The following is a 56,068-nucleotide window of genomic DNA, read 5'->3' as shown; positions in this document are numbered from 1 at the left end:
GCGAAGTTATGCACCGGTACTTTCTGCAGTTGCGCGTCCCCGTCGAACGCCGCCGAATAGGCATAGCCGCGCACCACGGCAATCGGGAAATCGTGTAGTTGCTCCAGGGTCTGGTAGTCGATAGGGTCGTCGCGACGCTTGATGAAGCGCACGCGGTTGATCAGGTACTCATTGGAGAATTCGCCCAGTTGCGTGCGGGCGTCGTCGTACCAGGCGTTGATCAGCACGTCATAGCGCCCGTCGCCCACGCCCATCAATGCCCGGGCCCAGGGCACCTGTTCGAATTCACTGGCATAACCTGCACGGGCCAGGGCCGTGGTGACGATATCGGTGGCCAGCCCGCCATTGATCAAGGTCGCATCGGTAAACGGTGGCCAGGCATCCGCAACCAGGCGCAAACGCTGCGCAAACGCCGGCTGAGCCAGCAACAACACTCCAATTAAAGCAACGGCACGAGAAAATCGCGGCATGCTCAAAATCCTTGGCGAGCCTAGCTCAGGCCATACCTGAGGTGTTAACAGTAGCCCAGATTACACAAAGAAACGGGGAAACAGAGCACTCAGTGATGGCTAATTGATTTCATTCACCACAATAGACCATTTAGACAGAGTTGCCCGTCGCGCTTACTATCAAGAACAGACATCTATTCGAGAACACACCATGACAGTTGATTGGGTCTGCAAACACCACAATGACCTGGGCAAGGATCAGCTCTACGCCATCCTGCGGTTACGCAACGAAGTCTTCGTAGTGGAGCAGAAATGCATCTATCAGGACGTCGACGGGCAGGACTTGATCGGCGACACCCATCACCTGATGGGCTGGCAGAATGACGAGCTGGTGGCCTACCTACGGCTGCTGGACCCCGATACCCAAGGGGGTGACGTGGTGGTCGGCCGAGTGATCATTGCCCCAGCGGCACGGGGCACCGGGTTGGCGCACCGGATGATGGAAGAAACCCTCAAGCAGATTGACGATATCTGGCCTGATACGCCGATATTTCTGTCAGCCCAAGCGCATTTGCAGGGTTATTACGGCCGCTACGGTTTCGTGGTGGCGGGAGAGGAATACCTGGAGGACGACATTCCTCATATCGGCATGCGGCGCGCCTGAGAAAGCCACCCAGAGCACTGCGATCAACTGCGGGAAGGGGCTTGCCCCCTATGATGCCAGTGAATCAAACAAGACCTCAGGGATAACCCAGCACGCGCTTGATCGAGGCCAGATTGGCTTCGATCCAGCGCCGATCGATCGCGCCCCAATCGCGAATCCGATAACACCCGGCATGGTTGCGGGCGCCGTCTTCCTGTTCGAACTCACACACGATATCCAAGTCGGCGAGCGCGGCAATGGTGTCCTGGGCCGTGCGCCGAGGCATGCCGGTCATCTCCGTCAGCGCCGGTACGTTGCTGGCCTGGCCGCTGTCGATCAGGTAGGCCACGTAGAGGCGGCGGTAGAAGCTGCTTTTGGTCTTGCTCACATCCATGGTCATTGGCCTTGTGCGGTCAGGGTTTGCCCAGCAGGTCGCGATACGTGAGGTATACCCGCAGGTCGAATTCCACCTGATGGTAATCCGGCATCATGTATTGGCAGAGTTTGTAGAACGCCTTGTTGTGGTCCGATTCCTTGAAGTGCGCCAGCTCATGCACCACGATCATGCGCAGAAATTCCGGCGCGGCCTCTTTGAACAAGGCGGCGATGCGAATCTCTTTCTTGGCTTTGAGGTTGCCGCCCTGCACCCTGGAAATGGTCGTGTGCAGGCCCAGGGCTCGATGCGTCAGGTCCAGGCGGTTATCGAACAGCACTTTGTCGATAGCCGGCGCGTTGCGCAGGTGTTCCTGCTTCAAGGCCAGCGCGTAGGCATACAAGGCCTTGTCGCTCTGCACCCCATGGCGCTCGGGATAACGCTGTTCCAGATAGGCGCCCAATTGGTCCTTGGCGATCATCTGGCGCACTTGCTCCTGAAGAGTGACAGGGTAGGCCTGGAGGTATTTCAGCGTAGTCATGGCGTGCGCGGCAGGATTCAAAGGGCGTCAGTGTAACCAATTCAACTCACGCGGGTGCGGGACCAGTCGACCATTTCCTCGGCCATCAACGGCAATGCCGCCCATGGCCCTTGAACGAACGGACAGCCGTGCGCCCTGAGCCAGTGGGCCTGCTCTTGGGTTTCCACGCCCTCGGCCACCACCAGCACTTCAAAATGCGCACACAACTCAATAATGCTGCGGGCCATGGCCGCATCGCGCGCCGAGCCCGGCAGGCGCGCCACTAATTTCGGATCGAGCTTGAGGGTGTCGAACTCCAGATCGCGCAGATGGGCCAGGGAACACTGCCCGGAACCAAAGTCATCCAAGGCGATACGCACACCAATGCGACGCAACAACTTGAGTTGCTTGATGGCCTCCTCGCGGTTGCTCATCAGGCAATCCTCGCCGATCTCCACCTCCAACTGACGCCCGTTCAAACCGTAGCACTCCAGCATCTGCTGCAGCTGGTTGGCCAGGTTGGGCATATTGAACTGGCTGCTGCTCAGGCTCACGCTCAGCACCAGCTCTTCATCGAAAGTGCTGTGCCAGGCATGACGCTGGGCGGCGACCTGCTGGTAGATCCACGCGCTCAATTGGCTGATCAGCCGCGCCTCCTCCAGCAATGGCAGGAACAACCCCGGCGGCACGTCGCCCACACTGGGGTGTTGCCAGCGCAACAAGGCTTCCACGCCGCGCAAGCGCCCATCCTCCAACGACACTTGCGGCTGGTAGACCAGGGTGAACTCTTTATTTTCGATTGCCGTGCGCACGCTGTCTTCGAGCATCAAGCGTGAGCGGGCACGCCCGTTCATTTCCTGGTCGAAATAGCGATATTGCTGACGCCCTGCGCGTTTGGCTTCGTACATAGCGATATCGGCCGCGCGCAGCAGACCATTCAAATCCGCGCCGCAGTCCGGAAACGTGGCGATGCCGATACTCACGCCGAGCATCACATCCAAACCGTCGACTTGCTGACAGACAGACACCCGTTCGATCAGTTTTTCCGAAATTTTTGCCGCCTGCTCCGGAAACTCCAGCTCCACCAACGCGGTAAATTCATCACCGCCCATGCGTCCGATGATGTCGTAGGAACGCAGGCAACCTTGCAATTGTTCCGAGACCCAGCGCAGCACCCGGTCCCCAGCATCATGGCCCAGGGAATCGTTGACCCTCTTGAATCCATCGAGGTCCAGGTACAGCAGCACCAGCGACTGCTCCCCCCGCTCGCCACGCAACAGGCTGTTTTCTACGGCTTGATAGAACCCACGGCGATTGAGCAAACCAGTGAGTGGGTCGGTGACCGCTTGAAACTCCAGTTGCTGATGCAGGTGGCGCACCTCGGACATGTCCAGCACCGTCACCACCATCGCCTTCTGCTCGGACGGCAGCGGCGCGCAGGATAACGCCACAGGCACCTGCTGACCGCGACCGGTGCGCAGCAGGGCATCATGCAGGCGCCAGGTCTGGCCCGTTTGGTAACCGGCATACATCTGCGAATCCTGCCAACTGGGCACATGGGGCTTTTGCAGAAAACTCAGAAACGGCTGGCCCTGCAGCTCATTGTGCGTGGCGTTAAGCAAGCGCGAGATCGCCGGGTTGGCGTACTGAATCACGCCCTCCTCGCTGACCACCAGAATGCCTTCGGCAGCGTTGTCGAGCACCGAGGCATTGAAGGCGCGGGCCGACTCCAGGTCGTGGCTCAAGCGCTGCAAAGCCCGGCGGTTGCGCTGGTGCTCCAACAACGCCTGGACCTTGGGTTTGAGAATATGTGGGTCGAAAGGCTTGAACAGGTAATCGATGGCGCCGCTGGCATAGCCTTCCAGGACGGAAGCAGGCGATTGCGCATTGGCACTCAGAAAAATGATCGGGGTCATGCGCGTACGTTGACTGCCGCGCATCAGGCGGGCGACTTCAAAACCGTCCATGCCCGGCATCATCACGTCCAGCAATACCAAATCGACGTCATGCTGCAGCAGCAATTCCAGCGCTTCCACGCCGGACGCGGCGGTCACCACGTGCCAATCCTCGCGTTGCAGAAGGGCGCGCATGCTGATCAGGTTTTCGGGGTAGTCGTCGACCACCAGAAGAACCGAACTGCCATCGCCGTGGTGTGGAGCGCATTCCATGCTACGTCTCATCCTTAGATTGCCGCTCCGGTCACTTCTGAGATAAAACCCGGATAAACACTGAGGCTTCACTCTAGCTCTGGTTCTGAAAAATCAGAAGGGAAGTGGATGCCATCATTGCGCCAAAGTTCGGGCAGCCGACTAACGGTCAACCGCTACAGCCCCCGATTCATGGGAAACATGGCATTTTGACATTCCGTTGACGCCAATAAACTGCCATCGATTGTTTAACAATTGGACAGCCACCGCCTATAAAGAACGTTTAAGGCCCCGTGCCAGAGCTTTCACCCCCCGTAAAAGGCCAATGCCATGATCGACCTCTCTACTTGGAACCTGAGCATTCCGGTCGGCTCGCCCCCCGCGACCATCGAAACCCCGAAACTGCTCAGCGGCTTCAACGACCAATATTTCCAGGCCGAAGGCAGCAATGTGCAATTCTGGACACCCGTCACTGGTACCCGCACCGAAAACGCCATCTACCCCCGCAGCGAACTGCGCGAAACCTACGCCGATGGACGCCTGCGTAACTGGACCTACCCCGACGCCGACAACTTCCTACGCGCCACCCTCACCGTCAACCAGGTGCCTTCCACTGGCAAAATCGTGATTGGCCAAATCCACGCGTATGAGAGCCAGAAACCGCTGATCAAACTTGAGTATCAATTCAAGGAAAAAACCCAGACCGGCAACATCGTCGCCAAAGTGCGCATGCGTCCGGACGAAGAGGAGAGCCGCGTGATCACCGTGGCCTCCAACGTACCGCTGGAAAAGAGCTTCACCTACGTGATCAACCTCAACAAGGCCGGACTGCTGAGCGTCTACGCCGCCGATGGCGAATGGAACGAACGCATTGGCGCCGCCTGGGGCGCCAAGCCGCTGTACTTCAAGGCCGGCGCTTATGTGCAGGACAACAGCGGGGATAGCAAGGAAGGAGCGAAGGTGACGTTCGACAAGCTAGATATTGATCACGAGTAAAGGATTCTGTGGGAGCCGGCTTTGCTCGGCCCCCACATTTGCGAGGGGCTTTTCACCTGCTTATTGCACAGGCAATTTAATCGGAGCAGGTCCTTTTGAATTCATTACGTTAAAGGCGCATTTAGAAACACTGCTCTGGATACATTCGTTGTTCTCATTCCAATTAGAGCCCTGTGCCACGGGAGACGAAACGAATCTCTGGGCCATTCTCAAGTAGTCGTCACTTCCTGCTCCGACGTAATTACAAGCCACATAGTAATAAGCGTGGCTGGTCTCACTATCTGTACCTTGTTTGATGGCTGCACCTTGGAACTTAAATGCGGCTGTAATAGAACTGTCTTCCATGTTCTGCTCACCCTTCCAAACACCGCTCTGATCCGCAAACTGGCGACTGACAGCCTTGATGGTCGAGACCTCAGGGCAATTAAACTCCACTCCGTATACCTGCCCTATAAGCATAAAAGCACCGATTGCTGCACCCATTTTCAAGCACTTTGAAAGTGTCATGACCGCGTACTCCTTTACTGGATTGATAGCCCAATAATGAGAACAAACCGCAATCGATGACACTGTAAACTTTGACAGTCTTATAGATGAATTCGAAATAACCACAAACCCATAGATAACCTAATGATAGGTCAGCACACCGCCCCCATTAATGAGCCTGGTAGGGGCTCGGTTTCTCCGATCAAGCTCTCGAAATTAAGCCACAAAGAAGACTATGTGAATCACAACGACAATCAGATCTTTCGCACATATGCAACCAAATATTACATAACTGCGTATTGCTTAATATTTTCAAAAATCAGCGGTAGCGCGAAATGTAGGAAATATCAATCAGAATAACCCGACAAGCTCATACAAAAAAACAAACAAGAACTTAGCTAAAAATAATACAGCTGAAAAAAACACATTGACAATCAAAATAAACCTTCATACGGTTTGAGTGCATCGCCAATCTGCGAATGCAATAACACTGGGGAACTATATATGAAACGTGTAATTATAGAACCTACGTTCAACAATCAGTCAAACGATGCATACCAGCCCCTCACTTTTCTATTAAGACAGAGAAAATCTCGTTAGATTAAACAAAATCAAGAAACGCGAAGGGTTTCGCCCTATAGCTCCGATATGTTTAGAAGAATGTATGGCTGAATACTTCTATCCCCCTGACCCCTCACCCTTCATGCTGGAATTTCGCAAAGTTATCTCAGCTAGCATACCGGCGGTGACACACGTCGATAACTCAGCGCGTCCGCAATCAGTCAATAAATTACAGAATATTCGTATGCACCAATTACTCAGCACCTATCATGCCGTATCAGGAGTCGGCGTACTTTGTAACACCTCTTTAAATTTCAACGGATGCGGCTTTATAAATAGACTAAGCGACTTGTATCGATTCGCCAGTGAAAATGAACTGGATGGCTTCGTATTTGAAGATACGCTTTTTCTGCATTCAGACCGTCATAATGAAAACGTCAAGTAAGCTTATTTGCGTGCAAGCGCTATCCAGTTTCTCACTGTGGCTCGATATTTTTTTAATTTTCACGGTTCCCGTTTATCTATGGCATGCCTCTCCTTCTTCGATAGCGTTCCTGGCTTTTTGCCTGGGTGCGCCTATGTTGTTTCTAGGTCCGATTATAGGATCGCTGATAGATCGATATGATGTAAGGAAAACACTAGTATCCGGCGCTTCACTCCGCATACTGTCTACTTTAGGGCTAGCAGTGTCTCCAGACCTTAACAGCTTTTTGCTTTTCGTCATATTCAAAGGCATGTCAACCTTATTTTACCTTCCATCAATAACCATTCTTGTTCGGCAATTGATACATGCTGATGAGCACAAATCTTTTTTCAGCCACGTAAGTTTATTTGATCAATCGTCAAAAATTCTTGCACCTTTACTTGCAGGCGTGTTAGCGGCAGTATTATCACCTAAAGATTTATTCTTTTTCTCGGCTACCGCAGTTTTATTAACCTTTCCACTCCTGAGGTCTATTTGCCTGTCACTCCGAACGCAAATGAAGGCCAGCTCCATCAAAGCCTTACCACTTTATCTCGATATAATAAGAGGACTATCTATATTCAACGCCTTACCTTTTCAACTACGCATAGGCTTTTTGTACTCCCTGCTTACATCGTTGGCTTTAGGTATTTATGACCCACATTTGGCGTCTTTTCTGGCGTATGAAGGTTTACCTCCAGTCAATTTTTCAATAATCGTATCAGCGACGGCAGGAGGTGCGATATGTGCCGCATTGATGATGAAATTTAAATTGAGAAACTTCGATGAAACTCTTCTTCGGTCAGGCGCATTACTTATTTTCTCTACAGCATTAATCCTGACCGCAATTTTAGTATTTTTTCAAATACCTGGAAGAGCCTATTTTTATCCAATAGTTTGGTTTTTGAATGGCTTCGGCTATGAGACGCTCATAATATCTTCAAATATAATTCTTCAGCAATTATGTCCTACAGACAATATTGGAAGAATATCCCTATCATTTAGAAGCATTCAAATACTGTGCGTGATAACGGGCCCCTCTTTAGGAACAATGCTAATAATCGCGGGTGGTCGCCCAGCACCTTTTATTGTGGCAGCAGGCATGGCATTTCTAACTGCGTCGGCGTCCGTTATGGTCTATTTATACTTGCAAAAAAAACAAGCGCACACACCTGTCAGCTAGTGCAGAATCAAAAAGTTCATTCCGTGAATCTCCTGTCTTGCGAACCCACCTAGCCAAATCTCAACAAGAAAAAGCCCGCATCACTGCGGGCTTCTTTTTAAACGCCTGAGGCTTAGTTCACCTTAGCGTTCAACTCACCTTTCAAGTAACGCTGGTACATGGCTTCCAACGAGATCGGCTTGATCTTCGACGCATTGCCCGCAGTACCAAATGCTTCGTAACGAGCGATACACACATCACGCATCGCGGTGACGGTGGCGCCGAAGAATTTGCGTGGGTCGAATTCGCTCGGGTTGGTGGCCATCAGGCGACGCATTGCGCCGGTGGAGGCCAGGCGCAGGTCGGTGTCGATGTTGACTTTGCGCACGCCGTACTTGATGCCTTCGACGATTTCTTCAACCGGTACGCCGTAGGTTTCTTTGATGTCGCCGCCGTACTGGTTGATGATCGCCAGCCATTCCTGCGGTACCGAGGAAGAACCGTGCATCACCAGGTGGGTGTTAGGGATGCGCTTGTGGATTTCCTTGATACGGTCGATGGCCAGTACGTCGCCGGTCGGCGGCTTGGTGAACTTGTAGGCGCCGTGGCTGGTGCCGATGGCGATGGCCAGGGCGTCGACCTGGGTCTTTTTCACGAAGTCAGCCGCTTCTTCCGGGTCGGTCAGCATTTGGCTGTGATCCAGCACGCCTTCGGCGCCGATGCCGTCTTCTTCACCAGCCATGCCGGTTTCCAGGGAACCCAGGCAGCCCAACTCGCCTTCCACCGAAACACCGCAAGCGTGGGCCATGGCCACGGTTTGCTGGGTAACGCGGACGTTGTATTCGTAGTCGGTTGGGGTCTTGCCGTCTTCGCCGAGGGAGCCGTCCATCATGACCGAGCTGAAGCCCAGTTGGATGGAGCGCTGGCACACGTCAGGGCTGGTGCCGTGGTCCTGGTGCATGCACACCGGGATGTGCGGGAATTCTTCGATCGCGGCCAGGATCAGGTGACGCAGGAACGGTGCGCCAGCGTATTTGCGGGCACCGGCCGAAGCCTGGACGATCACTGGGGAGTCGGTCTTGTCAGCGGCTTCCATGATGGCGCGCATCTGCTCAAGGTTGTTGACGTTAAAGGCTGGGACGCCATAGCCGAACTCGGCTGCGTGGTCCAGCATTTGACGCATGCTGATAAGTGCCATTGTGTTGTCTCTCCCGGTCGAGGGTCGTTAATCGTGCAAGCCTGCCGTAGCGGCGGCTGCTATTCAAGTTATTGCAGGCCAGGCGTTATGGGCCTGGCATGCTGAATCGTTATTGCTGTGTCCGACCCACAACCTATGCCACTTTGGAGCCGGATTTAATGTGGGAGGGGGCTTGCCCCCGATGACAGTGGATCAGCCAGCACATGGGTGTGCTGAAAAACCGCTATCGGGGGCAAGCCCCCTCCCACATTGGATCTCACCAAATTTGAAATCTTATTGGGCCTTGCAGCCACGCCCGATCAAATCGTCGGTGGCGACCCAGTAAACCAGGCCTTCCTCACCTTTGGTGTGAAACGCCAGTTGGTCGTTGCTGTACAGCACGCCCGAGGCGGCAACCTCCTGTTTAAGGCGGTAGACCTGGTCGGAACCGCCGAGGCGCACATCCACCTCGCTGCGGGCCGCATTGGCAAAGCGCCAGTTGACCTCGGCCTTGCTGTCGCAAGTCCAAGTGGTCCACTTATCGGCAGGGCCTGCCTTATTGAACATGTTGATGCTGCTGCAACCGGCCAACAGAGCCAGTGCCGCCAGGGCGAAAACGCCTTTCATTGCCAATCCTCGAACGGCGACCCAAAGGCCGCCACTGCTGTCGGTTAGTTGATCAGACCCGTCAAGGGCAACCCTGTTCCTGACCGTTGGGCGCGGAGTCGTATTTCTCCAGCCGTTCATTGCCGATGCGCTTGTTGATCACCGGCATGGTTTCAGCCTGCCAGTCAGCCTGGTAGCAGCTCTGTTTCTGCTGCGCCGCAGGCTGTTCGGGCGTCGACGCCGCAGTGGGCGCGCTGCCGCAGCCGGCCAGCAGGCCCGCCGCGAACACCAGTGCCAATGACTTGATCATAGGAATGCTCCTTTTCCGGATCACGAGCCTTAACCCTTGGCTCGGGTTTCCAGCACTTCAACGGCCGGCAGCACTTTGCCTTCGACGAATTCGAGGAATGCGCCACCACCGGTAGAAATGTAGGAGATTTGGTCAGCCACGCCATATTTATCGATGGCCGCCAGGGTGTCGCCGCCACCGGCAATGGAGAATGCCGAGCTGTCGGCGATGGCCTTGGCCAGCACCTTGGTGCCGTTGCCGAACTGGTCGAACTCGAACACGCCGACCGGACCGTTCCACAGAATGGTCTTGGAGGCCTTCAACAACTCAGCGAAGTTAGCCGCGGTTTGCGGGCCGATATCCAGAATCATGTCATCGGCGGCTACGTCAGCGATCAGCTTGACGGTAGCTTCGGCGCTTTCGGCGAATTCCTTGGCCACGACCACATCCACCGGCAACGGCACGCTGACTTTGGCGGCGATGGCGCGGGCGGTGTCGAGCAGATCCGGCTCGTACAGGGACTTGCCCACCGGGTGGCCAGCTGCGGCCAGGAAAGTGTTGGCGATGCCGCCGCCGACGATCAACTGATTGCAGATCTGGCTGAGGCTGTTAAGTACGTCCAACTTGGTGGACACCTTGGAGCCCGCCACGATGGCGGCCATCGGCTGTGCCGGCGCGCCCAGGGCCTTGCCCAGGGCTTCCAGCTCAGCGGCCAACAGAGGGCCGGCAGCCGCAACCTTGGCGAACTTGGCCACGCCGTGGGTCGAACCTTCGGCGCGGTGAGCGGTGCCGAAGGCGTCCATGACGAACACATCGCACAGCGCAGCATATTGCTGGGCCAGTTCGTCGCTGTTCTTTTTCTCGCCTTTGTTGAAGCGCACGTTTTCGAACAGCACGATATCGCCGGCCTTCACGTCAACGCCGCCCAGGTAGTCAGCCACCAGCGGCACTTCACGGCCCAGGGCCTTGCTCAGGTAATCGGCTACCGGCTTGAGGCTGTTTTCAGCGGAGAACTCACCTTCGGTCGGACGACCCAGATGGGAGCAGACCATCACGGCCGCGCCTTTTTCCAGGGCCAGCTTGATGGTCGGCAGCGAGGCCAGGATTCGCGCATCGCTGGTGACAACACCGTCCTTGACTGGGACGTTGAGGTCTTCGCGAATCAGTACGCGCTTACCTTGCAGATCGAGGTCGGTCATCTTCAACACGGTCATGGGTCGCAGTTCCTGAATTACTGTTGAGGTTGTTTAGAGGCGATGTGCAGATAATGTTCCGCAACATCCAGCATTCGATTGGCAAAACCCCATTCGTTATCGAACCAGGCCAAGATGTTCACCAGCCTCGGGCCGGAAACGCGGGTCTGGCTGGCATCGACAATCGCCGAATGCGGGTCATGGTTGAAATCGCAACTGGCGTGGGGCAACTCGGTGTAGGCCAGCAAACCTTTGAGCGGACCGCCGGTGGCGGCCTCGCGCAGGATCCGGTTGACCTCCACGGCATCGGTGTCGCTGACGGTTTGCATGGTGATATCCAGGCAAGACACGTTCACCGTCGGCACACGTACGGCTTTGGCCTGGATTCGCCCGGCAAGTTCCGGCAGCAAGCGTTCGATGCCGCGCGCCAGGCCGGTAGACACCGGAATCACTGACTGGAACGCCGACCGCGTGCGGCGCAGGTCTTCGTGGTGGTAAGCGTCGATCACCGGCTGGTCGTTCATGGCCGAGTGGATCGTGGTAATCGACACATAATCCAGGCCGATCGCCTGATCCAGCAGGCGCAACAACGGCACGCTGCAGTTGGTGGTACAGGACGCATTGGACACCAACCGCTCATCGCCAGTCAGGCAATCCTGGTTGATGCCATAGACGATGGTGGCGTCGACATCCGCCTCGCTGGCCATCGGCTGGGAAAACAGCACACGCGGCGCGCCGGCGTCGAGAAACCGCTGGCCATCGGCGCGGGTGTTATAGGCACCGGAACATTCCAACACCAGGTCGACGTCCAGCGCCGCCCAGTCGATGCCCTCGGGGGTGGCACTGCGCAGGACTTTCACGCAGTTGCCATTGATATGCAGACAATCGCCGTCGACCCGCACTTCGCCGGGGAATCGGCCATGGGTGGAGTCAAAGCGTGTCAGGTATTCGATGCTGGCCATGTCGGCCAAATCGTTGATGGCAACAATCTCGAACCCGGCTGCCGCCCCTCGCTCGAACAGAGCACGCAAGACGCAACGACCAATGCGGCCGTAGCCGTTGAGTGCAACTTTGTAGGGACGCGTTTGGGGCATGGGGCTCTCGATCAATAGTTCGCTCAGTGTTGAATGTTCCGACGCCATCGCGGGCAAGCCCGCTCCCACCTTCAGATCGCGATCCAATGTAGGAGCGGGCTTGCCCGCGATAGCGCCAGTACAGACAACGCAGACTGACTTAGTCTTCCAGCAGCTCTTCAGCCTGACCCAGGATGTTTTCCAGGGTGAAGCCAAACTCTTCGAACAAGGCTGGCGCCGGCGCCGACTCACCGTAGGTGGTCATGCCGATCACGCGGCCTTCCAGGCCCACGTACTTGTACCAGTAGTCGGCGTGTGCCGCCTCGATGGCGATACGCGCGCTGACCTGCAACGGCAGCACCGATTGCTTGTAGCCGGCGTCCTGGGCTTCGAACACGCTGGTGCACGGCATGGATACAACGCGCACGTTGCGGCCCTGCTCGGTCAGCTTGTCGTACGCCTGAACCGCCAGGCCCACTTCGGAACCGGTGGAGATCAGGATCAGCTCCGGCTCGCCCACGCAGTCCTTGAGCACGTAACCGCCACGGCTGATGTCGGCGATCTGCGCGTCGGTGCGCGCCTGGTGCTGCAGGTTCTGACGGGAGAAGATCAGCGCCGTAGGGCCGTCCTTACGCTCGATGGCGTGTTTCCAGGCCACGGCGGATTCCACCGCGTCGGCTGGGCGCCAGCAATCCAGGTTCGGCGTGGTACGCAGGCTGGTCAGTTGTTCGACCGGCTGGTGCGTCGGGCCGTCTTCGCCCAGACCGATGGAGTCGTGGGTGTACACATGGATAACGCGCTTCTTCATCAGCGCGGCCATGCGCACGGCGTTGCGGGCGTATTCCATGAACATCAGGAAGGTTGCGCCGTAAGGCACCAGACCACCGTGCAAGGACACGCCGTTCATGATGGCGCTCATGCCGAACTCGCGCACGCCGTAGTACATGTAGTTGCCGCTGGCGTCTTCGGCCGTGACACCTTTGCAGCCTTTCCACAGGGTCAGGTTGGACCCGGCCAGGTCGGCCGAACCACCGAGGAACTCCGGCAGCAGCGGGCCAAAGGCGTTCAGGGTGTTCTGGCTGGCTTTACGGCTGGCGATGGTCTCGCCCTTGGCCGCAACTTCGGCGATGTAGGCAGATGCCTTTTCCGAGAAGTCAGCAGGTAGATCACCGGCCAGGCGGCGGACCAGCTCGTTGGCCAGTTCCGGGAATTCGGCGGAGTAGGCAGCGAAACGCTGGTCCCACTCGGCTTCGGTGGCCAGGCCTTTTTCCTTGGCATCCCATTCGGCGTAGATGTCAGCCGGGATTTCGAACGGGCCGTGGTTCCACTTCAGCGCTTCGCGGGTCAGGGCGATTTCCGCGTCACCCAGTGGAGCGCCGTGGCAGTCTTCCTTGCCTTGCTTGTTCGGCGAGCCGAAACCGATGGTGGTCTTGCAGCAGATCAGGGTTGGCTGCGCGCTCTTGCGGGCGGTGTCGATCGCGGTTTTGATCTCTTCCGGGTCGTGACCGTCGACGTTGCGGATCACCTGCCAGTTGTAGGCTTCGAAACGCTTCGGGGTGTCATCGGTGAACCAGCCTTCGACTTCGCCGTCGATGGAGATGCCGTTGTCATCGTAGAAGGCGATCAGCTTGCCCAGGCCCAGGGTGCCGGCCAGGGACGCGACTTCGTGGGAAATGCCTTCCATCATGCAACCATCACCCAGGAACACATAGGTGTGGTGATCGACGATGTCGTGGCCAGGGCGGTTGAACTGCGCGCCCAGCACTTTTTCAGCCAGGGCGAAACCCACGGCGTTGGCCAGGCCTTGGCCCAGCGGCCCGGTGGTGGTCTCGACGCCTGGGGTGTAGCCGAATTCCGGGTGGCCCGGCGTGCGGCTGTGCAGCTGGCGGAAGCTCTTGAGGTCGTCGATGGTGACGTCGTAGCCGGTCAGGTGCAGCAGCGAATAGATCAGCATCGAGCCATGGCCGTTGGACAGCACGAAACGGTCACGGTCGGCGAACGATGGGTTGTTCGGGTTGTGTTTCAGGTAGTCACGCCAAAGCACTTCGGCGATATCCGCCATGCCCATCGGGGCACCGGGATGGCCGCTGTTGGCTTTTTGCACGGCATCCATGCTGAGGGCACGAATGGCGTTGGCACGCTCACGACGGCTGGGCATCGCTGTTCTCCTGCGGATATAGAAAGAAACGGAAAAAAGGACCGGCATTTTCCCTCAGCCACCGCCTGCGGGCAATGACAGATAGTCACTTGAGGCGGTTTTTCCTGTGGTTTGCGCGGTAATCGTCTGCGCAAACCTTTCATGTGTTCGTCTAAAGGTTATAGCGACTGCTTATAACCGCCACTTATCGATCAATATCAAAACTTTTTGATATTGACCTTGCGAGCGCTCTGCCCCACCACTAGACTGCTGGCCTTATGAACCTATCTGTGCCCTCCCTGCGTCCCGACGATGGTGAAGAGCTGGCCGCTTTGTGCAAAGCCGCCGGCGACCCCTTGCGCCTGAACGTTTTACGGGCCCTGACCAACGATTCTTTCGGGGTGCTGGAACTGGCGCAGATTTTCGCCATCGGCCAATCGGGCATGAGCCATCACTTAAAGGTGCTGTCCCAGGCCGAATTGGTCGCCACCCGCCGCGAAGGCAATGCGATTTTTTACCGCCGCGCCCTGCCCCACACCGACCTGCTCGGCGGCAAGCTGCACGCCGCCCTGCTGGAGGAAGTGGACAACCTGAGCCTGCCGAACGATGTCCAGGCACGTATCGGCCAGGTCCACGGGCAACGTGCCGCGGCCAGTCAGGACTTTTTCGCACGGGTCGCCGAGAAGTTTCGCGCCCAGCAGGATTTGATTGCCGGTTTACCGCAGTACCGTGACAGCGTGCTGGCGTTGTTGGACAAGCTGAGCTTCAGTGAAGAGGCCACGGCACTGGAAGTCGGCCCCGGCGACGGCGGTTTTCTGCCGGAGCTGGCACGCCGCTTTCAGCAAGTCACGGCGCTGGACAACAGCCCGGCAATGCTGGAGCTGGCGCGCCAGCTCTGCGAGCGAGAAGCCTTGGGCAACGTCAACCTGCAGTTGGCCGACGCCTTGAAAGACAGCAGCCTGCGGGCCGACTGCGTGGTGCTGAACATGGTCTTGCACCATTTCGCCGCCCCCGCCGACGCCCTCAAGCAAATGGCCGGGTTACTGCACCCCGGCGGCAGCCTGCTGGTGACGGATTTATGCAGCCACAACCAGAGTTGGGCCAGGGAGGCCTGCGGTGATCTCTGGTTGGGTTTTGAACAGGACGATCTGGCCCGTTGGGCCACCGCTGCGGGACTCGTTCCCGGGGAAAGCCTCTATGTAGGTTTACGTAATGGTTTCCAGATCCAGGTCCGCCACTTTCAGCGACCGGCTGGCGACACTCACCATCGGTAAATATCAGGAAAACATCGAGATGAGCGAATACTCCCTTTTCACCTCCGAGTCCGTGTCTGAAGGGCATCCGGACAAAATCGCCGACCAGATTTCTGATGCGGTGCTGGACGCCATCATCGCTGAAGACAAGTTCGCCCGCGTGGCGTGCGAGACCCTGGTGAAAACCGGTGTAGCGATCATCGCCGGCGAAGTGACCACCTCCGCCTGGGTCGACCTGGAGCAACTGGTCCGCGACGTGATCACCGACATCGGCTACAACAGCTCCGACGTCGGCTTTGACGGCGCCACCTGCGGCGTGATGAACATCATTGGCAAGCAGTCGCCCGACATCAACCAGGGTGTCGACCGCGCCAAACCGGAAGACCAGGGCGCAGGCGACCAGGGCCTGATGTTCGGCTACGCCAGCAACGAAACCGACGTGCTGATGCCGGCCCCGATCACCTTCTCCCACCAGTTGGTCAAGCGCCAGGCCGAAGCCCGTAAATCCGGCCTGCTGCCGTGGCTGCGTCCGGACGCCAAGTCCCAGGTAACCTGCCGTTACGAAGGCGGTAAAGTCGTCGGCATCGACGCGGTGGTGCTGTCGACTCAGCACAACCCGGATGTGTCCTACGCCGACCTGCGCGAAGGCGTGATGGAACTGATCGTCAAGCATGTACTGCCGGCCGAACTGCTGAGCAAGGACACCCAGTTCCACATCAACCCGACTGGCCAGTTCATCATCGGCGGCCCAGTGGGCGACTGCGGCCTGACCGGTCGCAAGATCATCGTCGACAGCTACGGCGGCATGGCCCGCCACGGCGGTGGTGCGTTCTCCGGCAAAGACCCGTCCAAAGTGGACCGTTCGGCCGCCTACGCCGGTCGTTACGTGGCCAAGAATATCGTGGCCGCCGGCCTGGCCGAACGTTGCGAAATTCAGGTTTCTTACGCTATCGGCGTGGCTCAGCCTACGTCGATCTCGCTGAATACCTTCGGCACCGGCAAGATCAGCGATGACAAGATCGTCAAACTGGTGCGTGAAGTCTTCGACCTGCGCCCCTACGCGATCACCACCATGCTTGACCTGCTGCACCCGATGTACCAGGAGACCGCAGCCTACGGCCACTTCGGTCGTACGCCTGAGCAGAAGACTGTCGGCGATGACACCTTCACCACCTTCACCTGGGAAAAAACCGACCGCGCCAACGACCTGCGTACCGCCGCCGGCCTGTAACAGTCGCGCTACTCAAACAGCCCTGCCCGGTCCGCCCGGCAGGGCTTTTTATTGCCCGATGAATCGGGCGGGCGTTCACATTTTTTGGCTCCCAACCTTGCAGGCAAAATAATGGCTCTCTAGAATCCGCGCCCTCTCGGGCCCCCACCCTATTTGGATATTGCCTTGCGCCAGTCCGGGATCACCCGGCGCGGCAATCGAACATTGAGGTTTTTCATGCGCATCTCCACGCTCGCCCCCGCCGCCCTTCTGCTCAGCTTGTTCGCCCTGCCGGCCCACACCGCCGATCTGAGCGCACTGAGCAGCGTCCTGGGCGCACATACAGGTGGCGGCAATGCCGGCGACTGCCAGAAGCAAGCCAACGACCTGCAGGCCAAGATCGATGCGGCCAACGCCCAGAACGACGTGTTGAAAGTGCGTGCGTTTGAAGCCGCGCTGGAACAGGTCAACAAAGGTTGCAACAAATTGGCTGAGTCCCAGGCCAAGGCCGACGCCAAGCAGCAAAACCAGGCGGCCAAAGCGGATAAGAACGATGCAGTGAAAGCCCTGGGCGGTCTGTTCAAGTAAACAGAAACACCCGGTAAAAAGCCCCGCACTGTCGGGGCTTTTTTGTGGGCAAACCGATCATTTAGGCTAGGCGCCCCTTCCGAGCAAGGATGCTCATGATGCGTTTTTTGATTGCTCTTTTACTCAGCGCGTTAACCTTTGGGGCCTTGGCCGAGGGCTGCCCCGACGAAGCCCGTCATCAGGTCGATGCCCTGGCCGAACAGGTACGCGTGTGGGACGACCGTTACCACCGCCTCGGCCAATCCCCCGTCAGCGACGAGCTCTACGATCAAGCCCGCCAACGTCTGGCTCATTGGCGCCAATGCTTCCCTTCCCCCACTGCTCCACCCGACCGGCCGCTGGCCAGTTCACGCGGCACCTTGCGCCACCCGGTCGCTCACACCGGCCTGGAAAAACTCTTGGACGAACAAGCAGTCGGGGCCTGGCTGGCGACGCGGCAGGACGTGTGGGTTCAACCCAAGGTAGATGGCGTCGCGGTGACCCTGGTTTATCGCAAGGGTCGGCTGGCGCAGGTGATCAGCCGTGGCGATGGAGTGCTTGGCCAGGACTGGTCGGCGTCTGCGCGCAAGATTCCCGGAATTGTCCAGCAGTTGCCAGACCCCATCGACCTGGTGTTGCAAGGTGAACTCTATTGGCGCCTGGATGCCCATGTGCAATCGCTACAGGGCGGGCTGAATGCTCGCAGCAAGGTGGCCGGGCTGATGAACCGCCGCCAGTTGAGCGACGCCGACGCCGCAGGTATTGGCCTGTTCGTCTGGGCCTGGCCCGATACCCCTTCTGGGTTCAGCGAGCGTCTGGCGACCCTGGCGCGCTGGGGCTTCACGGACAGCCAGCGCTACAGTCACCCCGTCCAGAGCCTCGACGAAGCCGCGCACTGGCGCACCTATTGGTATAACCATGCGCTGCCCTTTGCCAGTGATGGGGTCGTGTTGCATCAGGCATCGCGCGCGCCCGCCGAACGCTGGCAAGTCAGCACGCCTTACTGGGCCGTAGCCTGGAAATATCCGGCCACCAAGGCGCTGGCCCTGGTGCGCCAGGTGCGATTCAAGATCGGTCGCACCGGGCGGATCACTCCCCTCCTGGAGTTGGAACCGGTGCGGCTGGACGACCGGCAGATCAAACGGGTCAGCGCTGGCTCCCTGAAGCGCTGGCAAACCTTGGATATTCGCCCCGGCGACCAAGTGTCCATCACCCTTGCGGGCCAGATCATTCCGCGGTTGGACCAAGTCATCCTGCGCAACCCCAACCGAGTCGCCTTGGCCGTCCCCAATCCACAGGACTTTCACGCTTTGAGTTGCTGGCAACTGGACCCAGGCTGCGAAGAGCAATTGCTCGCGCGCCTGACCTGGCTCAGCGGCAACCAGGGCCTGGCGCTACCTCATATGGGCCGCGAGACCTGGAACGTATTGATCCAGGCCGGTCTAATCGCAGGCTTTCTCGATTGGTTAACCCTGGATGCGGCGCAGCTTGCTAACATTGATGGCTTTGGTGAGCAAAGCCGCACGCGGGTGCTCGACAGCCTCCACCGCGCTCGACAACGGCCCTTTGCGCAATGGCTCAAAGCCTTGGGCGTCCCGCCTGTGGCACGCAACAACCTCAAGGGTGACTGGCACACGCTGGTCGCCCGCGACACCCAAGCCTGGATGGCCGAAGATGGCATCGGGCCGGGTCGAGCGGCGCAATTGAGCGCTTTTTTTCACGACCCGCAGGTGCGGGTCTTGGCGGAAACACTACATGCGGCCGGGATAGACGGGTTCTGAACCCGCCAGACACCGCTTTAACAGTCGGCAGAATTCATCCTGCCATTTGCGATCCAGGAGTTCCCTATGAAATGTTTAGCCCCATTTGCCTTATCGATTGTCGCAAGCCTGATGACCACGCCGTTGCTGGCGGCCGATGATGCAGAACCCCTCACCGGCTGCGCCGCCAAGCGCCAAGCCATCAGCACCCAGATCGAGCAAGCCAAGGCCCACGGCAACAGCGAACAGCAAGCCGGCCTGGAAAAAGCCCTGAGCGAAGTCACCGCCCATTGCAACGACGCCACCCTGAAAAAAGAGCGGGAGAACAAGGTGCTCGACGCCAAGCATGAAGTCAGCCGTCGTCAGGCCGACCTCGACAAGGCCATGAAAAAGGGCGACCCAGACAAGATCAACAAGCGCAAAGACAAGCTGGCCGAGTCACGCAAAGAGTTGCAGAACGCAGTGGAAGAACTCGACCAGTAATACCGATCAATGGTCCCGGAACTGTTTATGGCAGGCACTGCAGGCATCTTCGACTTTCTGCACCGCAGGCCCGAGGTTGTTGGCCTTGTAAGGCTGAACCTGGCTGGCGATCACCAATTCACCGGTGGCCGCTTCCAGGTCGCGCGCCAGTTGCTGGAACTGCGCCTGCTTTTGCCACACGTCGTCCTTGGCGCTGGTGTGATCTTCTTCACGTACGCTCGGAAAGTGCCGCCACGGTTCGTGGGCCAACGTATCGAGTTTGGCCGCGCCTTCGGCGAACTTCGCGCCATCGAACGGGATACGCCCACGCAACATGCCGCCCAAGTCTTCGCTGGTCTTGAGCATCTGTTTGAAGATCGCCTTGCGCTGACCCAGAGGCGAATTCGGATCCACTCCGCCACAGGCGGACAAAGTCAGGCAGGCCAGCAATACAACGGTCAGTCTTTTAAAAGTCATGATGGCTTCAAGGTCACGGGAAACGGCGGCCAGTATCCTCGCCCCGTCCGCAAAGACCAATAGCCCTATTAATAATAAGGGTTGCCCAGCGCCGCTTCGGCGTGGGTGATCGCTTCAGGAATTGCTTGGATGACTATCACATTGAAACCCTGGAGCCGCCGTCTGGCGTGGGCTCTACCCCTCATCGCGCTGCTGGCCGGCTGCGACGCTGGCAAGGACACAGGCAAAGAAGTCGGCAAAGATGAAACCGTCAAACCTCACGCCGTCGCCACCTACGTGAATACTCCGTGGGAAGCCTTGCCGGTGGTGTCCGACAACGACTTAATGGCCGGTTTCGAAGCCTGGCGTAGCGCCTGCCAACGCCTCAAGGCCGACCCGGTCTGGGGCGCGACCTGCGCCGCAGCGGCTACGGTCCCGGCCGATGCGCCGGCAGTGCGCGGTTTTCTCAAGGAGCGCCTGGACGTTTTCGGCCTGCGCTCGGCGGACAACACGCCCAACGGCTTGATCACCGGCTATTACGAGCCGGTCTACCCCGGCAGCCTGACCAAGACCGCCACTGCTCACGTGCCGGTCTACGGGGTGCCGGATGATCTGATCATCGTCAATCTGGAGAGCATTTACCCCGAACTCAAAGGCAAGCGCCTGCGTGGTCGCCTGGAAGGCCGCGTGCTCAAACCGTATGACGATGCCAGTGTGATCAACGGCCAGGGCTCCAGCGCCAAGCCGATCGCCTGGCTCACCGACCCGATGGACCTGCAATTCCTGCAGATCCAGGGTTCGGGGCGCATCCAACTCAAAGGCGGGCGCCAATTGCGCGTGGGTTACGGCGACCAGAACGGCTACCCCTACCGCCCTATCGGCCGCTGGCTGGTGGAACAGGGTGAACTGAAGAAAGAAGAGGTCAGCATGGGTGCCATCAGCGCCTGGGCCAAGGCTCACCCGCAACGCATTCCGGAACTGTTGGCAAGCAACCCCAGCTATGTGTTCTTCAGCGCCCGCCCCGACAGCAACGAAGGCCCACGGGGCTCGCTGAATGTGCCGCTGACCGCCGGCTACAGCGTGGCGGTGGATCGTAAGGTGATTCCGTTGGGCAGCCTGTTGTGGCTGTCGACCACCAAGCCAGACGGTTCGCCGATTGCCCGCCCGGTCGCCGCCCAGGACACCGGTGGCGCCATCACTGGCGAAGTGCGTGCGGACCTGTTTTGGGGCACCGGCGATGCTGCGGGTGAGTTAGCGGGGAATATGAAACAGCAGGGCCAGATCTGGATGCTATGGCCCAAGGGCGCAACGTTGCCGCAAGTGCCGGACGCGCCCACCGGCACCTGACCAACGCTGAAAGCCCAATGAGGGAGGGAACACACCTCTCCCACATTGGGCAGCGGCGCCGCGCCTCAGATCGAGACGAAGAAGAAACTCGCGATCAACGCCATCCCCACCGCCCACACCAGCGAACGCAGGATCGCCCAGTCCGCCAGGTAGCAAATGATGTACAGCAGACGGCTGGTGATAAACAGCACCGCCAGCACGTTAATGGTCACCAATTCGGCCGTACCCGCCAGATGGGCGATAATCACCGCCGCCGCGAATGCCGGGGTGACCTCAAAACCGTTGAGCTGCGCGCTGTGGGCACGCTTGGCCACACCGTCCAGGCCCTCCAGAAAAGCCCGCGGGTCATGGTTGTGGCGCAACCCGAACTTGCCCCCACTGAACTTGGCCACCCCCGTGCACAAGTACGGCAAAAAAATGGCGATCAACACACACCAGAAAGCGACTGTCATGACTTATTCCTTTTGTCGTTTTATGCAGCGATTAGAGTTCTAGCACTACATACGCAAAACCGCACGTATCCGCTATGAGCCATGGCACACCGAAAGGTTCTATCGCACGATTGCCCGAGGTTCACTGATTTTTGTCGATACGCTGCGGATGTCGCGGGTCCGCAGCTTTTTTGTTTGGCAGGCTGCTCTCGCTGCGAATCTGCGCATGGCTGATCAATGCGAAGATAAAGCTGCCACCGATGATATTGCCGGCCAGGGTTGGGCCGGCAAACACTAGCCAGAAGTCATGCCACGACAGTTCGCCGGCAAACACTAGGTACGAAACCTCTGCCGAGCCCACGACGATGTGCGTGAAATCCCCCAGGGCCATCAGGTAGGTGATCACAATGATGATCCACATCTTGGCGCTTTCCATCGACGGGATCATCCACACCATGGTGGCAATCATCCAGCCCGAGACGATGCCCTTGGCGAACATCTGGCCGGCGTCGTTTTCCATGACCTTGCGGCCGATCTCCAGGAAGGCCTGATCGGTCTTGGTGTCGAAAATCGGCAAGTGCAGCATCACGTAGGCCACCAGCAAGGTGCCGCACAGGTTACCCACCAGCACCACCGACCACAGCCGCAACAAGCGCCCGGCATTGGCCAAAGTCGGCTTGCTCATCACCGGCAGCACGGCGGTCAGGGTGTTTTCCGTAAACAGTTGCTGGCGCGCCAGGATCACTGCGAGGAAACCTGCGCAGTAGCCGAAGCTGGCGATGACCTTGAACGCCTCACCGTCGGGCAGGCGCGAATTGAGCAATCCCATGGCCATCAACGACAACCCCATGGTCAGGCCGGCGGCCAGCGCCGACCACCATAGGGCGGCGACGCTGCGCTCCAGTTCCTGATCGCCTTGGGTGCGGATGATTTCGTGCAGCACCGCCGCGCGGGGTGGTTGGTTCTCGTCGACATCCTGCTGCTCTTCCTGCGACAGGTTCGGAGTTTTACCGTCTTCGTGTGTGGCCATGATTTACCAGAGTCCAAGGGATGCCTGTAGCTACGACACGCCGTGACAGTGGCTGTTCAGTGGCCAGGCAACTAAACCGGTATACGCCAGGCTTTGGCCATCTCTATCGTCGTGGCGCTGCTCGGCTCACGCCAAGGTTTGTTGCGCGCCCTGTAATTGCGAATGATGCCGTCGAGCACTTGGTTGAACTCGGCTGGCGTGGTTGCCTTGGCCAATTCGCGGGCCGCTTGCTGCAACAGGTTGACATTGCTATCTGGCTGGCCCAGGCGGTATTGCGAGGGATAAATGACTTCTCGGATGAAGCGCTCGGCCTTCACCGCGATATCGCGCTTGCCCATTTCAATAACTGCCGCTCTCATGACCTTGGATAGAGGTGTGTCATCCAGTCCGCCCTTGGCACACACTTGCAAAAGTTGCTGAAAATTGCGCTGCCCCGACACGTTAAGGTGCCGTGACAACCATTCAACATGCTCCGGACGACAGGCAAGTGCATCCAGGTTGCGCACAGCGCTAGCCAATTTCGGTGTGAGCGTCAGGGTATTGCTCGATTGATTAGCCTCGCAAATCGCACTGTCCAGTTGGTGCAGCGCCTGCTGCGCCTCCTTGCGAAAACGCACGACATCCATGGCCGCGGGCTCGTTCTTGAGCGAGTCTTGCACACTGGCCAGCATTTCATCATCCATCGCCAGAACCGCCTGTTCCAACGTGGCGAAGTGGTGATGCTCACGGATCGTAGCGCGCTTTTCGAGGTGGGCCGCCACTGTTTGGTACGCTTGGTCCTGCAGGTGGTCTTTCTGTGCAGGCGTCATGGTGAAATTGACAGTACCGTGCATGCCACGAAAGTCACCTTCGACGGTATTCATGGGTAATGTCACCGTCTGATCGGCAAGCGCAATGAGCCGGTCATTTTGATAGGCGTCAGCAGCCGTGTGTGAGGTTCCGGTGAAGGTATCGACCAGATGACTGAAAAGTCCGCCGGCCCTCGTTGGCTCCGCCGGTTGTTCGGATTCGAATTGAACAATCAGCGACCTGTCTTTGCTCAGAGGGCTTTCTGGAAACGAACGCTCAATCACACCCGGTGCCGGGACGTTGACCAGCAGTCCGCCGTCCTGAAAAGCGCTGACGTCAGTGGCTGCCTGGAACGCATGCCCCTGCTCAAGCGGGCTCTTGAACAGCACAGGCAATGCCCCTGAGATATGTGCGGCGCGAGCGATATCCATGTCCGGGGTCAAATCGGCGTTGAACACCACCAATTGAGGGCGGCCGTCGAACATGCCGGTGCCGGTGATATTGAGTTGCTTGATAGCAGGGATATGGCGACTCAAGGTGGCGAGGTCGGCGAACGTAGGGTCGCTTCCAGCGCTCAGCCGGTCGGCAATCTTCATCAGTTCGGCAGGCCGGGTAGACCTGGGCGTGTCGGCAACATGGGTGAGAATCGATTGGCGTGCCTGGTCGCGCAACATCGCTTGCAATGCAGGCGCCTCAGTCTGCAGACGCGGTATCAGAGTCAAGAGCAATTGGGAAATGCCGCCGCCCGGCAAGTGACGAGTAACATTGCCCAGTGCAGAACTGGCGTTTTGCAACCAAGCCGTTACAGGGTCCTGACTGTTGAGCAGGCTGGGCAAGTCGATACGGTCCAGTAGTAAGTCGAACGCATCGCCCCCCAATCCACTGGCAATCAGCACGCCGGAAATCGCCCCGGCTGAAGAGCCGGAAACCACCCTGATATCTTGCAGCTTCCCAGTGTCTTCAAGCGCCCGCATCATGCCCGAGAAGGCAACGCCTTTGGCGCCGCCGCCGCTGAGTACAAGATGCTCAGGTGCAGCGGGCGATAAAAACACATCCACCCGCCCGCTGGCATCGCGATAGATATCCAGCTTGCGCGGACCTGCCCCCTCGACTAACGGCACATCAGCATGCCGAACCAAGTTTGCGGGCCATGTTGCTTGATGCTGGACGGCCGAGCTGGACACTTTCATATACGGACTCCTTTCACTTCAGTTGTAACCCTGAGTGAGCAGAGTCCGCAGAAAGGTCCATACGGAATAATTCAGTAACCTAACTGATGGCTGCCAAGGCGTTACTGGGGAAGCGTGTCGTCCTTGAACTGATCCTTCACGTACTTGATCTCGGTCCGCCCATGGGGCGCCGGCAACCCGTCTTCGCCCAGGTTGACGAATACCATTTTTTCCACGGTGAGGATGCTTTTGCGGGTGATCTTGTTGCGCACTTCACAGGTCAGGGTAATCGAGGTGCGACCGAATTCAGTGGCGGTGATACCCAACTCAATGATGTCGCCCTGGCGCGAGGCGCTGACAAAGTTGATTTCGGAGATGTACTTGGTGACGACCCGCTGGTTACCCAACTGGACAATCGCATAGATCGCGGCTTCTTCGTCGATCCAGCGCAGCAGGCTGCCACCGAACAGTGTGCCATTGGGGTTGAGGTCTTCAGGCTTTACCCATTTGCGGGTGTGGAAGTTCATGGGGGCGGACTCCGAGGTGTTTGAGAGACGCCAGCTTCAAGTTTTAAGCGACAAGCTGCAAGTTAAAAGCCGATTCGCTCTTACTTGCCGCTTGTAGCTTGTCGCTTGCCACCAGCCAACCAAAGAAAGCTATAATCGCCCCCGATTCCGAACGGCTACTGCCGTTTTCCCGCCACCTGTCCGAGGGGCGCTGCAGCAGGTTCAACCTGTCAGGCTCGGATGGGGCGTTGTCCGGCCTGGTTGCCCTGGCCTGATACTAAACGCACAACGGCGCCCATTCGCACACTACGAATGGAGGCTCTTCATGAGCGCTGTCAACACGCCTGCAGATTTCACCGACTACAAAGTCGCCGATATGTCCCTCGCTGCCTGGGGCCGTCGCGAAACCTTTATCGCCGAATCCGAAATGCCTGCCCTGATGGGCCTGCGTCGCAAGTACGCCGCCGAGCAACCGCTCAAAGGCGCGAAGATTCTCGGCTGCATCCACATGACCATTCAGACCGCCGTGCTGATCGAAACCCTGGTTGCCCTGGGTGCCGAAGTGCGTTGGTCGTCCTGCAACATCTTCTCGACTCAAGACCAGGCCGCCGCCGCTATCGCTGCTGCCGGTATTCCGGTGTTCGCCTGGAAAGGCGAGACCGAAGAGGAATACGAGTGGTGCCTGGAGCAAACCATCCTCAAGGATGGCGCACCTTGGGATGCCAACATGATCCTTGACGACGGCGGCGACCTGACCGAGCTGCTGCACAAGAAATACCCGCAGATCCTCGATCGCGTCCATGGCGTGACCGAAGAAACCACCACCGGCGTACACCGCCTGCTGGACATGCTGGCCAAGGGCGAGCTGAAAATCCCGGCCATCAACGTCAACGACTCGGTAACCAAGAGCAAGAACGACAACAAGTACGGCTGCCGTCACAGCCTCAACGACGCCATCAAGCGCGGCACCGACCACCTGCTGTCGGGCAAGCAAGCCCTGGTGATCGGTTACGGTGACGTGGGCAAGGGTTCGTCCCAGTCCCTGCGTCAGGAAGGCATGATCGTTAAAGTGTCCGAAGTCGACCCGATCTGCGCCATGCAGGCCTGCATGGACGGTTTCGAAGTGGTTTCGCCATTCATCGACGGCGTCAACGACGGCAGCGAAGCCAGCATCGACAAAGCCCTGCTGGGCAAGATCGACCTGATCGTCACCACCACCGGTAACGTGAATGTCTGCGATGCCAACATGCTCAAGGCCCTGAAAAAGCGCGCCGTGGTGTGCAACATCGGTCACTTCGACAACGAGATCGACACCGCTTTCATGCGCAAGAACTGGGCGTGGGAAGAAGTAAAACCTCAAGTGCACAAGGTTCACCGTACCGGCGCTGGGGATTTCGATCCACAGAATGACGATTACCTGATCCTGCTGGCCGAAGGCCGCCTGGTTAACCTGGGCAACGCCACCGGCCACCCAAGCCGCATCATGGACGGCTCCTTCGCCAACCAGGTGCTGGCACAGATCTTCCTGTTTGAACAAAAGTACGCCGATCTGTCGCCTGCCCAGAAAGCCGAGCGCCTGACCGTGGAAGTACTGCCTAAGAAACTCGACGAAGAAGTGGCCCTGGAAATGGTTCGCGGCTTCGGCGGCGTGGTGACCAAGCTGACCAAGACCCAAGCCGATTACATCGGCGTGACTGTCGAAGGTCCGTTCAAGCCGCACGCGTATAGGTACTGACAGCAGCGGCAAGCTTTCAGCTACAAGCGGCAAGTAAAAGCGTTTGTGTGAAGGCTTGCTACTTCCTTGCTCTTTAAGCAGTTGTGGGTTGAGAGCTTCATGCTGCAAGACAGGCACACCGCCCTCTTGCAACTTGAAGCTCGCAACTTGCAGCTGGAGACCCCCTCCATGTCCCAAGACCGTCGCTACAGCTTCGAGTTCTTCCCGACCAAGACCGATGCTGGGCATGAAAAACTGATGGCCACTGCCGCGCAATTGGCCAGCTACCAACCCGACTTTTTCTCCTGCACCTACGGTGCCGGCGGCTCGACCCGCGACCGCACGATCAACACCGTGTTGCAGCTGGAAAGCCAGGTCAATATTCCCGCCGCACCGCACTTGTCGTGTGTGGGCGACAGCAAGGCCGACCTGCGCGGCCTGCTGACCCAGTACAAAGACGCCGGGATCAAGCGCATCGTCGCCCTGCGTGGCGATTTGCCGTCCGGTATGGGTATGGCCAGCGGTGAGCTGCGCCACGCCAATGACTTGGTGAGTTTCATCCGTGAAGAAAGCGGTGATCACTTCCATATCGAAGTAGCTGCTTACCCGGAGATGCATCCACAAGCACGTAATTTCGAAGACGATTTGCAGAATTTCGTGCGTAAGGCTAACTCCGGCGCCAACAGCGCGATCACCCAGTACTTCTTCAACGCTGACAGCTACTTCTACTTTGTCGAGCGTGTACGGGCTCTGGGTGTAGATATCCCAATCGTGCCGGGCATCATGCCGATCACTAACTACAGCAAATTGGCGCGTTTCTCCGACGCTTGCGGCGCAGAGATCCCACGCTGGGTTCGCAAGCAACTGGAAGCCTATGGCGACGACGTCAAGAGCATCCAGGCGTTCGGTGAGCACGTTATTACCGAAATGTGCGAACGCTTGTTACAAGGCGGCGCACCAGGGTTGCACTTCTATACCCTTAACCAGGCTGAACCCAGCCTCGCCATCTGGAATAACCTGAAGCTGCCACGCTGAAGTCATTCCAAGCAGCAAATAGGCCTCCGTACTACGGGGGCCTTTTTTTGAAGGGTGTGTGCTCCTACTCGATCCACCCGTTGTAAACCCAACCCCCATGCCAGAGCTTCTCTTTAACGCGATGGCGTCGTAACCTCAGGGCATGCACGCCCTTCTCAAGTTGTTGACCGCTGCGCTTTTCACTTGCCTGAGCCTGGCCGCTTATGGCGAGAAGCTGCGCATTGTCACCGAGCCGTGGGCGCCTTATGTGTATGAAGACCAGGGCGCCATGTACGGGCTGGACTATGAAACCACCGTTATCGTGTTCCAGCGCCTGGGGATTGAGGTGCAGTGGCAATTTCTGCCTTGGAAACGCTGCCTGGTCATGCTCGATCAAGGCAGCGCCGACGGCGCGTTGGATATTTTCCACAGCCAGGAGCGCGACGCCCAGTTGCTGTACCCCAGCGAACCGCTGTCGGACGTGGACTTCGTGCTGTTCTATGCCAACGAGCGCCCCCACCCGGCGCAGCATCTAGGTGACCTGCGCGGGCTGACAGTGGGCACCTCGCCGGGCTATCTGTACGGCGCTGAATTCAGCGATTCGGCGCTGTTCAACCGCGAACCCGCGCCCAGTCACGAGGCGAACTTCGGCAAATTGCTGCTGGGGCGTATCGATCTACTGATCACTGATCGCCGGGTCGGCCAGCATCTGATCAAGACATTGGGCCTGGAGGGCAAGGTCAGCCAGGCGCCGCTGGTGGTCAGCCGCCAACCGCAGTTTCTGGCCGTACGCCGTGGCGCGGGCATGGACCTGCTGGTGCAGCGTTTTGCCGCCGAATTAAAGCGCTTCAAACAAGAGCCAGGCTACGCCGCCTTGAGCGCACGTTACGGCGGAATTCCAAGTATTGCAGCTGCAGAACGCACCGTTGAGCAGCAGGAAAGCGGCGCGCCGTGATTGCTCTGTTATACTCCGGCCTTTCCGCCAGGCTTACGCCCGGCCGCTGAGGTCTTGAAAAAGGCACCCAACCCCGCTACAGCGCAGCTTTGCAGCCCGCGCGAGCCGGTGGAGTGCTCGCCAGACGCAGCAGGACCGGACGGGATTTCGCTCCCCTAAGCGCCATTCACGCCCGGCAAGATTATCCCTTTGGGCCAAGCCCTAACTAAAACAGGATTACTCATGTCCTTTGCTTCCCTCGGTCTCTCCGAGGCTTTAGTCCGCGCCATCGAGGCAGCGGGCTATACCGAGCCTACTCCCGTGCAACAGCGGGCCATTCCCGCCGTGTTGCAAGGTCGCGACCTGATGGTCGCAGCCCAGACAGGTACTGGTAAAACCGGCGGTTTCGCCCTCCCTATCCTGGAGCGGTTGTTCCCCAACGGTCACCCGGACAAATCCCAGCGTCACGGCCCGCGCCAACCGCGCGTACTGGTCCTGACCCCTACCCGCGAACTCGCCGCCCAGGTCCATGACAGCTTCAAGCTGTATGCCCGCGACCTCAAGTTCGTCAGCGCCTGCATCTTCGGCGGCGTCGGCATGAACCCTCAGGTTCAGGCCATGTCCCGTGGTGTCGACGTGCTGGTGGCGTGCCCCGGTCGTTTGCTCGACTTGTGCGGCCAGGGCAGCGTCGATTTGTCCCACGTAGAAATCCTCGTGCTGGACGAAGCCGACCGTATGCTCGACATGGGCTTCGTCCATGACGTGAAGAAAGTCCTCGCCCGCCTGCCGGCCAAACGTCAGAACCTGCTGTTCTCGGCAACGTTCTCCCAGGACATCACCGCCCTGGCCGGCAAGCTGCTGCACAACCCGGAGCGCATCGAAGTCACGCCGCCGAACACCACGGTCGAGCGTATCGAGCAACGCGTGTTCCGCCTGCCCGCCAGCCACAAACGTGCGCTGCTGGCCCACCTGATCACCGCTGGCGCCTGGGAACAGGTCCTGGTGTTCACCCGCACCAAGCATGGCGCCAACCGCCTGGCCGAGTACTTGGACAAGCACGGCCTGACCGCCGTCGCCATCCACGGCAACAAGAGCCAGAACGCGCGCACCAAAGCCCTGGCCGACTTCAAGGCCGGCACCGTGCGCATCCTGGTGGCCACCGATATCGCCGCCCGCGGCCTGGATATCGACCAATTGCCACACGTGGTCAACTTCGAGCTGCCGAACGTCGATGAAGACTACGTGCACCGTATCGGCCGTACCGGCCGTGCCGGTCGTTCGGGCGAAGCCATCTCCCTGGTGGCGCCGGACGAAGAAAAACTGCTGAAAAGCATCGAGCGCATGACCAAGCAGAAAATCGCCGACGGCGACCTGATGGGCTTCGATGCCAGCACCGTAGAAGCCGAGAAGCCTGAGGCGCGCGAGCGTCCCGATGTGCGTAACCCACGCAACCCGCGCGGTCCGAAGGGCGATGGCCCGAACGGCGGTGGCGGTGGCGGCGGTCGTCGCGACAAGGGCAAGGACAAGGGCAAGGAAAAATCCGCCAGCAACGGACGTGGCGAACGCCCGGCCCGTGAGCAGAAGCCCCGCGAAGGCACCCCGGCCCGCGAACAGCGCCAGCCGACCCAACCGCCACGCGCCGCCGCTGACCGCGCTCCGGACGAGTTCCTCGACGACGATGTGGATAACTTCGGTAACCGCGTTGACTACGTCCCTCAGGCCAAGCCGGCCCAGGGCCGTGGCCGTCGCCCAGGTGCTCCGGCACAGGGCGCGGGCGCTCCCCGCGGCGGTCAGCCACAGGGCGGCCGTCAGAATGGTCCGCGTAACAGCAGCGGCGGCACCACCGGCACCCCGCCAGCCAAGCGCAATGGCCCACGCAACGGTGCACCGCGTGATGGCCAGGCCCGTCGCGAAGACTCGCGTAATCGCCGCCCGGCCCGTGACGACCAATCACGTTCGTCCGAGCCAGCCGTGCAAAACCCGCGTGGCGGCCCCGCTCCGAAGATTATCCACAAGGAGTCGAAGGTCGATCGTTTCCCGACTCCAGAGCAATTGGATCAATTGCCCGGCCGTCCTCGTGGCGAGAAACCAGCGTTGCTGACCCGCAACCGCTGAGTTTCTACACAGTATAAAAAATGCCCCGCTCTTTCGAGACGGGGCATTTTTTTGGGCTCAACAAAACAAATATGGGAGGAGGCTTACCCGATAGCTGTGTATCAGTATCAGCCGGCAGACCGAGCCAATGACATCGGGAGCAAGCTCCCTCCCACACTGAGCGCATTCCAGACACAAAAAACCGGATCCTGAGATCCGGTTTTTTTAACTGCGCAGAATTACTTCTGCTTCACGCCTTCCAGCGAGATATCCAGGTCCAGGGTCTGGGAGGACGGGCCTGGGCCTTTGATGCCGAAGTCGTTCAGGTTCAGCGTGGTCTTGGCGTTGAAGCCGGCACGCTCGCCGCCCCATGGGTCTTTGCCTTCACCGTTGAACGTGGCCTTGAAAGTAACAGGCTTGGTCACGCCGTGCAGGGTCAGGTCGCCGGTCACGTCAGCAGTTTTGTCGCCGGTGGATTTAACGGCGGTGGACACGAACTTGGCGTCAGCGAACTTGGAGACGTCGAGGAAGTCTTTGCTGGCGATGTGCTTGTCACGCTCAGCGTGGTTGGACCACAGGCTGGCGGTTTTCACGTCGACTGCAATTTTGCTGGCTTCTGGCTTGGCCGAATCCCAGCTGAACGTGCCGTCCCAGTCCTTGAAGGTACCGTGGATGAAGCTGTAGCCCAGGTGGCTGATTTTCCAGTCGATGAAGGCGTGCTGGCCTTCTTTGTCGATCTTGTAGTCAGCCGCCATGACCTGGCCTGCGGACAGCAAAGCAGTACCGATTGCCAGTGCAGCGAGTGTCTTTTTCAACATGCTTTCTATTCCTTGTGAGTCGAGGTTGAACATCAGGCTTTGCGCCCCAGCATTCGCGTCAGGGTCGCATCACGATCGATAAAGTGGTGTTTCAACGCAGCCACGCCGTGCAAACCGGCGAAGACCACCAATACCCAGGCCAGGTACAAGTGCACCAGACCCGCGTTGTCTGCCTGGTCCGGTAGACCGGAAACCAAGGCAGGAATTTCAAACAGGCCAAACACCGGAATACCGACACCGTCTGCGGTGGAAATCAGGTAACCGGCGATCATTACCGCAAACAGGCCGACGTACAGGAACATGTGGCCAAACGCCGCGCCGATACGGGTCAGGCGGCTGTAACTGGCCAGCGGCGGTGGCGGCGGGCTGATCAAGCGCCAGACGATCCGCACCAGCATCACGGCAAACAGCGTGATACCAATGCTCTTGTGCAGGTCCGGCGCCTCTTTGCGCCAGGCACTGTAGTAATCGAGTCCGACCATCCACAGGCCCAGGGCGAACAAACCAAACACCACCAGGGCTACGCCCCAATGCAAAACCATGCTGACCCAGCCATACCGGGCCGGTGAGTTACGTAGCTGCATGTACTTAATCCCGTAAGAGCTGCGCCCAAGACTAGCGTGTTAACTATCGAATTAAAGCGGAAAATTTCGCTTTGAAATATCGAGAAATGCGATCTAGAGCCTAGGCACGATAAGTTAACCAAGGATTAAGGACTATTCCTGAGAAACGTGACAGTCCGTCCTGTGTTTACTGCCAATTCACACGCCATGGGTTGTGACACCGCCCTGCTTTGCATAGGCTTGCGCGATTGTTTCACCTGCGCCGGTCGCAGGACCGCTTCGAGGAGAGACACGATGGGCCTGAACAACCAGTGGATGCAACGCGACCTGGCGGTGCTGTGGCATCCCTGCACCCAGATGAAAGACCACCAGCAATTGCCGCTGATCCCCATCAAGCGTGGCGAGGGCGTGTGGCTGGAAGACTTCGAAGGCAAGCGCTACCTCGACGCCGTCAGCTCCTGGTGGGTCAACGTGTTCGGGCATGCCAACCCGCGCATCAACCAGCGCATCAAGGACCAGGTCGATCAACTGGAACATGTGATCCTCGCCGGTTTCAGCCACCAGCCGGTGATCGAGCTGTCCGAGCGCCTGGTGGCGATGACGCCCGAGGGCCTGACCCGTTGCTTCTACGCCGATAACGGTTCGTCGTGCATCGAAGTCGCGCTGAAAATGAGCTTCCACTATTGGCTCAACCGCGGCCTGCCGAACAAAAAGCGCTTTGTGACCCTCACCAACAGCTACCACGGCGAAACCATCGCCGCGATGTCGGTGGGCGATGTGCCACTGTTCACCGAAACCTACAAGGCGCTGCTGCTCGACACGATCAAAGTACCCAGCCCAGATTGCTACCTGCGCCCCGAGGGTATGAGCTGGGAAGAACACTCACGCACGATGTTCCTGGCCATGGAACAGACCCTGGCCGAGCACCATGCCACGATCGCTGCGGTGATCGTCGAGCCGCTGATCCAGGGCGCCGGCGGCATGCGCATGTATCACCCGGTGTACCTCAAGCTGCTGCGCGAAGCCTGCGACCGCTACGGCGTGCACCTGATCCATGACGAAATCGCCGTAGGCTTCGGCCGCACCGGCAGCATGTTCGCCTGCGAACAGGCCGGCATCCGTCCGGACTTCCTGTGCCTGTCCAAGGCCCTTACCGGCGGCTATCTGCCCTTGGCCGCCGTGGTGACCACCGAGGACGTGTACAGCGCGTTCTACGACGACTACCCGACCCTGCGCGCCTTCCTGCATTCCCACAGCTACACAGGCAACCCGCTGGCGTGCGCGGCGGCGTTGGCGACCCTGGATATTTTCGAAGAAGACAACGTCATCGAGAACAACAAGGCCCTGGCCCAGCGCATGGCCACCGCCACCGCGCACCTGGTGGACCACCCCCATGTGTCAGAAGTGCGCCAGACCGGCATGGTGCTGGCCATCGAGATGGTCCAGGACAAAGCCACCAAGACCGCCTACCCATGGCAGGAACGCCGTGGCCTGAAGGTATTCGAACACGCCCTGGAGCGCGGCGCGTTGCTGCGGCCGTTGGGCAGCGTGGTGTATTTCCTGCCGCCCTATGTGATCACGCCGGAGCAAATTGACTTCCTGGCCGAAGTGGCCAGTGAAGGCATAGACATCGCCACCAACAGCAGCGTCAGCGTCGCAGTGCCACAGGACTTCCACCCAGGCTTTCGCGATCCGGGTTGATTCCCCACCTTTTTAGGCACCCTCGCCACCGTTATCTTGCTCCTGCACAGAATTTTCCAGAGAACAGAAATGAGATTGTCCCGCTTTTTCACCGACACCCCGCTGAGCCTCGGCGACGTAGAACTGCCCGAGGCCCAGGCGCATTACATCAGCCGCGTGTTGCGCATGGTCGAAGGCGACGCCGTGCAATTGTTCGACGGCTCGGGCCAGGAATTCCTCGGCAGCTTGCTGGAAGTCGGCAAGAAGCGCGTCACCGTGCAACTGAGCGAAAGCTTCGCGGGCCAGGCCGAATCCCCGCTGCACATCCACCTCGGCCAGGGCCTGTCCCGGGGCGAGCGGATGGATTGGGCGATCCAGAAAGCTACCGAGCTTGGGGTCAACGCGATCACGCCGATTTTCAGCGAACGCTGCGAAGTGCGCCTCAAGGACGAACGCGCCGACAAGCGCCTGCTGCACTGGCGCCAGGTGGCGATCAGCGCGTGCGAGCAATGCGGGCGTTCGACGGTGCCGGTGATTCACCCGCCGCTGCTGCTGGCCGATTGGTTGAAGCAAACCGCGGCGGACCTGAAGCTGGTGCTGCACCCGGTGGCTGAACCGATGATCAGCCATGCCAAGCCGTCGAGCCTGGCGTTTTTGATCGGGCCAGAAGGTGGGCTGACCGACAATGAAGTCGAAACAGCCCAAGCCGCCGGCTACCACGCCGCCCGCCTTGGGCCGCGGGTGTTGCGTACCGAAACCGCTCCCGTTGTTGCATTGGCCGTGGCCCAACAACTCTGGGGCGACTTCTAACGCCCTTACTTTGCAAACCCAATCAAAACTGTGGGAGCGGGCTTGTGTGGGAGCCGGGCTTGCCCGCGATGCAGTCACCTCGGTCTTTCAGTAACACTTGAGTGATGCTATCGCAGGCAAGCCAGCTACCACAGTTAGATTGGGTTACCACATCAGCACATCACTCCAACGGGTCGCTGACCGGCTTGGCAATGATCGCCTTCAGCTCGCTGGTCATCGGGAACTCAAGGTTCAAGCCCTTGGGCGGAATCGGCTGTTCAAACCAGCGCTGGTAAATCCCGTTGATTTCCCCGCTGCGGTACAGGTCACCGAGGGTCTCGTTGACCACCGCCAGAAACTGCGGGTCATCCTTGCGCACCATGCAGCTGTAGATCTCCCGCGACTGCTCCTCGCCTACCACCACCCAGTTGTGCGGGTCTTTGGCCTTGGCGCGTTCGCCGTAGAGCAGCGCGTCGTCCATGTAGAACGCGGCCGCGCGGCCAGTCTCAAGCATCTTGAATGCCTCGCCATGGTCCTTGGCGCTGATCACAAAGATATTGGCCTTGTGCTCGGCGTTGTAGCTCTTGAGGAAGCGCTCGTTGGTGGTGCCGGCGGTGGTCACCACGTTCTTGCCCTGCAGATCGGCAAACCCCTTGATGCCGCTGTCTTTGGCAGTCAGCAACTGGCCCTTCACGTAGATAAACCCGTAGGAAAACGCCACCTGCTTCTGCCGTTCGGCGGTCACGCCGGTGGAGCCGCATTCCAGGTCGACGGTGCCGTTCTGCACCAGCGGGATACGGGTCTGGGAGGTCACCAGGTTGAATTTGACGTTGAGGTTGGGCACCCCGGTTTTCTGCTGGATGCGTTCGACGATCTTGTTCGCCAGGTCCACCGAATAGCCCATGGGTTTGCCGCTATGGTCGCCCACGTACGAAAACGGTACCGAGGCGTCGCGATAACCCAAGGTAATCGACTTGGCGTTGGCGATCTTGCTCAGCGTACCGCTCAAGGCCGCTTCGTTTGCCACGGCCTGCGCGCCCCACAACAGCCCCATCGCGCAGCCGGTCAACAGGATTTTTTTCATTGTTATGCTCCGTTGGTTTTTTTGGTTATTTACGTACAGCAATCACACTGATTTCCACCAGCACGCTCGGCCGTGCGAGCTGGGCTTGCAGGGTGGTCCGGGTGGGCGCCATCCCCGGCGTCAGCCACGCGGACCACACTTCATTCATCGGCGCAAAACCGCTGTCGATGTCCTTGAGATAGATGGTCGCATTGAGCAAGTGGTCCTTGTCGCTGCCGGCCTGGGCCAACAGCGCGTCGATCCTGGCCAAGACTTCGCGGGTCTGGGTCGCCACGTCCTGGCCGTCACCCGGCACCTGGCCCGACAGAAACACCAGCTCATTGAAAGTCACAGCGCCGCTGAGGCGTTCGTTGGTGTTGATTCGTTGGAGGGTCATGGATGCGTCCTCACGCGGCGCGGGGCGAAAGGCCCTGCATATCGATGGAAGGTTGGTGCTGGCCGATCAGTTCGGCGAGCAGTTGGCCGCTGCCGCAGGCCAGGGTAAAACCGAGGGCGCCGTGGCCCAGGTTGAGCCACAGGTTGCGGTAAACGCTCGCGCCGATCAGTGGCACACCGGTTGGCGTGGCCGGGCGCATGCCGGCCCATTCCAGCGCATGGCTATAGTCACCAGCGGTAGGAAAAGTCTCGATCGCCTGGCGTTTCATCAGCGCCAGGCGCTTAGGCTCAAGGCTGGCGTCGAAACCGACGATATCCACCATGGCCGCCACCCTCAATTGTTCGCCGATGCGTGCGTAGACGATCTTGCGATCGTAGTCGGTGATGCTCACGTTCGGAGCGCGATGCTGCTCGCCTATCGGCACGCTCAGGCTGTAGCCCTTGAGCGGATACAACGGCAGCGACACGCCAGGCAACGCCAATTCAGCGCTGCGGTGCCCGGCGGCCAGCACCAGGTGCTCCACCGGCATGACCTCCTCGCCCAGTTCCAGCGCCTGCACCGCCCCCTCGGCATGACGAATACCGGTGACCTTGCGCCCCAACATAAATGTGCAACGCCCTGATGCCTCCAGGCGCGCCGCCAGACGCTGACAGAACGCATGGCAATCGGCGACTTCCTCGTTTGGCGTGTAGATACCGCCGACAAAACCGCCCGCCGCCAGCGTCGGCTCCAGGCGTGCGCAGTCCAGGGCGGACAGCACCTGTTGTTGCAGGATGTCGGTGACCTTGCTGCGCGCATGCTCAAAGGTCGTCGCGTTGCGAAAGGCCACCAGCTTGCCATTGCGCCGCCAGTCGAAGCCGTCCAGGCGATCGTCGACGCGCCATTGCTGCAAGGTGTTTTGGCTCAGGGTCGCCAGACGCAGCAGGTGCGCGGCGTTGCGTTTATTCACCGAGCCTCGGCAGGCGCCGACAAACGCCGCCATCCAGCGCCATTGTTGGGGGTCCAGACGCGGGCGCAGTTTCAACGGCGAGTCACCGCGCAGCAGCCAGCCAATCGCTTGCAGCGGCACACCGGCATCGGCCAGCGGCGCGACGTAGCGGTAAGACAATTGCCCACCGTTGGCAAAGCTGGTTTCGCTGCCGAGGCGCTCGCGCGCGTCGATCACCGTGACCTCATGACCGGCACGCACCAGCGCGTACGCACTGGCCAAGCCGATGACCCCACCGCCGATAATGCAAACCTGCCTGGCCATGCTCGCCCCTGCCGTTGATTGAGAGGGCCCCAGCGTAGGGGCAGGTGACACGCCACCGACAATGAATAAAGATAGGTCGCCTATAAACAAAGGTTATGGACGTGCCATGCGCTTGCGTCATATCGAAATCTTCCAGGCTATCCGCCAGACCGGCTCCGTCAGTGCCGCCGCGCAGTTGCTGCATGTATCGCAGCCGGCGGTGACCAAGGTGCTGCAACATGCCGAAATGCAGCTGGGCTTTCCGCTGTTTCTGCGGGTGCGCGGTAAATTGCAGGCAACTCCGGAAGCCTTGGCGCTGGAGCGGGAAGTCGAGAAAGTCACCGAGAGCCTGCAAGGCGTGCGGCGCCTGGCCAAGAGCCTGCGCAGCGCACCGGGGCATAGCGTGCGCATTGGTGCGATTCCGGCATTGGCCCTGGCCCTGCTGCCGCCGGCGATTCTGGAATGGAAGCGCGACTACCCGGACATTGCCTGCGAACTGTCCAGCGACCATAGCCGCGAGCTGGTGCAAAAACTGTTGATGCGCGAGATCGACCTGGCGTTGACCCTCAACTTCTCCGGCCATCCGGGCTTGACCACCCAAGTGCTGGCCAACGGTGCGCTGGTGGCGCTGGCCTCCAAGGGTTATTGGCCCGAGGAGGCGCTGAGCACGCCATTGGCCCTGACGGACCTGGCCGGCGCGCCGCTGATTGGCCTGTCCAGCGCCGACCCGCTGTCGGCCAGGCTCGACAATTATCTGGAAAGCGTCACGCCACCACCGCGCGTGACCCTCTCGGTGCAGACCTACGCCCTGGCGCGGGCCATGGTCGAGTCCGGCGCCGGGCTGACGGTAATCGACCCCTTCACCGCCCTCGGCGCTTCCCCCGCCACCACCTGCATCCGCACGCTGACCCCACCGCTGCCGATCACCCTCTACGCCCTGACCCGCGCCGATGAGCCGCCACCGCACACGCTGGCCAAGCTGTTGGAGATCTTCGGCCAGCGCGCCGACGCGATGCTGCAGCGGCTATAGCACGTAGTGCATGATCGCCACGAAATGCAGCACGCTGCCGCCGATCACGAACAAATGCCAGATCCCATGGGAATGCCGCAGGCGGTGCTCCAGGGCAAAAAAGATGATGCCAACGGTGTACAGCACGCCGCCCGCTGCCAGCCAGATAAACCCCGCCGTGCCCAGCGCGGCCATCAGCGGCTTGACCGCCACCAGCACAATCCAGCCCATCACCGCATAAATGACGATGGACAAAATGCGCGCCTCGGAACGCGGTTTGATCTCCTGCAAAATGCCGATCACCGCCAGCCCCCACACAATCCCGAACAGCGTCCAGCCCCATGGCCCGCGCAGGGTCACCATGCAAAACGGCGTGTAACTGCCGGCAATCAACAGGTAGATGGAAAAGTGATCGACCTTCTGCATGATCTCTTTTCGCCGCCCCTGCACGCTGTGGTACACGGTGGACGCGCTGTACAGCACCATCAGCGTAAAACCATAGATCGCCACGCTGACGATCTTCCAGGGGCTGCCATCCAGACTGGCCACCACCAGCATCCATACGGCGCCAATACACGCCGCGACAGCACCGAGCAAATGGCTCCAGGCGTTGAATCGTTCCCCGTGGTACATGTGTCACTGACCTCCCGTAACCGTTGACGACTGGCCGCAAGCCTCCGGCCTTGGGCATCAGAGTGCAAGTGCCATGTGACGTTCCGAGGACGCCGCGCGCATTTGCGGGCACAATCGAGCCCTTGCGAACCCGAGCCACGGCCATGCTGATCGACGAAGAACTCACCCTCAAGAAACTCGAAATCTTCCTGGCGTTCATGCGCACCGGCAACCTCACCCGTGCCGCGGCCGAGCTGCAGACCAGCAACGTCAGCGTGCACCGAGCCATCCATTCCCTGGAAAACGCCCTGCGCTGCCCATTGTTCAAACACGAGGGGCGCAACCTTACGCCGCTGGAAAGCGCCTACGTATTGGAAGAACGTGCGCAGAGACTGGTAGCCGACGTGGTCGACAGCGTGCGCCTGACCCGCGAAGCCGCCGGGTTCTCTGCCGAGCGTTTCAAGTTGGGCTCGCTGTATTCGCTGACTGTCAAAACCGTGCCGCAGTTGATCATGGGCCTGAAGATTCGCCGCAGCGAACTCAATATCGACCTGATCCTCGGCTCCAATTTCGACCTGCTCTACAAGCTCAAGAACATGGAGGTGGACGCGATTCTCATCTCCCTCGACGAACACGCCAGCGACCCGGACTGCGAGCAGATCGAGCTGTTCTGCGACGATATTTTCCTCGCCACACCGGCCGACTCGCCGTTCGACCGCGAACAGCAAATCGACCTGGCGGACGTGCGCGACGCCACCTTCATCACCCTCACCCAAGGCTTCGCCACCCATCAGGATGGCAATCGGGTGTTCAAGCAGGCGGGGTTCGAGCCGAAGGTGGCGATGCAGGTCAATGACATCTTCACCTTGCTGAGCATGGTCAGTTCAGGCGTGGGCTATGCACTGTTGCCGGGGCGGATTGCGGCGGTCTATGAGAACCGCGTGAAGCTCATACCACTGCAACCGCGCTATCGGTTGCAGCAGCATATCGGCGTAGTGTTTTTGAAGGCCAAGGAGCGCGACCCGAACTTGCTGGCGTTGCTCGCGGAGTGTCGGATGTATGCCAATCGCGGTAGTTAACCGGCAAGCCCACGCACAATCAGAAACAACAGCGACGGGCCCAGCAAGCACCCCAGCGCGGTGTAAAACGCCGCAGTCAGGCAGCCATAGGGCACCAGTTTCGGATCGGTCGCCGCTAACCCGCCGGCCACACCGCTGGAGGTGCCCATCAAGCCTCCGAAAATCACTGCGCTGCGCGGGTTATTAAGGCCGATGAACGGCGCCACGAACGGCGTCAACACCATCACCAGGATCGCCTTGATCAACCCGGCGGCGATGGACAGCGCCATGACTTCGGAGCTGGCACCGATCGCCGCCCCCGTCACAGGGCCGACGATGTAGGTGACCGCGCCGGCACCGATGGTGGTCAGGCTGACCGCGTCGGTGTAGCCAAACCCGATGGCCACCGCCACGCCAGCGACAAACGAGGAGCCCACCCCGAAAAACAGCGCAAGCACGCCCACGAACCCTGCGCGCTTGAGCTCATCGACGCTCACGCCGAAAGCCGTAGCGACAATGGCGAAGTCGCGCAGCATCGCCCCACCCAGCAGGCCGATGCCCGACAACAGCGGGATGTCCACGACCCCCTTGGAGCCCCCGGTAAATGCTCCGCCCACGTACGACAGCACCAACCCCAGCAGAATAGCGATGGCCGAACCGTGCAAACGCCCTTTGGTAAAGGTATCGGAAAGCCAGTACGAGACCCACATGGTCAGGCCAATCACGGCGAAACCGCTGATCAGGCCGTAGCCAGTAATCACTTTCATCATGGATTCATACATGGCAATCACCCGGCTTCTTTAGTGTGAACGGTCGCGCTCGGCTCGCGATTGCCGATACGCACCAGCACGGGTACCAGGGCAAAGCCCAGTACCACGGCCAACGTTCCAGCCAGTATCGCCATGGGGCCGCCGCTGATGGCGCCATAAACGTTCTGCTGGGCGGCCATGGCCACCACAATCGGAATGTAGATTGCGGCCCAAAAGCTCACACCTTGCTCGGATTTGCCGGTAAACAACCCGCGGTTACCCAGATAACTGCCCAGGCCGATCAACAGCAGCATGGCAATCCCAACCCCGCCGACGTTGGCCGGAATGCCCATCCACTTGCCCAGCAGTTCACCGATAAACAAGCCGGTCAACGTACACAGCGCCAAAAACGCCACACCGTAAATAATCATTGTTGTTGTCCTCAAAGTGCTCGATCGAAATTGTTGTTGTTGTGCTTCGAAAGCCTTGGGTAGTGCTTTATCGGTGGCGGCGCTCCTCCTCTTCCAGCAAAGCCTGCAGAGTGTCCAGACGTGCTCCTTCGCAGGCGATCACCGTGCCTTGCTCAAACACCCGGCGCGAGAGGCCAGTGAGCACGGCGCCCGGTGGCAGTTCGATCTGCAAGCGCACACCGCGCTCGTAGGCGCTTTGCACAGTGCCGCGCCAGTCGACCACGCGGCACAGGTTGAAGGCCAGGTCGTCGCGCAGGTGTTCGGGGTTGTGAATCGGCCGCGCGCGGGTGCTGCTCAGGTAGGTGGTGCGCGGCGCTTTGAGCGATACCTGGGCAAACGCTTCGGCCAAGCGCTGGGCGGGTTGCTCCAGCAGCGCGCAGTGGGACGGCACACTGACCGCCAGGCGCCGCGCAACGCCGTTACCTTTGATGCGTTCTGCGACACGCTGCATCGCCGCGTCGCTGCCGGCGATCACGGTTTGGTTGTCGGCGTTGATATTGGCCAGGTACACCGGGGTCTGCGGCGTGTGGACCTCGGCCAGTAGCGCCTCGACCGTGGATAGCGCCGGACCGATCAACGCGGTCATGCCGTAGCCCTGTGGATAAGCCTGCTGCATCAATTCGCCGCGCAGACTGACCAGCCTGACCGCGTCGGCAAACTCCAGGGCACCGGCGACCACCGCCGCCGGATAAGCGCCGATAGACAGGCCGGCGACGTAATCCGAGGTGCGTTGTAACTGGCGTGCATGGCCCACACCGGCGATCAACAGGCACAGTTGCACGGCGCGGGTGCTGGCCAGGGCATGGGCTGAATCGAGCTGGCGTACATCTTCGCCCAGGGCATCGCTGGCTTCTTCCAGCACAGGTTCGGGCAAGGACTGGAGCATGCCTGCTCGCTGGGCACCCTGCCCTGGGAACACCAGCAGGCTGCTCATGCCACGGCCTGCCAGGGGTCGAGCACAAGCTGTGCGCCGCTGGCGGTCTTCAGCAGCACGCGGCGTGAGCCGCTGGCCCATTCGCGCAAGGCGACTGCGCCGAACGGGGTTTGCAATTGCAGATCGACGGGGCACACCGTCGTGTCCAGGATTGCCAGCAGGTCTTCAGCATCGGCGCGTTCAAGACGCTTGGGCGTACGCAGGATCAAATCCAGATCGCTTCGGGCATGCAAGGCTTCGATACCGGTGGCCAATTCAAACCCTGCGCTACCGCTGACGCCCCATGTCTCTTGCTCCAGTACCGAACGCAATTGAGCGAGCGCTTGCAGCGCGGGTAAATCCCGTGACGAAACCACGTCGCGCAGGGCTTCGGGGGCCACGCGCCGCTGCACCGCCGCCAGCGGCATCTCGGCGGCGAAACGCTGCTCACGCAAGCGTCCGCGCACACCGACCGCCACGTAACCCAGTTCGGCGATGGCACGGCGCACCACCACCGGGTGACCGGCGCTGATCGCGTCTACCGCCCAGGCCGGTGCATCGGCAGGCAGGTGCGCCGGGCTCATGCCCCAGAGCAGGTCATGGGCGTTCACCATTGCTCCCGCAGCAGTTGGCGCACATGGCTGGAGGCCGCGCGGTTCGTCGCGCCCAGGCGCCCGCGCAAATCGCTGCTGCCGACATCCTTGATCGCATTCACCAGGCAGTCACTGACCCGCGCCACATCGTCCGCCGTGGGCTGTTCGATCCGGCTGACCGACAAGGTCTCCCACAGCAGACCGAGGCTGGCATAGCTGTCGATGTCATAGGCCATGGGCGGCACGCTGGCGGCCAGGGCTTCGAGCTCCTCAACGCTGCGCAAGGTCACCCGCGCGGCCGAGACCTTGCCCATGGCGTGCACCATCACACCCGGGTCGCGCAGGGCGATCAGGCGGTTGGCCTGATAACCGTGGGCAAGAAACGCACCCGACATGGCCTTGCCCACCAACAGCGCAATCACCGGGTGCCCGGCCAGACGTGCACGGGCATAACTGTCGGCGGCAGCGGCCAGGGCCTGATGGATACCGAGGGCTTCTTCGCGACGGCCGTAGGCTTGGCTGGGCACATCGACGATGGCGATGATGGGGCGTTTGTCGCCACGGGCGATGACCTCATCGACGGCCTTGGCCAGCCCCCAGCCTTCGAGCAGGCCGACTTCGCCATTGCGCGCCCGAGGGAAGCGGTTTTGTACGTCCGTGACCACGGCGACAAAGCGCACCGGTTGCTCACCCAATACACCGTCGGCAACCCTCAGCGACTCCGGCAAACCGTCTACCAGTGGAGCGCCGGCGCTCAATGCGTTGAACCACTGCAACCCTCTCATGGGCGTTCTCCCTGATACAGTTCGCAAACCGCCGCCGGGACGATTTGCGCCGTGGTGTCCAGCTCAGCCAGGCGTGCGAGGTAGAAATCGACCTGCCGACTGCGCTGTTGAGCGGGCAAGCCTGCGTGCATCAACGCGGTGACGGTCTGTTGGATCTGCGCCATATCGTCGGCGACATAACGGTCGACCAGGCCACTGTTGAAGCGCTGCTCACCACCGGTCAGGCTCCAGATAAACGGCCGATCGCGCGAGTCGTATTCGTCCAACCCGGCTTCCTGTTCGATCACCTGCGGGCCATTGAGGCCCAGGCGTGCCTCGCGGGTCACCACCAGATAGCTGCATAACCCCGCGGCGATGGACATACCGCCAAAGCAGCCAACGCTGCCGGCCACCACACCGATCACCGGCTGGTACTGGCGCAGGTCGACTATGGCCGCGTGGATATCGGCAATTGCGGCCAGGCCCAGATTGGCTTCCTGCAAGCGCACACCGCCGGTCTCCAGGAGCAGCACGGCGCGGGTGGGGATGCCGTTGCGGTTATCGTCGGCGGCCAGTTCCAGCGCACCGGCGATTTTTGCACCGCCGACTTCACCGAGGCTGCCGCCCTGGAAGTTACCTTCGATGGCCGCTACTACCACCGGCATGCCACCGATACTGCCCTTAGCGATGATCACCCCGTCATCGGCCTGGGGCACCACGCCCTGGCGGCCGAGCCAGGGCGACATGACCCGTTGAAACGGGTCGATCAACTCGCGAAAGGTGCCGGCATCCAACAGGGCCTTGGCCCGTTGCCGAGCGCCCAGTTCCACGAAGCTGTGTTTGGTCAGCAGGTCAGTCATGGCCGATCTCCTCGAAACCCTGTTCCAGGCGTAGACGCACCACGCCGGGGGTGGCACCGAAGTCATGGATATCAATGTGCATCGCCGGTGGCATCTGTTCTTGGAAGATGCGCTCGAAAAGGTGCTGCCAACGCTGTTCGGCACCGTTCACCGATGTTTGCACCTCAATGGTCAGTCGCCCGGGCGTGCCCGGTTCCAGCAGCACTTCCAGGTCACCGGAGCCCACGCACCCGACCAGCGCGCGGCCTTTGAGCGGCTGCCCGGCGGGGAATTCAAAGGATAAGGTTTCCATCACAACGCTCCGTCGAGGCGGTCGATAAACAGGCAAGCGGCCAGCAAGTCGGCGGCGCCGCCAGGGGACGCATTCAGAGCCAAGAGTTGGTTGTCCAGTTCGTGTAGACGGCGGCGGCCGGCCAGGGTGGCGCTGCCGCCGGCGTCGAGCACCGCTTGGGCGCCGTGTTGCATGGCTTGTAGGCCTTCGGTGCCGGCGCGGTAGAGCACACAGGTGTCGGCCAGCTCGGTCATGATTGCGAGCAAGGCGTCAAGACGCGCGTTCTGCTCACCGGCGTTCTGGCGGCGACTCTTGTGCAGTTGCGGCAAGCCGCGTTGGGTCACGGCGGGGAAGCCCAGCTGCGCTTCTTCACGGGCACCGCGCGCGCCGTAACGTTGCTCGACCTGGGCGCCGTGGCTCAGCGGTTGAGGTGCGTAACGGTCGTTGAGCAGCGCTAAGCGGGCGGCGGTCAGCGTTATGGCACGCGGGGCCAGAGCGGCCGATGCGGTCAGCAAGCCGAGGGCCCAGATCGCACCGCGATGGGTGTTCACCCCACCGGTGGTGACGAGCATGGCCTGCTCGCCGTCGCGGCCAATACGACCGAGGGCTTCGCGCAGTGGCAAACCGACTTCGCCGAACTCAATCGCCGCTTCGGCCATTTCCTTGAACATCGGCCACAGCGACAGCGCCGACGCGTGCATCAGGCCCAGGTGCAAATCGCAGTGGGCGCCATTACCGCGACGGTCCACCAGCGCGGGTTTGGGCGACAGGTCGGCTTCGTCGATCAGGGCATCGACGGCCATATCCGCCAGGCGATCGGCCAGACTCAGTTCGTGCAGTTTGAGGGCGCGCATTTACCAGCTCCTGAATTTGGCGGGCGGGTTGTACAAGCCACCGGACCAGTCCACCAGGTCGGCCACGCTCTTGGCGGCCAATAGCTCACGGGTGGCGTCGGTGCGGCGGATGCCGAGGTCTTCGGGCAAGGCGATCAAGCCTTCGCGGCGCATGCGCGCGGTGTCTTTAGGGTTGTGACGCAGACCAATGGCCGTCACCCCGGCGACGGCGGCGATCATCGCCTGGCGCTCTTCCAGGGACCGCGCCTTGTACAGGTAGGCGATGCCTTCTTCGGTGAGCAAGTGGGTAACGTCGTCACCGTAAATCATGATCGGCGCCAGGGGCATGCCGCTTTTGCGCGCCACCTCCACGGCATCGAGGGTGTCGACAAAGGTCGGTTTACCGCCCTCCTGGAAGGTTTCAACCATCTGCACCACCAGTTTTTTGCCGCGTTCGAGCAGCGCTTGCGGTGCGTCGCCGTGGCGCATATCCAGCCACGCCGGGGTGCCATGGCGACGGCCGCGCGGGTCGTGGCCCATGTTCGGCGCCCCGCCAAAGCCGGCAAGGCGACCACGGGTCACGGTGCTGGAATGCCCGTCGCCATCGACTTGCAGGGTGGCGCCGATAAACAGGTCCACCGCGTATTGGCCGGCCAGTTGGCAGACCATGCGGTTGGAGCGCATGGAGCCATCGCGGCCGGTGAAGAACACATCCGGGCGCGCGGCGATGTAGTTTTCCATGCCCAGCTCGGTGCCGAAGCAATGCACGCTGTCCACCCAACCGCTTTCGATGGCGGGGATCAGCGTTGGGTGCGGGTTAAGGGTCCAGTTGCGGCAGATCTTGCCCTTCAGCCCCAGGGATTCGCCGTAGGTGGGCAGGATCAGTTCGATGGCGGCAGTGTTGAAACCGATACCGTGGTTGAGCGACTGCACGTTGTGTTTTTCGTAGATGCCCCGAATCGCCATCATCGCCATCAGCACATGCACGGGCTTGATGTGGCGAGGGTCGCGGGTGAACAGCGGCTCGATGTAGAACGGCTTGTCGGCCACCACCACAAAATCCACCCAACTGGCGGGGATGTCGACACGGGGCAGGTCGGTGACGTCGTCCACCAACTGGTTGACCTGCACGATCACAATGCCATCGCTGAAGGCTGCGGGCTCGATCAGCGCGGGGGTGTCCTCGGTGCTGGCGCCGGTGTAGATATTGCCGGCGCGGTCGGCCATAAAACCGGCGGAGAGTACGACGTTGGGGATCAGGTCCACCACCAGTCGCGCATAGAGTTCGATGTAGGTGTGGATCGCACCGATTTCCAGCAAGCCATCTTCGAGCAACTGGCTGATGCGCAGGGATTGGGTGCCGGCAAAGGAGAAGTCGAGCTTGCGCGCGATACCTTTTTCAAACAGATCCAAGTGCTCGGACCGCCCGACACTGGGCATGATCATGTGCAAATCGTGAAGTATGGCCGGGTCGGCTTTGGCCAGGGAGCGGGAGAGGAAGTCAGCTTGCTTTTGGTTGTTGCCCTCAAGCACCACACGGTCGCCGGGGAGGATCAGCGCCTCCAGCGCTTGCACGATTCTGTCACTGGGCAACACCGCCCCGTCTGCATACTGCTTGACCCGCCCGAGCCGCCGTAGCTTCTCGTCGCGCCGCCGCGTCCAGCGCGAGTCGGGGGTTATTGTTGTTGTCATGGTCGCTCCACGGGTTTGCTGTCGTGGGCTGTACCTTAGGAGCGATTCAGGGGGCCATCAATCAAGCTGGGCGGCGAACCATTACGGCTGGAGTAATGGAGTATCAGCAAAGGCTTGGCCGAGCCAAAAGAAAATCTAAATGTGGGAGGGGGCTTGCCCCCTCCCACATGTGCTCAGTGGACCCAAAATCTTGCAGAAAAAATCCAAAGCCCCCAGGCCTACAGCCTCATATCAATGCTCACCGCCCCCAAGCCTTCAAGCGGATAGCTGCGGTATTCATAAACCTCCCCACGAACAATGAGATGGAGAGCTCCATCCTTCTGGATCACTTGGACATCAGGCTCTTTGGTTTTTAGAAATGGATGTGCCGAGACCAATGTGGTGAGTATCTCCTGATCATTACCCAGATCCTTATGCACGTAATACCTGTAGGAAAAGCCTACTGTCGTGCCACCCTGCCCGTCACGTGCGCCGTAAATTGAGCTGCCGTTGCCCAAGGAGTGCTTGAGTACCACCTCATCCAACTCCGGTGTACCGGGACTCATCAACCAACCAACGCCCAAGTACCCGAGACACACCACCAGCAGCCCATTGAGCAAGACCTGGACCGGCCACTTAATACCCTTGAGCTCTGGCATATTCGATGCCCTCCTTGATCCAGTGCTGGTCGCTATGGTCATCGCCATAAGGCGCATCACCCCACCAGTCTCCAAACTCCGGCCGAGATGTCCCCGCCGCTTTTTGCGCAGCACCGGCTGCTCTCAATAACACGCCTTCAGGAATCCCCAACACCGTACCGGTAACCCCACAGTTAAAGTTACCGAACACCTCGTACTCGCGACTGTTCTGTTTGTAATCCCAAGGGCCACGCCCTCTGACTTGTGAATAAAACCATGAATAGGTGAACGCCGAACCAGGCTTCAAATGCATCCTGCGGTTGTTGGCCAGGGCGATATTGTCTTGCAGCGAAACGCCTGGGGGCATTGGAGGGACAGCCATTTGCGAGTCCTTGCTGATGGGGTTGAGCGTCAAAAGCTAGCACTCAAAAATCAACAAAAACGCCGAGGCCGTACTTACAGAAATTTCAGGCAGCCATTCGATCCAAGCCTTACGTATAACCCGGGCCTCAGGCAAAGTGCCCACGACTTGTAACAGGCAGAGCATCGGGAGCCGCCGATGATTGAGCGGTTTGCGCGGATTGAGTGAACCTTACAGGCTGTGGGAGGGGGCTTGCCCCCTCCCACATTGGTCTTCACAGGTTTTAGAGTCAGGCCAAGCCTGACTCGACCAGCAAGGCTTCCAGCCCCATCAAATCCGGCACCTTCGCCACATGCTCGCCTACCTGCACCGCTGCCAGCTCCAGCGGGCTGAGCGGCACGTCCACGTAGCTCAACTCGCTGTCGAGCTTGTACGAGCGTGGGATGCCTTGGATCACCAGGGCGATGAACTTCAAGGTTGGCCGCCCGCCCAGGGCATTCAGCACCACGATGCGTGAGCGTTCGCCGACGACAAGGGCTTCGCCGCAAGCAGCTTCAAAGCTGATCAGGGGGATTTGCCGCTCACGCCAGGTGACTTGCCGCAAGTACCAAGGCGGGGCGTCGCTGGCCGGTTCGCCGCGTTGGAAGTCGATCAGTTCGGCGATGGCGACGTTGGGCAGGATCAAATGCCGGTCGGCCAGGGGCAGCAGCAAGCCGGTGACTTGGCTGGCGCGGTGGTCAAGCATGGGACTTGCTCCAGTAGGCGATGCTCTCCAACAGCACCGACTCCTGGTACGGCTTGCCCAGGTAGTCGTTGACGCCGATGGCCATGGCGCGGTCGCGGTGTTTCTGGCCGGTGCGCGAGGTGATCATGATGATCGGCAGGCGCATCAGCCGTGGGTCGTTGCGCACTTGGATCGCCACTTCGAAGCCGTCCATGCGGGGCATTTCGATGTCCAGCAGCATCAAGTCCGGGGTGTGTTCTTCAAGCACGGCCAGGGCGTCGATGCCGTCCTTGGCGGTGAGCACGTTCATGCCGTTGCGTTCCAGCAGGCGGCTGGTGACTTTGCGCACCGTCACCGAATCGTCGACCACCAGCACCAGCAGCGGGCGTTTTTTCAACGGGTCGTTGAGGATCAGCGGCGCATCGCTCGCCTGGGCCGGCAACACTGGTGGCCGGGCGCGGATATGCGCCAGCAGGTCGATGATCAGCACCACGCGACCGTCCCCCAGAATGGTCGCCCCCGACACGCCTTTTACCCCGGCAAATTGCGGGCCCAGGCCCTTGACTACAATCTCGCGCGTACCGGCCATGGCGTCCACATGCACCGCCACATGCCGCTCATTGCACTGCACCAGCAGCACCGGCACCGGCTGGTACTGGCCCAGCAGCTTCGGCCGCGTGACGGTGTGCAGCAGGTCGCCCAAGTAGAACAGCTCATAGCGCTGGCCGGCGTACTCGTAGCACGGCGGGTCCTGCTGATAGTGGCCCGCCAGTTCATGGGGCAGCACACGCACCAGGCCCTCGATGGTGTTGAGCGGGATCGCGTATTGCTCGTCCGCGCACTGCACCATCAAGGCACGATTGACCGACACGGTGAACGGCAGGCGGATGCGAAAATGCACGCCCTGTCCCGGCGTCGAGTCGATCACCATCGAACCGCCGAGCTGGCGCACTTCTTCATGCACCACGTCCATGCCCACGCCGCGCCCGGAAATCTGGGTGATTTTTTCCGCAGTGGAAAAGCCCGGTTGCAGGATGAACTGCAACACGTCGCGGTCGCTGATCTCTTGCTGAGGGCCCAGCAGGCCGCGCTTGATCGCCTTGCGCCGCACCGCGTCCAGCGGCACGCCGGCGCCGTCGTCGCGCATGTCGAAAATGATATCGCCGCCTTCGTGGGTCAGGTCCAGGGTGATGCGGCCCTTCTGCGGTTTACCGGCGGCCAGGCGCACCTCCCGAGACTCCAGGCCGTGGTCGACGGCATTGCGCAACATGTGCTCCAACGGCGCCACCATGCGCTCCAGCACGTTGCGGTCCATTTCGCCCTCGGCATTGCCGACGACGAACTCGACATCTTTGCCCAACTCACTCGCCACCTGCCGCACGATGCGTTTGAGCCGTGGCAGCATGCGTTCGAACGGCACCATACGGGTGCGCATCAGGCCTTCCTGCAACTCGGTATTGATGCGTGCCTGTTGCTGCAACAAGTTGTGCGCATCCTGGTTGCGCCGCTCCAGGGTTTCCTTGAGGTCGAGCAAGTCCGAGGCCGACTCGAACAACGCGCGGGACAGCTGTTGCAGTTGCGAGTGGCGGTCCATTTCCAGCGGGTCGAAGTCTTCATAGCCCAGGCGCTCAGCCTCGACCTGTTGGCGACTGAGAATGCGGCCCTGGGTTTCGGTGTCCAGGCGGCGCAATTGGTCGCGCATGCGCTCGATGGTGGTTTCCACCTCGTTGAGGGCGACACTGGCATCGTTGATCTGCTGCTCGATGCGCCCGCGGAAGATCGAGGTTTCGCCGGCCAGGTTGACCAGATCATCGAGCAGATCCGCCGAGATTTTCACCGTATCGGCGGCCGGGTCCACCGCCGCCTCGGCCTTGCCCGCCGGCAATGCCACCGGTGTCGGCGATTCGTTGCTGGGGTGCACCAGGCTCTTGATGCGCTCGATCAGTTTGTCCACCGAGCCCACCGGCAAGCCGTCGGCCACCGCGTCGATCATCTGCGCCAGGCGGTCGTGGCAGCCTTGCAGCAGCGCGAACAGCTCCGGGCTCGCAACCAGTTGGCCAGCGGACAACCCTTCGTAGAGAAACTCCAGTTCATGGGCCAGGTCGCCAATCGGGCCGATCTCGACCATGCGCGCGCCGCCCTTGAGGGTGTGCAGGTCGCGCAGCAGGGTTTCGACCTCCTGGCGGCTGCTCGGCTCGGCCTGCCAGCGCAGCAGCGCGGCGCCGGAGCTATCAAGGATGTCGGCGGCCTCTTCGAGGAAAATCTCCAGCAGTTCCGGGTCGGCGCTTGATGCTTCCACCGCCGGTACCGGGGCCGTGGGGGTGCCGTTATGACGCAACGCCCGGACCTTGGCGACCAGTTCCGTGCTGTCGCTCAAGGGCTGGTGCTGGTGCAGCTCTTCCAGTTGCAGCGCCAGCCGTTCATGGCTGGCCATCAACACCTGTGAGAGTTCGTTGGAATAGTTGTAGCGACGGTCGACCAGGCCTTCGTAAAGGCATTCCAATTCGTGGGCCAGCTCGGCCACCGCGTCGATCTCGGCCATGCGCGCGCCGCCCTTGAGGGTGTGCAGGTCACGCTGCAACGACGACAACGGCGCCATGCTCTCGGGCTCCAGCAACCAGCGCTTGAGGGACTGCCCGGCGCTGTCGAGGATATCCACCGCTTCTTCCAGGAAAATCTCGACGATCTCGTCGTCCACAGTGGTGGCGTGATCCAACTGCCGCGTCGCCGCGCCCAGTTCGGCGATGCTCGGCGCACCGCCGCCCTGGTGGGTGATCAGGCCGGTGGCGGACGGATCGAGGGCTTCGTCCAGCAGCTCGCGCAAGGCGTGTACCCGGGCCGGTGCGGGGCTGATTTCCTGGCCGGCGGCGAGCTGGTCGAGCATGTTGATCAACGCGTCATGGGCCTGTTCGGCCTCTTGGAAAAACCGCGCGCTGACTGCCAGGCTGCTTTCTTCCACGGCGCCGTACAGGTCGAGCAAGGCTTCGCAGAGTTCGTCGATGGCATGCAGGTCGGCGTGCTGCGCGCCTTCGCCGAGGGTGGTCAACTCATCCAGCAAGGCCGTGAGTTCCTGGCGCTCGCCGGGGTGTTGCTGCCAGCGACGCAGCAGGTTTTCGGCGTCGAGCAGGATATCCATGCCCTGGGCCAGGAAGTCAGCGATCAGTTGCGGATTGCGCTTGATGCGCGGGCCGGCGGTGGGCGCATCAAGCAGCGCCTGGAGCTGGCGTTCGAGCAACTGTTGGGTGCGAGCGATCAGGTCCGCCGCGCCTTTGATCGGCGCCAGGGGGTTGCTGTCCAGCTGGCGCAACCCCCGCTGGAACAGGCCTTCGGCTTCCAGCAGCAGTTCCACTTCATCCAGATCCAGCGGCAGGCGGTGAGCCTTGTATTCGCGGGTCAGGTGGTCGAGCGGCCGCGCCAGTTCGGCGATGGGCGACACACCGGCCATGTAGGCACTGCCCTTGAGGGTGTGCAGGGCGCGTTGCAGTTCATCGCTGACTTGCAGCGGCACATGCTCGGCGGCCTGCTCCAGGAAGTGGTTGAGGCTGTCGAGATGGCTCTGGGCTTCGTTGCGGAAAATCTCCAGCAGCATCGGGTCATGGGCATCAGCGGAGGCCACCGCGGCACCGCTGGCCAACCCATGGGCACGAGCGGCCAGGGCGTCGACTTCATCGCGCTGGCGTTGGGCGCCCTGGGCAAAATCGGCAATCAATTCCGGCAACAGTGCCACGGTTTCATCCAACACCTGTTGCACCTCGGGGCCCAGAGCCACGCTGCGCTCCAGTACGCGGTTGAGCAGGTTCTCCACCGCCCAGGCCAGCTCCGCCAGCACCAGGGCGCGCACCATGCGGCCGCTGCCTTTTAGGGTGTGGAACGCGCGGCGCATCTCGCTTTGGGCGGTTTTATCCGCGCTGTTCGGCAAATAGCGGTGCAGCACCTCAAGGACTTCCTCAGTCTCTTCGAGGAAGACCTCACGCAGCTCGTCGTCGATAGGCGCTTCGGCGGCGGGCGGCGGCAACAGGCTGCCGGGGCGCTGCAACGCGGGAGGGTTGAGGCGCGAGGTGGGGCTGGCCAATGCGTCGAGTTGGGATTGGTTGGGGGCCGTGTCGGTGGAGAGTGCGCCGTCCGGTGCGACCAGCGCCTGGCGCCAGGGTTTTTCCTCCGGCAGGTATCCGAGGGCAGCCAAGCCCTGGGTGGCCAGTTCCAGCACCCGTTCGCCGGCTGCATCCGGGTCTTGGAGCATGCGTTCGAGGTAGTACTCCAGGCTGCTGATCACGTCGGCGAAGTGCGCCAACTGCGTCTCGCTCGGCGGCTGTTCGTCGATCATCAACTGCGCATTCACATAATCGCTGCAACCGCGCATCAGGCTGGCCGCCCGTGGCAGCGGGATCATGGCCAGCGCGCCGCGCACCTGGCTCAGCAGTTCCGGCAGGGATTCCAGGCGCTGGCGGTCCCAGTCGGCGTCGAGGCAATCGATCACCAGTTCTTTGGCCTGGCGCAGGCACTGGCAGGATTCGCGGATCACCAACTGGTGGATCTGGGTCAGGTCGGTGGTGGGCAGGCGGCTTTCTTCGCGGCTTTCCGGCTCAACGGTTCCGGCCATACCGGCCAACGTGGCTTCGACATACAGCAACGCGCCGGCCACATCCATCAGCACCGCATCGTCTGGTTCACGATGCCCCTGGGCCAGGCTCAACACCACGGCGAGCTGGTCGATGATCACTTTGCGCGGCTGGCCGAAGCCCAGCACCGCCAGGGTATCGGCGATCTGTCGCAACGGCGCCAGCAGCGCCTCAAGGTCACTGGCGTGCTGACGGTCGCTGCGCACGAACAGGTCCAGACGCTCCTTGACCCGCACCAATTCCTCGCACAAGGCGCCGAGTACCGACCCCATGGCATTGCGATCGGGCCCGGCCATGCGCGCGCGCTCGGCATCCACCACGGCGCTGTCAGGCAAGGCTTCGTCCAGGCCGTAACGTTCTTTCAGGCTCTGCATGCGCGGCGTCGGCCGGGTGACCTTGGCGACATAGAACAGCAGGCTTTTGAGTAACTCATCCGGTGCCGGTTGGTTGATGCCGTTGATGCCTTGGGCCAGCAGGCGCTTGAGTTGCTTGTCGCTGGCCTTGAGCAGGCTGCGCAGCGCCGGGCTGTTGGCAATCACGCCAGTGAGCATGCCCTCCACCAGCGCCGAGGTCACTTGCCATAACGGCAACAGTGGCGCGCCCTGGCACAGCGCTTCGAGACGCGCGAACACCCGCGCCATGTCTTCCAGATTGCTCGGGCCGTGATCTTCGCGCAGCAGCCCGACCAAGGCCTGTTGCAGCAGGTGGTGCCATTGGCGCAACTGGGTCGGCAGATCGGGCCCGGCGCGCTGAGCCAGGGCTTCTTCGGGTAAAGGTGCGATCGACAGCAGTTGCGGGCTGAACAGGCTGGTTTCCGAGAGCAGGCTTTCACCGCGCGCACTGCGCAGGTCGTTGAGCAGCGGCAGCACCACCAGCGGCAGGTCGCGGCGGGCGCTGTGTACGCGTTCGAGGTACAGCGGCAATTGGCCGAGCGCTTGTTGCAGCAGGCCGATGCTCTCATCGCGCTGCCCCACCTGCCCGTCGCGCAGGGCCAGGGCCAGGGCCTCGATCTCCTCGGCCAGCAGCGCCGCGCCGTAGAACTCGACCATTTGCAGCGCGCCATGCACCTGATGGATACCGGCCAGGCATTCGTCGATCACATCGCCGTCGGCGGTTTCGACATAAGCGTCCAGCGCCGAGCGGGCGTGTTGCAGGGTCTCGGCAATGTCGCCCTTGACCCATTCGAGGGCCACGTAGTCGTGCCGGTCAACCATAACTGCTCCGCTTTGAATTCATGAGTTGCTGGTGTTCTTGAAACCTGTACCTATCAACTGTCGACCGGTTTGGGCGGCGGCAGGGTGAAGCCCGACACCGACCGGCGTAACTGGCTGGCCATCTTCGCCAGGTTACCGATGCTCTCGGCAGTGGCGGTGGAGCCCGAGGAGGTCTGCGTGGTGATCTGCTGGATCACATTCATGGTCAGGGAGATCTGCCCCGCCGACGAGGTTTGCTGTTGCGCCGCGTTGGAAATGCTCTGGATCAGCGCCGCCAGGGTTTTCGACACGCCTTCGATTTCCTCCAGCGCCACCCCGGCGTCCTGGGCCAACCGCGCGCCGCGCACCACTTCGGTGGTGGTCTGCTCCATGGAGATCACGGCTTCGTTGGTGTCGGCCTGGATCGCCCGCACCAGGGTCTCGATCTGCCGAGTGGCGGCCGACGAGCGCTCGGCCAGGCGTTGCACTTCATCGGCCACCACCGCGAAGCCACGCCCGGCATCCCCGGCCATGCTGGCCTGGATCGCCGCATTCAGGGCGAGGATGTTGGTTTGGTCGGCAATATCGTCGATCAGGCTGACGATATCGCCGATCTCCTGGGACGATTCGCCCAGGCGCTTTATGCGTTTGGCGGTGTCCTGGATCTGTTCGCGAATGTTGTCCATGCCATGGATGGTGTTGTGCACCACCTCATTGCCCTTGTTGGCGATTTCCACCGAGCGCTCGGCCACGGCCGAGGATTCGGCGGCGTTGGCCGACACCTGATCGATGGACTGGGCCATCTGATTGATCGCGGTGGACGCCTCGGCGATCTGCTGAGCCTGGTGCTCGGACGCCTGGGCCAAGTGCATGGCGGTGGCCTGGGTTTCCTGCACCGCGCCGGCCACTTGCCCGGCGGTGAGGTTGATGGTCGCCACCAGATCGCGCAACTGATCCACGGAATAGTTGATGGAATCGGCGATGGTGCCGGTGAAGTCCTCGGTGACCGACGCCGTCACGGTGAGATCGCCGTCGGCGAGGTCTTCGATTTCATCGAGCAGGCGCATGATCGCGTTCTGATTGCGCTCGTTCTTCTCGGCGGTTTCGTGCAGTTGGCGATTGGTCTCGCGCACCATCACCAGGCCGATCAGGATAATCGAGGTCAGCGCCAGCAAGCC

Annotated in this window: 53 protein-coding genes, 1 pseudogene and 1 riboswitch (2 of these 55 only partly in view); of the genes and pseudogenes, 18 read left to right on the top strand and 36 right to left on the bottom strand. The window is 60.5% G+C overall.

Annotation, left to right across the window (positions count from 1 at the left end; all coding sequences use genetic code 11):
* Positions 1 to 470 carry the 5' portion of a substrate-binding periplasmic protein gene (locus QRN41_RS07585; protein WP_034139630.1) on the bottom strand. 268 nt of this gene lie to the left of the window's left edge, so 470 of the gene's 738 nt are visible here — the first part of the coding sequence; it begins with the start codon at positions 468 to 470; its stop codon lies off the left edge, out of view.
* A 190-nt stretch (positions 471 to 660) separates the two neighbouring features.
* On the opposite strand from QRN41_RS07585, the gene QRN41_RS07580 reads away from it, so the two are divergent.
* Positions 661 to 1,113 carry a GNAT family N-acetyltransferase gene (locus QRN41_RS07580; protein ID WP_034101761.1) on the top strand — a complete coding sequence of 151 codons (453 nt, stop codon included), beginning with the start codon at positions 661 to 663 and terminating at the stop codon, positions 1,111 to 1,113.
* 76 nt (positions 1,114 to 1,189) lie between these two features.
* On the opposite strand, the gene QRN41_RS07575 is transcribed toward QRN41_RS07580, so the two are convergent.
* From QRN41_RS07575 to QRN41_RS07565, 3 genes are read right to left on the bottom strand one after another with little or no spacing between them, the layout of a single operon-like run.
* Complete coding sequence (locus tag QRN41_RS07575; RefSeq protein ID WP_034139632.1) at positions 1,190 to 1,486, bottom strand: winged helix-turn-helix domain-containing protein; 297 nt, start codon at positions 1,484 to 1,486, stop codon at positions 1,190 to 1,192.
* Between the two features lie 19 nt (positions 1,487 to 1,505).
* Positions 1,506 to 2,006 (bottom strand): M48 metallopeptidase family protein, encoded by a 501-nt coding sequence (locus QRN41_RS07570; RefSeq protein ID WP_094064272.1) that lies wholly within the window; start codon positions 2,004 to 2,006, stop codon positions 1,506 to 1,508.
* A gap of 41 nt (positions 2,007 to 2,047) precedes the next feature.
* Positions 2,048 to 4,153 (bottom strand): putative bifunctional diguanylate cyclase/phosphodiesterase, encoded by a 2,106-nt coding sequence (locus QRN41_RS07565; RefSeq protein ID WP_167417818.1) that lies wholly within the window; start codon positions 4,151 to 4,153, stop codon positions 2,048 to 2,050.
* Between the two features lie 309 nt (positions 4,154 to 4,462).
* Here QRN41_RS07565 and QRN41_RS07560 point away from each other — a divergent pair, with 309 nt between their 5' ends.
* Positions 4,463 to 5,128 (top strand): polysaccharide lyase family 7 protein, encoded by a 666-nt coding sequence (locus QRN41_RS07560; protein ID WP_034101214.1) that lies wholly within the window; start codon positions 4,463 to 4,465, stop codon positions 5,126 to 5,128.
* A 60-nt stretch (positions 5,129 to 5,188) separates the two neighbouring features.
* Here the strand turns inward: QRN41_RS07560 and QRN41_RS07555 are convergent, their stop codons facing one another.
* A complete protein-coding gene (locus tag QRN41_RS07555) occupies positions 5,189 to 5,635 on the bottom strand; it encodes a DUF3757 domain-containing protein (protein ID WP_167417819.1) in 447 nt (148 codons plus the stop codon).
* Positions 5,636 to 6,221: 586 nt separating this feature from the next.
* On the opposite strand from QRN41_RS07555, the pseudogene QRN41_RS07550 reads away from it, so the two are divergent.
* Together QRN41_RS07550 and QRN41_RS07545 are read left to right on the top strand one after the other, a co-directional pair.
* A pseudogene (locus QRN41_RS07550) lies at positions 6,222 to 6,620 on the top strand (carbamoyltransferase C-terminal domain-containing protein); the annotation flags it as partial.
* On the top strand, positions 6,547 to 7,821 hold the full coding sequence (locus tag QRN41_RS07545) for an MFS transporter (protein WP_350310305.1): 1,275 nt from the start codon (positions 6,547 to 6,549) through the stop codon (positions 7,819 to 7,821). The pseudogene QRN41_RS07550 and the gene QRN41_RS07545, both read left to right, overlap by 74 nt.
* A 112-nt stretch (positions 7,822 to 7,933) precedes the next feature.
* Here QRN41_RS07545 and fba read toward each other — a convergent pair whose 3' ends face one another.
* The 6 genes from fba to tkt form a co-directional block, all read right to left on the bottom strand.
* Positions 7,934 to 8,998 (bottom strand): class II fructose-bisphosphate aldolase, encoded by a 1,065-nt coding sequence (fba, locus tag QRN41_RS07540; protein WP_003177554.1) that lies wholly within the window; start codon positions 8,996 to 8,998, stop codon positions 7,934 to 7,936.
* Between the two features lie 273 nt (positions 8,999 to 9,271).
* Positions 9,272 to 9,604, bottom strand: a complete 333-nt coding sequence (locus tag QRN41_RS07535) for an MliC family protein (protein WP_285421416.1) — start codon at positions 9,602 to 9,604, stop codon at positions 9,272 to 9,274.
* Positions 9,605 to 9,665: 61 nt separating this feature from the next.
* Positions 9,666 to 9,893, bottom strand: a complete 228-nt coding sequence (locus QRN41_RS07530; protein WP_034101218.1) for a lipoprotein — start codon at positions 9,891 to 9,893, stop codon at positions 9,666 to 9,668.
* 29 nt (positions 9,894 to 9,922) lie between these two features.
* Complete coding sequence (locus QRN41_RS07525; protein ID WP_034101219.1) at positions 9,923 to 11,086, bottom strand: phosphoglycerate kinase; 1,164 nt, start codon at positions 11,084 to 11,086, stop codon at positions 9,923 to 9,925.
* A gap of 17 nt (positions 11,087 to 11,103) precedes the next feature.
* Positions 11,104 to 12,159: an erythrose-4-phosphate dehydrogenase gene (epd, locus tag QRN41_RS07520; protein WP_040267040.1), complete on the bottom strand. Its 1,056-nt coding sequence runs from the start codon at positions 12,157 to 12,159 to the stop codon at positions 11,104 to 11,106.
* 139 nt (positions 12,160 to 12,298) lie between these two features.
* Positions 12,299 to 14,296: a transketolase gene (gene tkt, locus QRN41_RS07515; protein WP_123479291.1), complete on the bottom strand. Its 1,998-nt coding sequence runs from the start codon at positions 14,294 to 14,296 to the stop codon at positions 12,299 to 12,301.
* A gap of 257 nt (positions 14,297 to 14,553) precedes the next feature.
* Here tkt and QRN41_RS07510 point away from each other — a divergent pair, with 257 nt between their 5' ends.
* From QRN41_RS07510 to QRN41_RS07490, 5 genes are all read left to right on the top strand, one after another.
* The gene (locus QRN41_RS07510; protein WP_034139640.1) at positions 14,554 to 15,549 is read left to right on the top strand and encodes an ArsR/SmtB family transcription factor; all 996 of its coding nucleotides are present in this window, start codon (positions 14,554 to 14,556) and stop codon (positions 15,547 to 15,549) included.
* Positions 15,550 to 15,568: 19 nt separating this feature from the next.
* Positions 15,569 to 16,759, top strand: coding sequence for a methionine adenosyltransferase (metK, locus tag QRN41_RS07505; RefSeq protein ID WP_034115338.1), 1,191 nt, complete (start codon positions 15,569 to 15,571; stop codon positions 16,757 to 16,759).
* Positions 16,760 to 16,975: 216 nt separating this feature from the next.
* Positions 16,976 to 17,326: a DUF1090 family protein gene (locus QRN41_RS07500; RefSeq protein ID WP_034101224.1), complete on the top strand. Its 351-nt coding sequence runs from the start codon at positions 16,976 to 16,978 to the stop codon at positions 17,324 to 17,326.
* Between the two features lie 95 nt (positions 17,327 to 17,421).
* Positions 17,422 to 19,086, top strand: a complete 1,665-nt coding sequence (ligB, locus tag QRN41_RS07495) for an NAD-dependent DNA ligase LigB (RefSeq protein ID WP_167417821.1) — start codon at positions 17,422 to 17,424, stop codon at positions 19,084 to 19,086.
* Between the two features lie 66 nt (positions 19,087 to 19,152).
* Positions 19,153 to 19,548: a DUF1090 domain-containing protein gene (locus QRN41_RS07490; protein WP_034115340.1), complete on the top strand. Its 396-nt coding sequence runs from the start codon at positions 19,153 to 19,155 to the stop codon at positions 19,546 to 19,548.
* A gap of 6 nt (positions 19,549 to 19,554) precedes the next feature.
* On the opposite strand, the gene QRN41_RS07485 is transcribed toward QRN41_RS07490, so the two are convergent.
* Positions 19,555 to 20,004: a c-type cytochrome gene (locus tag QRN41_RS07485; RefSeq protein WP_167417822.1), complete on the bottom strand. Its 450-nt coding sequence runs from the start codon at positions 20,002 to 20,004 to the stop codon at positions 19,555 to 19,557.
* A 129-nt stretch (positions 20,005 to 20,133) separates the two neighbouring features.
* On the opposite strand from QRN41_RS07485, the gene mltA reads away from it, so the two are divergent.
* Positions 20,134 to 21,330, top strand: coding sequence for a murein transglycosylase A (gene mltA / locus QRN41_RS07480; RefSeq protein WP_034115341.1), 1,197 nt, complete (start codon positions 20,134 to 20,136; stop codon positions 21,328 to 21,330).
* 65 nt (positions 21,331 to 21,395) lie between these two features.
* On the opposite strand, the gene QRN41_RS07475 is transcribed toward mltA, so the two are convergent.
* The 4 genes from QRN41_RS07475 to QRN41_RS07460 form a co-directional block, all read right to left on the bottom strand.
* The gene (locus QRN41_RS07475) at positions 21,396 to 21,782 is read right to left on the bottom strand and encodes an MAPEG family protein (protein ID WP_034101230.1); all 387 of its coding nucleotides are present in this window, start codon (positions 21,780 to 21,782) and stop codon (positions 21,396 to 21,398) included.
* Between the two features lie 121 nt (positions 21,783 to 21,903).
* Positions 21,904 to 22,791 carry a formate/nitrite transporter family protein gene (locus QRN41_RS07470; protein WP_167417823.1) on the bottom strand — a complete coding sequence of 296 codons (888 nt, stop codon included), beginning with the start codon at positions 22,789 to 22,791 and terminating at the stop codon, positions 21,904 to 21,906.
* Between the two features lie 71 nt (positions 22,792 to 22,862).
* Entirely contained in the window at positions 22,863 to 24,770 is a 1,908-nt protein-coding gene (locus QRN41_RS07465; RefSeq protein WP_167417824.1) for a patatin-like phospholipase family protein, read from the bottom strand.
* A gap of 101 nt (positions 24,771 to 24,871) precedes the next feature.
* Positions 24,872 to 25,276: an acyl-CoA thioesterase gene (locus QRN41_RS07460; protein ID WP_034139645.1), complete on the bottom strand. Its 405-nt coding sequence runs from the start codon at positions 25,274 to 25,276 to the stop codon at positions 24,872 to 24,874.
* Positions 25,277 to 25,452: 176 nt separating this feature from the next.
* Positions 25,453 to 25,559, top strand: a riboswitch (S-adenosyl-L-homocysteine riboswitch).
* Positions 25,560 to 25,580: 21 nt separating this feature from the next.
* On the opposite strand from QRN41_RS07460, the gene ahcY reads away from it, so the two are divergent.
* The 4 genes from ahcY (at position 25,581) to rhlE2 (ending at position 31,032) form a co-directional block, all read left to right on the top strand.
* Positions 25,581 to 26,990 carry an adenosylhomocysteinase gene (ahcY, locus tag QRN41_RS07455; RefSeq protein ID WP_034139646.1) on the top strand — a complete coding sequence of 470 codons (1,410 nt, stop codon included), beginning with the start codon at positions 25,581 to 25,583 and terminating at the stop codon, positions 26,988 to 26,990.
* A 168-nt stretch (positions 26,991 to 27,158) separates the two neighbouring features.
* Positions 27,159 to 28,004 (top strand): methylenetetrahydrofolate reductase [NAD(P)H], encoded by an 846-nt coding sequence (gene metF / locus QRN41_RS07450; RefSeq protein WP_034139906.1) that lies wholly within the window; start codon positions 27,159 to 27,161, stop codon positions 28,002 to 28,004.
* Between the two features lie 142 nt (positions 28,005 to 28,146).
* Positions 28,147 to 28,938, top strand: coding sequence for a substrate-binding periplasmic protein (locus QRN41_RS07445; RefSeq protein WP_167417825.1), 792 nt, complete (start codon positions 28,147 to 28,149; stop codon positions 28,936 to 28,938).
* A gap of 222 nt (positions 28,939 to 29,160) precedes the next feature.
* Positions 29,161 to 31,032: an RNA helicase RhlE2 gene (gene rhlE2 / locus QRN41_RS07440; protein WP_167417826.1), complete on the top strand. Its 1,872-nt coding sequence runs from the start codon at positions 29,161 to 29,163 to the stop codon at positions 31,030 to 31,032.
* A 218-nt stretch (positions 31,033 to 31,250) separates the two neighbouring features.
* Here rhlE2 and QRN41_RS07435 read toward each other — a convergent pair whose 3' ends face one another.
* The gene (locus QRN41_RS07435; protein WP_034139649.1) at positions 31,251 to 31,829 is read right to left on the bottom strand and encodes a YceI family protein; all 579 of its coding nucleotides are present in this window, start codon (positions 31,827 to 31,829) and stop codon (positions 31,251 to 31,253) included.
* A gap of 32 nt (positions 31,830 to 31,861) precedes the next feature.
* Positions 31,862 to 32,413, bottom strand: a complete 552-nt coding sequence (locus tag QRN41_RS07430; RefSeq protein WP_167417827.1) for a cytochrome b — start codon at positions 32,411 to 32,413, stop codon at positions 31,862 to 31,864.
* 273 nt (positions 32,414 to 32,686) lie between these two features.
* Here QRN41_RS07430 and QRN41_RS07425 point away from each other — a divergent pair, with 273 nt between their 5' ends.
* Complete coding sequence (locus QRN41_RS07425; protein WP_034101240.1) at positions 32,687 to 34,093, top strand: adenosylmethionine--8-amino-7-oxononanoate transaminase; 1,407 nt, start codon at positions 32,687 to 32,689, stop codon at positions 34,091 to 34,093.
* Between the two features lie 69 nt (positions 34,094 to 34,162).
* Positions 34,163 to 34,882 carry a 16S rRNA (uracil(1498)-N(3))-methyltransferase gene (locus QRN41_RS07420; RefSeq protein WP_034101241.1) on the top strand — a complete coding sequence of 240 codons (720 nt, stop codon included), beginning with the start codon at positions 34,163 to 34,165 and terminating at the stop codon, positions 34,880 to 34,882.
* A 160-nt stretch (positions 34,883 to 35,042) separates the two neighbouring features.
* On the opposite strand, the gene QRN41_RS07415 is transcribed toward QRN41_RS07420, so the two are convergent.
* The 3 genes from QRN41_RS07415 to QRN41_RS07405 are packed head-to-tail and all read right to left on the bottom strand — an operon-like array spanning position 35,043 to position 37,573.
* Entirely contained in the window at positions 35,043 to 35,915 is an 873-nt protein-coding gene (locus tag QRN41_RS07415; RefSeq protein ID WP_425326829.1) for a transporter substrate-binding domain-containing protein, read from the bottom strand.
* A 55-nt stretch (positions 35,916 to 35,970) separates the two neighbouring features.
* Positions 35,971 to 36,321 carry a RidA family protein gene (locus tag QRN41_RS07410; RefSeq protein WP_034101243.1) on the bottom strand — a complete coding sequence of 117 codons (351 nt, stop codon included), beginning with the start codon at positions 36,319 to 36,321 and terminating at the stop codon, positions 35,971 to 35,973.
* 10 nt (positions 36,322 to 36,331) lie between these two features.
* Positions 36,332 to 37,573: a D-amino acid dehydrogenase gene (locus QRN41_RS07405; RefSeq protein ID WP_034101244.1), complete on the bottom strand. Its 1,242-nt coding sequence runs from the start codon at positions 37,571 to 37,573 to the stop codon at positions 36,332 to 36,334.
* Positions 37,574 to 37,679: 106 nt separating this feature from the next.
* On the opposite strand from QRN41_RS07405, the gene QRN41_RS07400 reads away from it, so the two are divergent.
* Positions 37,680 to 38,582 (top strand): LysR family transcriptional regulator, encoded by a 903-nt coding sequence (locus tag QRN41_RS07400; RefSeq protein ID WP_034101245.1) that lies wholly within the window; start codon positions 37,680 to 37,682, stop codon positions 38,580 to 38,582.
* Here QRN41_RS07400 and trhA read toward each other — a convergent pair.
* Positions 38,577 to 39,194, bottom strand: coding sequence for a PAQR family membrane homeostasis protein TrhA (gene trhA / locus QRN41_RS07395; RefSeq protein WP_167417829.1), 618 nt, complete (start codon positions 39,192 to 39,194; stop codon positions 38,577 to 38,579). The genes QRN41_RS07400 and trhA overlap by 6 nt on opposite strands.
* A gap of 143 nt (positions 39,195 to 39,337) precedes the next feature.
* Here trhA and QRN41_RS07390 point away from each other — a divergent pair, with 143 nt between their 5' ends.
* Positions 39,338 to 40,252 (top strand): LysR family transcriptional regulator, encoded by a 915-nt coding sequence (locus tag QRN41_RS07390; protein ID WP_040267021.1) that lies wholly within the window; start codon positions 39,338 to 39,340, stop codon positions 40,250 to 40,252.
* Here QRN41_RS07390 and madM read toward each other — a convergent pair.
* The 14 genes from madM to QRN41_RS07320 all read right to left on the bottom strand — a co-directional run.
* Positions 40,249 to 41,013 carry a malonate transporter subunit MadM gene (madM, locus tag QRN41_RS07385; RefSeq protein WP_034139907.1) on the bottom strand — a complete coding sequence of 255 codons (765 nt, stop codon included), beginning with the start codon at positions 41,011 to 41,013 and terminating at the stop codon, positions 40,249 to 40,251. The genes QRN41_RS07390 and madM overlap by 4 nt on opposite strands.
* Positions 41,014 to 41,018: 5 nt before the next feature.
* Entirely contained in the window at positions 41,019 to 41,411 is a 393-nt protein-coding gene (gene madL, locus QRN41_RS07380; protein ID WP_167417830.1) for a malonate transporter subunit MadL, read from the bottom strand.
* A 67-nt stretch (positions 41,412 to 41,478) separates the two neighbouring features.
* Complete coding sequence (mdcH, locus tag QRN41_RS07375) at positions 41,479 to 42,384, bottom strand: malonate decarboxylase subunit epsilon (RefSeq protein ID WP_167417831.1); 906 nt, start codon at positions 42,382 to 42,384, stop codon at positions 41,479 to 41,481.
* The gene (locus QRN41_RS07370; protein WP_167417832.1) at positions 42,381 to 42,977 is read right to left on the bottom strand and encodes a malonate decarboxylase holo-ACP synthase; all 597 of its coding nucleotides are present in this window, start codon (positions 42,975 to 42,977) and stop codon (positions 42,381 to 42,383) included. Before QRN41_RS07370 ends, mdcH begins: the two co-directional genes overlap by 4 nt.
* On the bottom strand, positions 42,971 to 43,741 hold the full coding sequence (mdcE, locus tag QRN41_RS07365) for a biotin-independent malonate decarboxylase subunit gamma (RefSeq protein ID WP_167417833.1): 771 nt from the start codon (positions 43,739 to 43,741) through the stop codon (positions 42,971 to 42,973). The genes QRN41_RS07370 and mdcE overlap by 7 nt, the downstream gene beginning before the upstream one ends.
* Positions 43,738 to 44,580, bottom strand: coding sequence for a biotin-independent malonate decarboxylase subunit beta (locus tag QRN41_RS07360; RefSeq protein WP_167417834.1), 843 nt, complete (start codon positions 44,578 to 44,580; stop codon positions 43,738 to 43,740). The genes mdcE and QRN41_RS07360 overlap by 4 nt, the downstream gene beginning before the upstream one ends.
* Positions 44,573 to 44,872, bottom strand: a complete 300-nt coding sequence (locus tag QRN41_RS07355) for a malonate decarboxylase subunit delta (protein ID WP_167417835.1) — start codon at positions 44,870 to 44,872, stop codon at positions 44,573 to 44,575. The genes QRN41_RS07360 and QRN41_RS07355 overlap by 8 nt, the downstream gene beginning before the upstream one ends.
* Positions 44,872 to 45,705 carry a triphosphoribosyl-dephospho-CoA synthase gene (locus tag QRN41_RS07350; protein WP_167417836.1) on the bottom strand — a complete coding sequence of 278 codons (834 nt, stop codon included), beginning with the start codon at positions 45,703 to 45,705 and terminating at the stop codon, positions 44,872 to 44,874. The genes QRN41_RS07355 and QRN41_RS07350 overlap by 1 nt, the downstream gene beginning before the upstream one ends.
* Positions 45,706 to 47,376, bottom strand: a complete 1,671-nt coding sequence (mdcA, locus tag QRN41_RS07345) for a malonate decarboxylase subunit alpha (RefSeq protein WP_167417837.1) — start codon at positions 47,374 to 47,376, stop codon at positions 45,706 to 45,708. It abuts the gene before it with no gap.
* A 218-nt stretch (positions 47,377 to 47,594) separates the two neighbouring features.
* On the bottom strand, positions 47,595 to 48,014 hold the full coding sequence (locus tag QRN41_RS07340; RefSeq protein ID WP_236217672.1) for a hypothetical protein: 420 nt from the start codon (positions 48,012 to 48,014) through the stop codon (positions 47,595 to 47,597).
* On the bottom strand, positions 47,992 to 48,375 hold the full coding sequence (locus QRN41_RS07335) for a polymorphic toxin type 44 domain-containing protein (RefSeq protein WP_285421415.1): 384 nt from the start codon (positions 48,373 to 48,375) through the stop codon (positions 47,992 to 47,994). Before QRN41_RS07335 ends, QRN41_RS07340 begins: the two co-directional genes overlap by 23 nt.
* A gap of 268 nt (positions 48,376 to 48,643) precedes the next feature.
* Positions 48,644 to 49,099, bottom strand: coding sequence for a chemotaxis protein CheW (locus QRN41_RS07330; RefSeq protein ID WP_034115350.1), 456 nt, complete (start codon positions 49,097 to 49,099; stop codon positions 48,644 to 48,646).
* Entirely contained in the window at positions 49,092 to 54,911 is a 5,820-nt protein-coding gene (locus QRN41_RS07325) for an Hpt domain-containing protein (protein WP_285421414.1), read from the bottom strand. Before QRN41_RS07325 ends, QRN41_RS07330 begins: the two co-directional genes overlap by 8 nt.
* Before the next feature lie 53 nt (positions 54,912 to 54,964).
* Positions 54,965 to 56,068, bottom strand: the 3' portion of a protein-coding gene (locus QRN41_RS07320; RefSeq protein WP_123479275.1) for a methyl-accepting chemotaxis protein. The gene runs 948 nt beyond the window's last position; the window shows 1,104 of its 2,052 coding nt (coding positions 949–2,052); the start codon falls outside the window, past its right edge; its stop codon occupies positions 54,965 to 54,967.

Origin of the sequence: Pseudomonas sp. efr-133-TYG-23 (assembly GCF_030209215.1) — a bacterium.
GTDB lineage: Bacteria > Pseudomonadota > Gammaproteobacteria > Pseudomonadales > Pseudomonadaceae > Aquipseudomonas > Aquipseudomonas rhodesiae.
This window is presented reverse-complemented; position numbering and strand designations above follow the sequence as displayed.

Bases quoted from the DNA above. Each gene is read 5' to 3' on its own strand.
- QRN41_RS07580 (WP_034101761.1), top strand. From the start codon at position 661: ATGACAGTTGATTGGGTCTGCAAACACCACAATGACCTGGGCAAGGAT.
- QRN41_RS07575 (WP_034139632.1), bottom strand. From the start codon at position 1,486: ATGGATGTGAGCAAGACCAAAAGCAGCTTCTACCGCCGCCTCTACGTG.
- QRN41_RS07570 (WP_094064272.1), bottom strand. From the start codon at position 2,006: ATGACTACGCTGAAATACCTCCAGGCCTACCCTGTCACTCTTCAGGAG.
- QRN41_RS07565 (WP_167417818.1), bottom strand. From the start codon at position 4,153: ATGGAATGCGCTCCACACCACGGCGATGGCAGTTCGGTTCTTCTGGTG.
- QRN41_RS07560 (WP_034101214.1), top strand. From the start codon at position 4,463: ATGATCGACCTCTCTACTTGGAACCTGAGCATTCCGGTCGGCTCGCCC.
- QRN41_RS07555 (WP_167417819.1), bottom strand. From the start codon at position 5,635: ATGACACTTTCAAAGTGCTTGAAAATGGGTGCAGCAATCGGTGCTTTT.
- QRN41_RS07545 (WP_350310305.1), top strand. From the start codon at position 6,547: ATGAACTGGATGGCTTCGTATTTGAAGATACGCTTTTTCTGCATTCAG.
- fba (WP_003177554.1), bottom strand. From the start codon at position 8,998: ATGGCACTTATCAGCATGCGTCAAATGCTGGACCACGCAGCCGAGTTC.
- QRN41_RS07535 (WP_285421416.1), bottom strand. From the start codon at position 9,604: ATGAAAGGCGTTTTCGCCCTGGCGGCACTGGCTCTGTTGGCCGGTTGC.
- QRN41_RS07530 (WP_034101218.1), bottom strand. From the start codon at position 9,893: ATGATCAAGTCATTGGCACTGGTGTTCGCGGCGGGCCTGCTGGCCGGC.
- QRN41_RS07525 (WP_034101219.1), bottom strand. From the start codon at position 11,086: ATGACCGTGTTGAAGATGACCGACCTCGATCTGCAAGGTAAGCGCGTA.
- epd (WP_040267040.1), bottom strand. From the start codon at position 12,159: ATGCCCCAAACGCGTCCCTACAAAGTTGCACTCAACGGCTACGGCCGC.
- tkt (WP_123479291.1), bottom strand. From the start codon at position 14,296: ATGCCCAGCCGTCGTGAGCGTGCCAACGCCATTCGTGCCCTCAGCATG.
- QRN41_RS07510 (WP_034139640.1), top strand. From the start codon at position 14,554: ATGAACCTATCTGTGCCCTCCCTGCGTCCCGACGATGGTGAAGAGCTG.
- metK (WP_034115338.1), top strand. From the start codon at position 15,569: ATGAGCGAATACTCCCTTTTCACCTCCGAGTCCGTGTCTGAAGGGCAT.
- QRN41_RS07500 (WP_034101224.1), top strand. From the start codon at position 16,976: ATGCGCATCTCCACGCTCGCCCCCGCCGCCCTTCTGCTCAGCTTGTTC.
- ligB (WP_167417821.1), top strand. From the start codon at position 17,422: ATGATGCGTTTTTTGATTGCTCTTTTACTCAGCGCGTTAACCTTTGGG.
- QRN41_RS07490 (WP_034115340.1), top strand. From the start codon at position 19,153: ATGAAATGTTTAGCCCCATTTGCCTTATCGATTGTCGCAAGCCTGATG.
- QRN41_RS07485 (WP_167417822.1), bottom strand. From the start codon at position 20,004: ATGACTTTTAAAAGACTGACCGTTGTATTGCTGGCCTGCCTGACTTTG.
- mltA (WP_034115341.1), top strand. From the start codon at position 20,134: ATGACTATCACATTGAAACCCTGGAGCCGCCGTCTGGCGTGGGCTCTA.
- QRN41_RS07475 (WP_034101230.1), bottom strand. From the start codon at position 21,782: ATGACAGTCGCTTTCTGGTGTGTGTTGATCGCCATTTTTTTGCCGTAC.
- QRN41_RS07470 (WP_167417823.1), bottom strand. From the start codon at position 22,791: ATGGCCACACACGAAGACGGTAAAACTCCGAACCTGTCGCAGGAAGAG.
- QRN41_RS07465 (WP_167417824.1), bottom strand. From the start codon at position 24,770: ATGAAAGTGTCCAGCTCGGCCGTCCAGCATCAAGCAACATGGCCCGCA.
- QRN41_RS07460 (WP_034139645.1), bottom strand. From the start codon at position 25,276: ATGAACTTCCACACCCGCAAATGGGTAAAGCCTGAAGACCTCAACCCC.
- ahcY (WP_034139646.1), top strand. From the start codon at position 25,581: ATGAGCGCTGTCAACACGCCTGCAGATTTCACCGACTACAAAGTCGCC.
- metF (WP_034139906.1), top strand. From the start codon at position 27,159: ATGTCCCAAGACCGTCGCTACAGCTTCGAGTTCTTCCCGACCAAGACC.
- QRN41_RS07445 (WP_167417825.1), top strand. From the start codon at position 28,147: ATGCACGCCCTTCTCAAGTTGTTGACCGCTGCGCTTTTCACTTGCCTG.
- rhlE2 (WP_167417826.1), top strand. From the start codon at position 29,161: ATGTCCTTTGCTTCCCTCGGTCTCTCCGAGGCTTTAGTCCGCGCCATC.
- QRN41_RS07435 (WP_034139649.1), bottom strand. From the start codon at position 31,829: ATGTTGAAAAAGACACTCGCTGCACTGGCAATCGGTACTGCTTTGCTG.
- QRN41_RS07430 (WP_167417827.1), bottom strand. From the start codon at position 32,413: ATGCAGCTACGTAACTCACCGGCCCGGTATGGCTGGGTCAGCATGGTT.
- QRN41_RS07425 (WP_034101240.1), top strand. From the start codon at position 32,687: ATGGGCCTGAACAACCAGTGGATGCAACGCGACCTGGCGGTGCTGTGG.
- QRN41_RS07420 (WP_034101241.1), top strand. From the start codon at position 34,163: ATGAGATTGTCCCGCTTTTTCACCGACACCCCGCTGAGCCTCGGCGAC.
- QRN41_RS07415 (WP_425326829.1), bottom strand. From the start codon at position 35,915: ATGGGGCTGTTGTGGGGCGCGCAGGCCGTGGCAAACGAAGCGGCCTTG.
- QRN41_RS07410 (WP_034101243.1), bottom strand. From the start codon at position 36,321: ATGACCCTCCAACGAATCAACACCAACGAACGCCTCAGCGGCGCTGTG.
- QRN41_RS07405 (WP_034101244.1), bottom strand. From the start codon at position 37,573: ATGGCCAGGCAGGTTTGCATTATCGGCGGTGGGGTCATCGGCTTGGCC.
- QRN41_RS07400 (WP_034101245.1), top strand. From the start codon at position 37,680: ATGCGCTTGCGTCATATCGAAATCTTCCAGGCTATCCGCCAGACCGGC.
- trhA (WP_167417829.1), bottom strand. From the start codon at position 39,194: ATGTACCACGGGGAACGATTCAACGCCTGGAGCCATTTGCTCGGTGCT.
- QRN41_RS07390 (WP_040267021.1), top strand. From the start codon at position 39,338: ATGCTGATCGACGAAGAACTCACCCTCAAGAAACTCGAAATCTTCCTG.
- madM (WP_034139907.1), bottom strand. From the start codon at position 41,013: ATGTATGAATCCATGATGAAAGTGATTACTGGCTACGGCCTGATCAGC.
- madL (WP_167417830.1), bottom strand. From the start codon at position 41,411: ATGATTATTTACGGTGTGGCGTTTTTGGCGCTGTGTACGTTGACCGGC.
- mdcH (WP_167417831.1), bottom strand. From the start codon at position 42,384: ATGAGCAGCCTGCTGGTGTTCCCAGGGCAGGGTGCCCAGCGAGCAGGC.
- QRN41_RS07370 (WP_167417832.1), bottom strand. From the start codon at position 42,977: ATGGTGAACGCCCATGACCTGCTCTGGGGCATGAGCCCGGCGCACCTG.
- mdcE (WP_167417833.1), bottom strand. From the start codon at position 43,741: ATGAGAGGGTTGCAGTGGTTCAACGCATTGAGCGCCGGCGCTCCACTG.
- QRN41_RS07360 (WP_167417834.1), bottom strand. From the start codon at position 44,580: ATGACTGACCTGCTGACCAAACACAGCTTCGTGGAACTGGGCGCTCGG.
- QRN41_RS07355 (WP_167417835.1), bottom strand. From the start codon at position 44,872: ATGGAAACCTTATCCTTTGAATTCCCCGCCGGGCAGCCGCTCAAAGGC.
- QRN41_RS07350 (WP_167417836.1), bottom strand. From the start codon at position 45,705: ATGCGCGCCCTCAAACTGCACGAACTGAGTCTGGCCGATCGCCTGGCG.
- mdcA (WP_167417837.1), bottom strand. From the start codon at position 47,376: ATGACAACAACAATAACCCCCGACTCGCGCTGGACGCGGCGGCGCGAC.
- QRN41_RS07340 (WP_236217672.1), bottom strand. From the start codon at position 48,014: ATGCCAGAGCTCAAGGGTATTAAGTGGCCGGTCCAGGTCTTGCTCAAT.
- QRN41_RS07335 (WP_285421415.1), bottom strand. From the start codon at position 48,375: ATGGCTGTCCCTCCAATGCCCCCAGGCGTTTCGCTGCAAGACAATATC.
- QRN41_RS07330 (WP_034115350.1), bottom strand. From the start codon at position 49,099: ATGCTTGACCACCGCGCCAGCCAAGTCACCGGCTTGCTGCTGCCCCTG.
- QRN41_RS07325 (WP_285421414.1), bottom strand. From the start codon at position 54,911: ATGGTTGACCGGCACGACTACGTGGCCCTCGAATGGGTCAAGGGCGAC.